The sequence below is a fragment of the Weizmannia acidilactici genome, from assembly GCF_008974185.1.
GTDB lineage: Bacteria > Bacillota > Bacilli > Bacillales > Bacillaceae_C > Weizmannia > Weizmannia acidilactici.
Genome location: NZ_BKZP01000011.1, coordinates 1 through 57,318, shown reverse-complemented (window position 1 = coordinate 57,318; position 57,318 = coordinate 1). Strand labels below are relative to the sequence as shown.

Here is a 57,318-nt window from a genome sequence, read left to right as displayed (position 1 = left end):
GCATGATCGATTCTGCACCGGTATAAACCGCATAATTCATCGCGCAAGTCATCCCGAACACATGAAAAAGCGGAATGACGGTCAGTACGCGTTCTTTCCCGGGCTCAATGACCGGTTTAAAATATTCAGAAGTCTGGATCAAATTGGCAAGGAGGTTCCTGTGGGTCAGCATCGCCCCCTTTGACCGGCCGGTTGTGCCGCCGGTGTACTGTAGCACGGCCACATCATGTTCCGGGTCAAACCTGGGAGGCGTAAAATCCCCGCCCGATTGCAAAAATGCATCAAATAATTCGCCATCTTCCAATGGTACGGGAGCCGGCTTTAAGCTGGCCACAACCACATTTTTCAGCGCTGTCTCCGCCCGGACGGCTTTTACTTTCGGATACACATCATCCAGCACAACCATCGTTTCCGCGCCCGAGTCGTTTAAAATATGCTTGATTTCAGGTTCGACGTACATCGGGTTGACCTGGGTGATTATGGCGCCTGCGGTGAGCGTCCCGTAATAGGCCACTACATATTGCGGGCAGTTCGGCAGCATGATTGCCACCCGGTCGCCTTTTTTAACCCCTTTTTGCTGGAGGGCGGAAGCAAAAGCAAGCGATGCCTTATAAAGGTCGGTGTATGTCATTTTTCTGCCGTAAAAAGAAATGGCATTTTGGTCCGGGAACTTTTGGGCTGTGTATGCAAGTATTTGGTGCAACGGATAATCCGGCACTTCAATTTCTTTCGGGATCTCATCCTGATAAACAGCGTGCCACACTTTGTTTTCCACTCCAAATCCTCCCTGTTTTTGTTTTATTTGAATCCCGCAAAATATGCGGGGATTTAGCATAAACGTGTTTTCTACAGCACATGCATACCGCCGTCGACGAGGAGCACATCCCCCGTGACATAATCCGAAGCGGCGGAAGCAAGGAATACGGCGGCGCCTTTCAAATCGTGGTCATTGCCGAACCGTTTCAGCGGCGTGGCCTCCAAAATCGGGTCTTTCCCGCGCTCGATGATGACCCGGGCCATTTTGGTCGGGAAAAATCCTGGGGCGATCGCGTTGACGTTGATGCCGTACCTTCCCCATTTTGCGGCCAAATCTTTTGTAAACGTAATGATCGCGCCTTTGCTCGTGTTGTAGCCAATCGTATCCATAATGCGCGGATCGACCCCGCCAAGCCCGGCGACAGAGGAAATGTTAATGATTTTGCCGTGCCCCTGTTTGATCATCACTTTCCCAGCCGCCTGGCTCATATGGAAAGTACCGGTCACATTGACATTCATCACTTTTTCCCAGGCTTCTGCCGGCATTTCTTCCGCAGGTGCCCCCCATGTCGCCCCACTGTTATTGACGAGGATGTCGATTTTTCCGAACTTCTTGACCGTCTCCTCCACAATCCGGTCGACCTGGGCGCGGTTCGTGACATCGCACTCAAGCGCGAGCGTTTTGGCGCCAAGTGCTTCAATCCGGCCTGCCGCTTCTTCACATACCGCTTTTTTACGCGAACAGAGCACAACATCCGCCCCCGCTTCCACAAAAGCTGTCGCGATCTGTTCGCCAAGCCCCCTGCCGCCGCCTGTCACGATCGCAGTTTTTCCTTTTAAACTAAACAATTCGAACACGTTCATGGGCCGCACTTCCCCCTTCTTGGTATTTTTTCAGCTCCAGCTTTGCAATCTGCGCAAGGTGCACTTCATCCGGCCCGTCCGCCAGCCGCAATGTACGGGCGTTTGCCCAATGTCTTGCAAGCGGGAAATCGGACGAAACGCCGGCTGCGCCGAACGCCTGGATTGCGCGGTCAATGACAGCCAGTGCCATCCGCGGTGCGACCGCTTTGATCATCGCAATTTCTTTTTTCGCTTCCTTGTTGCCGACCGTATCCATCATATACGCCGCTTTAAGCGTCAACAGCCGCGCCTGTTCAATTTCGATGCGGGACTCAGCCACCCACTGCTGGATGACGCCTTGTTTTGCGAGCGGCTTTCCAAACGGCGCACGATTTTGTATGCGCTTGCATAATTCTTCAAGCGCGCGCTCTGCTGCCCCGATCAGCCGCATGCAGTGGTGGATCCTGCCCGGGCCGAGCCTTCCCTGCGCAATCGCAAATCCTTTTCCTTCGCCCCAAATGATGTTCTCCGCCGGCACGCGCACATTTTCATATGTAATTTCGGCATGGCCGTGCGGTGCATCGTCATATCCAAAAACCGGCAGCATTCTCTCAATCTTCACCCCCGGCGTATCAAGCGGCACGAGAATCATAGACTGCTGCTCATGGCGCGGCGCATCTGGGCCGGTTTTCCCCATCACGATCGCGATTTTGCAGCGTGGATCGCCGGCCCCCGATGACCACCATTTCCGCCCATTAATGATATATTCATCGCCATCGCGCACAATGCTGCACGAAATATTGGTCGCATCCGAAGAAGCCACATCCGGCTCCGTCATCGAAAAACAGGAACGGATCTCCCCGTTTAAAAGCGGCTTCAGCCATTTCTCCTTCTGTTCTTCGCTCCCATAACGGACAAGCACTTCCATATTCCCGGTATCCGGGGCGTTGCAGTTAAATATTTCCGGCCCGATGAAAGACCTCCCCATGATTTCGCACAGCGGCGCATACTCCAGATTCGTAAGCCCCGCCCCGTACTCGCTGTCCGGCAAAAATAAATTCCACAATCCTTCTTTCTTCGCCTTTGCTTTCAGTTCTTCCATCACCGGCGGCACGGTCCATCTTGTTTCCTGCGCATTCAGCTGCTCTTCAAAAACCTTTTCATTCGGGTACACATTCTCTTCCATAAAACGCTCAAGCTTTGAAATCAGTTCTTTCACTTTCGGCGAATAATCAAAATTCACACTGCCCATCCCCCTTTCGCTAACTAACCGGTTAGTATGTTATTTTAAGTATAAACGAAATCGTATGAAAATTTCAAGAAAAAGTGAAGCAGAGGCTGCCCGGCCTTTCCGCTTTTAAGAAGTTTTTCCCTTCAATTGTTCAATCAATGCATCTCCCAGTTCAATGGCCATTTCTGTCATCCAGTTGATTTCTTCCTTGCTTGCGTTGTCAAGATGGGTGCCGGACAGAACGGCGAAATTGCCCCTGAAATGCTTGCGGAGGCGGACGGCCACCTCTTCGGTGATATAAAATTCCTTATGGTTTTGCAGTTGGACTGTCTGCATCGGCTCAAGCCTTGCCCCGGCGGAAATCGTGCCGAGGTGCGGGCGGTCGCCGCCGGAGATCATGACGACAATGTCTTCGCCCATAAAACAGGCGTCCAAAACGAGATGGACGCGCCCCTTCGTTTTCTCGAGATGGATCATCGTTCCACCCTCCTGCTTTTCAACCCGTACCATCTTTTTTCTTCCGGCGCATGGATCCCGAACTGATCCATAACGCGGTACACAATATGGTTCACAATGTCATCAATCGTTTCCGGCTTGTTGTAAAACGCGGGCATCGGCGGAAAAATGACCGCCCCCATCCTGGAGAGGGCAAGCATGTTTTCCAGGTGGATATCGTTGAGCGGCGCTTCCCGCGTTAAAAGCAGCAGTTTTTTCCGTTCTTTTAACATCACATCGGCCGCGCGCGTAACAAGGTTATCGGTATACCCGATCCGGATCGAGGCCAGCGTTTTCATGCTGCATGGCGCCACGATCATGCCATCGACCTGGAATGAGCCGCTGGAAATCGCCGCCCCCAGATCTTTAAAAGAATAGACAACATCAGCCAGCTTTTCAACTTCTTTAATATGGTACGGGGTTTCCGTTTCGATATTGACCCCCGCCCATTTTGACATTACCAGATGCGTTTCCACACCTGCCTCTTTCAGCAATTTAAGCAGGCGGATGCCGAAAATCGCTCCCGTCGCACCCGTCATGCCCACAATGATTTTCATATGCTCCCCCGCCTTTTGCACAAAAAATGGATCGGTTGCCGGCCGGAGCCGGATCCATCGTTTTGAAATGATAGACTGTGTGGATGGCCGCGGATTTACAAAGCCCCCGCGGCCATCAACCCAGCCAAATGATAAAGTATATAACCGCTATACAGTCAATCTTTTTTCACAAATAGGTTCTCCCTGTACGGAGAGCGTTCATCAGGCGGTGTTTTTACTCGAATGACATTAAGCCCCGCAGCCCCAAAAAAACGGGCGCCGATGTTTATCGAAAAGCCCGTTCCGATGCGCGTAATGGATGCTGTGCTGGAGGGTCTGGAAGCAGTCAAACCGGCTGAAATCCAGCCCGGAAGACGAAATGGCCAGGCTCATGGAAGGGGAAATGCCGACCAGGATGGTTTTCGTGCCCATTAAAGCGGAGGCTGTGCCGATCTTCATCTACATCAAGCGCCGTCAAATCAAGCACCACGTATTTCGCTTTATACTGCGGCAAATTGTTCAGCGTTTTTTCAATCAGTTCATCCGCGCGTTCGTCATCATATTGCCCGATTGAAGTCCGCCTACATTGATATTCGGATGTTCGCTCACAGAAAACCCACTCTATTTGGATCAGAATTGGTCATTTCATTATAGCGGCACGCTTTAGACGATTTTATCGAACATGCAAAAACGCGGAGGGCACTTGTGAGGTTCTGAAAAAGCAATTTTTAACCTTTAACAAATTAAAAGCGGCAAGATACCACAACAGATATCTTACCGCTTTTCTTTTGGCGGCCCGGCACGTGCCCGGCCGCCAAATTTTATTCCCCTAAATCCACATTATGGTACACTTGTTGGACGTCTTCCAAATCTTCCAGCGCATCGATCAACTTTTCAAATTTCGCCTGGTCTTCTTCAGAAAGCGTCACATAGTTTTGCGGCAGCATCGTCAGCTCGGCAACCGTAAATTCCGAGATACCGGCATTTTGGAAAGCTTCCTGAACAGCGTGGAACTGGTCCGGTTCGGCGTAAACAATGACGGCGCCATCTTCCTCAAACACATCGCGCACATCAATATCCGCTTCCAATAAAAGTTCGAGCACTTCATCCGCCGTTTTCCCTTCAACGCCGATCACCGCCGTTTTGTCAAACGCATAGGCAACCGAGCCGCTGACGCCCATATTGCCGCCGTTTTTCCCGAACGCGGCGCGCACTTCGGAAGCGGTGCGGTTCACGTTATTCGTCAACGTATCGACAATCACCATCGAACCGTTCGGGCCGAACCCTTCATAGCGCAGTTCGTCATAATTTTCATCCGACCCGCCTTTTGCTTTTTCAATCGCGCGGTCAATGATCGATTTCGGCACGCTGTATGTTTTCGCCCGTTCGAGGACCATTTTCAAAGCGCTGTTCGACACCGGATCCGGTTCCCCCTGCTTTGCCGCAACATAAATTTCGCGCCCGAATTTTGCATAAATACGGCTTGTGTTTGCATCCTTCGCCGCTTTTTTATCCTTTATATTATTCCATTTGCGTCCCATTGGGATCACTCACTTTCAAATAAAATTCAGTTTCATACCGTACTCATCCATTTTTGAATTATACACCAACCGGCCTGTGTTTTTCGAGCCTTTATTGTAGGATGTTAACAAAAAACAAATGTAAACCCTCTCTGCTTTCTGCCGATATGAAAGGTGGATGGGATAATTAGAATCCGCATCAAGGAGGTGGGATTTTTTGTTCAAACAACTAAGATGGAGAAACATAACGATCGGCGGCAAATATTTTGCAGCTATGCTGATGATGGCAGTGGCCTTTCTCACAGCTGTTGTGATCACGTCTATCTCTTTGGCAAATACAAGCCGCTTAATGGAAGGTGCCAAAGAAAGAAACAAAATGGCGATACAGGCGGGCACGCTTGTTAAGCTTTTTAATGAAAAATATACGATGATCCCGGAGTACATCATCCTTTCCCATGATAAGATGTTGACGGAATATTTAACGTACAGCAAGTCCTTTGTCCAAACGGCAAAACAGATCAAGCCGTATTTGTCAGGCCGGGAACTGGATACTTTTAACCAAATGATAGACGCGAACAACCAGCTTGACCAATACTTTTTCAGCAATGTCGTTCCGAACGTCCAGCAGATGAATACAAGCAAATTCCAAACCTTGTACACATCGACAAATCAATTGAAACTGAAAATGGCAAAACTTGGGGAAACATTGAAAACATCTGCAGATGAATCCAGTACAGCCTCATTGCAGAAGTCACAGAACAAGTTGCAACATGTCAAGTTGCTGCTCATCTTGTCTTCAGCAGGCTCCTTGTTCTTTTCCCTCATCTGCCTGATTCTTATCAGCTGGCGGATCAGCCATCATTTGAAAAACATTGTAAACCGCAGCAAAGAAGTCGCAAGTGGGAAACTTGATTCAGCCGAAATCACGTACGACGGCCGGGACGAAATCGGGCAACTCGCCGCTTCTATGAATGAAATGGGGGAAAATCTCCGGAACATGATTGCCGAAATTCGGACGGTCTCCGATGAAATCGACCGGCACAGCACAAATCTGTTTTCCTCGACCGAATCCTTGCATGAAGGGAGCGGCCAGATTGCCGTAACGATTGAAGAAATGGCGTCCGGGGCAGGCACCCAGGCTGAAAACGCTTCTTTCATTTCCCAAAGTGCGCAGACTTTCAATGAAGAATTGGCGGAGGCGCAAAGCCATAATGAAAAACTCGTTGGATTTTCCAATGAAGTGCTCGAAGCGTCCTCATCCGGAAATGCGCTCATGCAGATGTCTTTGCAGCAAATGCATACGATTACGGATACGTTCCGGCAATCGGTTGCCAATGTAAAACATTTGGAGGAACAGGCCCATGCGATTGCGAAAATCGTCGATGTCATTAAAGGCATTGCCGCTCAGACGAATTTGCTTTCGCTTAACGCATCCATCGAAGCCGCCCGTGCCGGTGAAGCAGGGAGCGGTTTTGCCGTTGTGGCGGAAGAAGTTCGAAAACTTGCGGACGGGGTGGCGCAGTCTGTCGGCGAAATTACTTCCATCGTGTTTTCCATTCAAGATGCGGCCGGAAAAATTGCATCGGATTTATCCGAAGGCTTTCAAGAAGTCCAAAAAGGTTCCGTGCAAATTGAAACGACCGGAAAACAGTTTGAAATCATTAAAGCCAAGGTGGAAGACATGGCCGAAAGAATCCAGGGAGTCTCCGCCGCTTTTTCCCATATTTTAGCGTCCAGCCAAAAAATGGGCGAATCGGTTGAACATATTGCCGCCGTGACCGAGGAATCCGCCGCGGGTGCTGAGGAAATTTCAGCTTCCGTATTGGAACAGCGCCATTCCATCGAATCGATCGCAGAAAGCGCCAAGACGCTTGCATCAATGGTGGAACAGATGAACAGCCTCGTCAGGAAATTTACGCTTTAAAGGGGGCCTACCGGGTGAAAAAATATTGGAAATTGATGGTGCTTCTTATCGTGTCGGCCTTGATTATCCCGGCTTGCTCCAATACGGCAGACAACACGAGCAACGGCCGGAAAGTCAAATTGATCAAAAATGAGGATCAAGTCTATGTCGGTTTTTTAATTGATACGTTAAAAGATGCACGCTGGTACAGGGATAAAAAATTATTCGAAAAACAAGTGAAAGATCTCGGAGGGGAAGTGAAAACGCTGGCTGCGAACGGGCTGGATGATGTGCAGATCGACCAGGCCAAATTGCTGATCGAAGAAGGTGTGGATATTTTGGTCGTCGTGCCCCATAATGCGGAGATCGCAGCCAAAATTGTCACGATGGCGCACAAATCCGGCGTAAAAGTTATATCATACGACCGCCTGATTACAAATGCCAATGTCGATTATTATATTTCGTTTGACAATGAAAAAGTCGGGGAACTGCAGGCGAAGGAAATTTTGAAGCACCAGCCTGAAGGGAATTTTGCTTATGTCGGCGGCGCGGAATCCGACCATAATGCCATTCTGTTCCGGCAGGGGGCCATGAACGTGCTCAAGCCCCTGATCGATAAAGGAAAAGTGAAACTGGTGTACGATCAGTATACAAACGAATGGGATCCGGAAACGGCGAAAAAAAATATGCAGGCGCTTTTGAAAAAACGCGGAAACAAGATTGATGCGGTCATTGCCGCAAACGACGGGACGGCCGGCGGGGTGATTGAAGCACTTGATACAGCTGGCTTGGCCAGGAAAGTGCCGGTATCGGGCCAGGATGCGGAACTGCCGGCCATCCACCGCATTTTAAAAGGAACGCAAACAATGACCGTGTACAAACCGATTTCTAAAATTGCAACGGAGGCGGCAAAACTGGCCGTCCATGTGGCAGAAGGGAAAAAGGTAACCACTGACACTACCATAAACAACGGAAAAATCAATGTCCCTACGATTTTACTCGAACCGATTGCGGTCACAAAGCGCAATATTAAAGATACAGTGATCCAAGACAAATTTTATACCAAACAGGAAGTTTACCAATGAAAACGGGACCCCCGCTTTGATTTTCAAAGCCGGGGTTTTTGTTTGGAGGGAGTGGTTGCGGCACCATTTCGCCATGTTTCGGTCCAATTCCAACAAAACTTAGTACTTCATCTTGGTCCGGATACCTGACCACAAGGCAATAGCCAATCCGCCGAGCATATCCGCTATCAGATCGGTCATCGTATCTTTATTTCCGCTCCCCTGCAAGGTAGATCCGAAAAGCCGGTCTGCGGTAAATTCATACATTTCCCATAACACACCGCCCAAAGAAGCAAACCCGAGCACACATAAAAATACAAACCACGCGGAGATTTCTCTGCCCGCATTTCGCAGCACCAATCGTTCATATAAAGCCACTGCGGTAAACCCAAGAATGCATCCACTCACAAAGTGCATCAATGTGTCCCACCAGCCAAGGCCGTACCATCCCTGGATCGAGCCGAGATACTGGGAACCAATTAAAAAAAGAAAATAGGAAATGGTGATGGGCAAATGGAACCGAAACTTTGTAAACAGGTCAAGGACGAGGGGAACTGCGCCGCAAAGAACGCCGCTGATTGCCACCGCCGCCTTCCATGATTCCCCTGAAACATATTGTGTGGCGGCTAATATACCCATCCACACCACATAAGCCAAACTGATTCCGAGCACGATTTTCCGGTTCATGTTTTCCACTTTCCTTCTTAAACGTTTTGCTTCCTGATGCCAGTATAAACCGCAATTGCGATTCCGCCAAAAAGGCCTGCCAAAAGATCATACATAGTATCTGTATTTCCTCCGCGCTGCATCGTATGGGAGGCGATCACATCCCCCAAAAATTCATACACTTCCCAAAGCACGCTGGCAATGACGGCAAGAGACAGCACAAAAAGCACGGGAATCCACCGGGATACATTCCGCCTGGCTGTTTCCGGGATAAACATTTTATAGAGCGTAATGCCGACACAGGCCACAAATACGCCTTTATAAAAATGGACTGACGTATCCCACCACTTAAAACGGTCGTAAAAACCCCCGATCGAACCGAGGCCGATCGAGCAGAAAACAAATATGTACCAGCCAATGACCGTCGGCGTATTGATTCGGTTATTTTTCAAAAATAACAATCCGAGCGGCAGCGCACTTAACGCAATGCCGCCAAGTGCAATCACCCAGCGCAGGGAATCATGCTTGATAATGAAATAAATCATCAGTCCGGCCATTCCAATGATAAATACAACACTGAACAGTATAATGACAATGCGTTTCAATCTCCCACCCCATATCCTAATGATCCATGATTAAGATGCCCCGCTTTTCTAAATCCATTCATGGCTGGTAAAAAAAACAAATATCATCTTTTTATAAAGGTTCCGCTGAATCATTGCTATAATGATGGCAGTGCATATTCAAGTGAGGCGTGGTTGTGGAAAGTACATCATATTTTTTAATTAAATCTTCTCGTCATCTTCGTTTCTCTCCTTTTTGTTCAGTATTGGACAAGCCAGCCTAAACCGAATAAAAACGCGGTTAACATTTTGATTTGTTACTCTTTAACCGTTTCAATCTCCCTTTGCATGCTGATGCCGGTGACCATTCATGGCGGCATCATTTTCGACTTGCGATATATTCCGTTTGTAATCGATTGCTTATATGCGAATAGATTTACAAGATACTGGATGATCGTGCTTATGATCGGGCTGCGGTTATTTAAAGGGTTTGAGCACTCATGGTTTGCGATTTCTAACATCGTTTTGTTCTATATCGTGATCATGTTACTGAAGAAACAGTTTATGCAGCTGTCAATACCAAAGAAAATTTTACTGTCGACATCACTCATGATTGGGATAACAGTCTGGAGTATAATTGGTGTGAACCTATTCTTCCATTTGCCGATTACACTGCCTTTTTCATTCGCATATGTGGCGATCCAGTCAGACGGCATGTTTATCGTCGGCTATATGGTTGAACACATCCGGAAGCAGCACCTTGTCCTTCGCCGGTTGATCCGGATGGAAAAAATGGAAGTGGTCAGCCATTTGGCGGCAAGCATATCGCATGAAATCAGAAACCCGCTGACCGCAACACGCGGCTTTTTACAATTATTGATGGAATCCAAAGATATACCGGAAGACAAGAAAAAATACATATCGATTGCCGTAAGCGAGCTGGATCAGGCAGAAGGGATTATCCGGTATTACTTGACATTTGCAAAACCGGCACCGGAAAAACTTGAAGTGTTGAATTTGGAAGAAGAGATTGAAAAGGCAATACGTATTCTGGAACCGCTCGCGAACATGAATGCTGTTGACATCCGCCCGCACTTACATTCCTGTAAGATGGTCGGCAATACGGGGTTCTTTCAGCAGATCCTCATCAATATTATGAAAAACGGCATTGAAGCGATGCCAAACGGGGGAGTCCTTTCCATTTATACAAAGCAGGACAGTTCCAAAGTCTCGATTATCATCGCAGATGAAGGTGTCGGCATGGATGAAGCGCAAAAAAGCAGGCTGGGGGAACCTTATTTCTCGACGAAAGAATCGAAAGGAACCGGACATGGCATGATGGTCGTTTTCCGCCTTGTGGAAACGATGAACGGAAGCGTTCAGGTGGACAGCGAAAAAGGAAAAGGAACGACCATTACACTTATTTTTCCTGCCCTTTCAGAAACAACGAAAAAAATCTTACTGCAGCCGCGACCGGGGATTCTTTTTAAGCCGGACTTTCACCAGGACTGCCGGGGATATATCCGGATCTGGAAAAATGAAAAGCATCCAAGTTTACAAAATCCTTTTCACTGTTTAGAATAAAGCATTGCACATTTTCATGAAGAAATGAGGTGTTCTTTTGCCTTCCTCTATCAAAACCTACCAGGATGACCCGACTGTCCAAAGCAAACGGTGGGTCATTTTAATCGTTCTAAACTTATTTACTTTTATGTCCACGCTGGACGGCAGCATCGTCAATATTGCCCTGCCTTCCATATCCAAAAATTTGCACCTGGCGATTGCGGAATCGGAATGGGTCGTAACCGGCTATATGCTGACGATCTGCGCACTGATTCTATTTTTCGGGAAACTTGGCGATATGTTCGGCAAAATTAAGCTGTTTAAGCTCGGCTGCGTTATCTTTATTGCCGGCTCGCTGCTTTGCGGCCTCAGCCAATCGCTTTTTTCCCTCGTCGCTTCCCGGGTTGTCCAGGCCGTGGGAGCTTCGATGACGATGTCCACCAACCAGGGCATTATTACGGAAATTTTTCCCGCCACCGAACGCGGACGGGCGCTCGGTCTGATTGGAACATTTGTTTCCCTCGGAAGCATCGCGGGGCCGAGCATCGGCGGGTTTATCGTGTCGGGCTTGGGATGGCCGTATATTTTCTGGGTCAATGTACCGATCGGTTTGATTGCCATTATCCTCGGCTGGCTTTTTCTGCCGCGCGACCTCATCAAAACGCGGGCCAAACTCGATATTCCGGGAAGCCTTTTGTTTGCGGCAAGCATCGTTTTCATTTTTGCCGGCCTGCTGTTAAGCCAGCAGACAGGGTTTAGGGATCCACGCATCATTGCTGCGTTAATCGGCGGTGTGATCTTATTCTCCATTTTCTTATTCGTGGAATCCCGCAAAAAAGATCCGATGATGCAGCTTGAACTTTTCAAAAACCCGTTGTTTTCGCTCAGCATTTTTTGCGGCTTTCTTGTATTTGCCAGCAACTTCTGCTTTAACATCGTCTCGCCGTTTTATACGCAGGATATTTTGCATTTGACGCCGTCCGAGTCCGGGCTTGTGCTCATGCTGTTCCCAATCACGATGGTGGTCGTTGCGCCATTGAGCGGGGCATTGAGCGATAAAATCGGTTCCGAGCTGCTGACGTTTATCGGGCTGCTGTTAATGGTCGCAGCGCAGATCGGCCTTGCCAGCCTCCATCAGGGGAGCGCCGTCGCACTTGTATGTATGCTTACGGCCATGCTCGGCATCAGCAGCGGGCTGTTCCAATCCCCGAATAATTCGCTCGTCATGTCGACGGTCAAACGGACGCAGCTCGGCATTGCCGGCAGCATCAATGCGCTCGTCCGGAATGTCGGGATGGTCGTCGGGATTTCAATCGCCACAAGCACGCTGTTCGGCGTGATGAGCCACGAAGCCGGCCGCCGCGTTACCGCACTCATCCTGAACCGCCCCGATATTTTCATAGACGGCATGCATGTTGTCTTTATCGGGTCAGCGGGCATCTGCCTCCTCGGCGCCGTCCTGACAGGCTGGCGGCTTTTCCAGGCAAGAAAAAGAAAAGGGCAAACCCGGCAGACTGTTTAATGTGAAAGGGGCTGACCTCAAAGCCCCTTTTTAAGCGGAAATTTTTATCAGATGATCTTGAGTAAGCTTCTCAGATCCATTTCTTCGGGAAATTTTTCTCTAACGGTCGTGACATAGCTTCTCTGAACCGTTTCCTCGAGAAAATTTTCCTCTAACAGTCTTGACGAGGCTTCTCTGAACTATTTTTTCGGGAATATTTTCCTCTAACGATCCTGACAAAGCTTCTCTGAACCATTTCTTTCGGGAAAACTTTTCTCTAACGGAGCTGTCCCAAAAGTCGATAGATTGACCAGGGGACACCCCCTTTTTTAAAGTTATCTGAGAATGTTAATGATCGCGAAATTCACTCACTTCCCACACGCCGCGAGCCTCCTCACTCGTCCCTCAAGCACACTGGATCTCTTATTACTCGCTTATCCCGCAGGAGTCTCGTAAACTTCGCGATCATCAACAGGTAATATACAGCGTAAAATTGGGACCCCATATGAAAAAATGTTATATGCCGCGCTTGCCCTGCTGCTTGTCTGGCAAATGTCAAATGAACCGGCAATTCAGGGCCCAAAGCTGAGCGGCTATTTACAATCTTAACATTTTTCGCTACGATAACATCAGTGACAATAAAAGAAGGGCTGATGTATGTTTTTTGGGCTGGATCCATCTTTGTTATTTATTTTAATCGCGTTTGGTTTTTGTGCAGCGTTTATTGATTCGGTTGTCGGAGGGGGCGGCCTCATTTCGCTGCCTGCCCTGATGTTTACCGGGCTTTCGCCTTCCGCGGCAGTTGCGACCAATAAATTGGCGGGCACTATGGGGTCTTTTACGAGCACATTCGTTTTTTACCGTTCCGGAAAACTCGATTTATCCTCGATTTATAAGCTGTTCCCGCTCACCTTTTTCGGCTCGATGCTGGGTGCTTATACGGTCCATCTGATCGACCCGGAAGTGCTGAAACCGCTCATGCTCGTGATGCTAGCGGCAGTCGGCATTTATACCATCATCAAAAAAGACTGGGGAAAGATCCTGACGTATAAAAAATTATCGGTCCGCCGCTATATTCTGTTTACGGTATTGATTTTCTTCATCGGGTTTTACGACGGATTCCTCGGCCCGGGCACCGGTTCGTTTTTAATGTTTGCTTTTCTGTTGATCGGATTTGATTTTTTAAAAGCGGCCGGAAACGCCAAGTTTTTGAACTTTGGAAGCAATATTGCGGCATTGATCATGTTCATATGTTTAGGCCAGATCCATTATGCTTATGGGATACCGATGGGGCTTGCACAAATCGCCGGTTCCGTTGTTGGATCAAAGTTTGCGATCAAACGGGGGAGCAACTACGTCCGGATTCTGTTCATTGCCGTAACGTTCCTGCTGCTGGCGAAAAATACGTATGATTATGTACATTCCTTTATTTTCGGCTAATAGAGGCAAAACTTCCGGCACTTTTGTGAACCGGGCTTCGTCCTGCATCCCGAGCCCGCAAACTTAACTTACTTGTGCCACGGGAAAAGCCCGGGAGATGCTGCTACCGCGCAATCTCCCCGGGCTTTTTTAAGCGGAGGTGATTTGAAATCAATACAGCTTGGCTCACTGTCTTCATCGGTGCGTTTTTTGAAGTATTTTGGGTCATCGGTTTAAAACATGCAGACAATATTTGGGAATGGATCGGCACACTGATTTCGATTGCGGCCAGTTTTTACGCACTGATTGCCGCAGGGAAAAAACTCCCGGTCGGAACGGTTTACGCCGCTTTTGTCGGTCTCGGCACTGCGGGAACGGTTTTTGCCGGCATAGTCTTTTTCGGTGAACCGTTCAGCCCTGTAAAAATCGTGCTGATTTTGATTTTACTGGCAGGCATTATCGGTTTAAGGCTTGTGGAAAACGAGAACAGCGAGGAAGGGGCGGATTCATAGTGGCTTGGTTTTCTTTACTTGTTGCAGGGATATGTGAAATGCTTGGTGTTGCCGCGATGAATATGCTGAACCGCCGCCGCAATTGGCAGTCTGTGTTGCTCATGGTCCTTGCTTTCGGTGGGAGTTTCCTATTTATGTCCCTCACCATGAAAACTTTGCCGATGGGAACGGCCTACGCCGTTTGGACCGGAATCGGCGCCGCGGGCGGAACAATTTTGGGCATGATTTTTTACGGCGAATCCAAAGACTGGAGAAGAATCGTCTTCATTACGATGATTTTAGGCGCGGCGGTCGGTTTGAAGCTGGTTTCGTGACACCGCCGCCCCTTGTTCATGAAGCCTTGCGTTTTTCTTTAAAAGACAAAATAAAAATCGTGCTGATAATCATGAGTGACCCGATACACTCAAAAAACCCTATTGAAACATGCAGCCATACGACAGAAAGAAAAGCGGCGGTCAGAGGCTCGGCTGTCGCAAGCACGCTCGTTTCCGCGGCGCTTAAATATTTCAGGCTCTCCAAATAGCAAAAAAATGCGGTCAGCGTCCCGAAAGCAATGACAAAGGCAATCGCCAAAAAAGCGGCCAGGGAAAATTCCCCCGCTGCCTGCCACGGCGGGTGGATAAAACTTAAGACGATTCCCCCGACCAGCATGCCCCACCCGACGGTTACAACCGACCCCCACTGCATGAGAAGTTTGTGCGGCTGGAGGGTGTAAAAAGTAGCGGCAAATGCGGTCAGCACTCCCCAGAAAAGCGCCCTGCCCGAAATGGAAAGGGTCGTAAAACTGCCGTGCGTCACAAGCAAAGACGTTCCGGCAAAAGCCAGCCCCACTGCCAGCAGCTGTTTCCGGTCCGGCATTTTTCTGAAGCGGGCAGCCAAGTAGCACGTCACGACGACAGGCTCAAGGCTTTGCAGGACCGTTGCCGTAGCCGCGTTGCCATATTTGATGGCCGAAAAATACGTGTATTGGACACCGAGCATACCAAATATAGCAAAACAGACAAGGCTCCTTCTTGCGGATGGATCCGCCCAAACCGCCCAGATGCGGGATTTTTCTTTTCTGTAGCAAACCCCGAGCAAGAGCACCCCGGATACAAGCAACCTCAAGACAGTTAACCATTGCATATGAACATGCAAGTGTTGGAACAAATACTGCGCAATAGTTCCGGAAACGCCCCACAGCACTGCTCCCGTTAAAACAAGCGCAATCCCCCTCGCCCTAAAAGAAGTGTTCTCCGATGCGGTATTCTGTATTACTTTTTCCATTACTCTCCCATCTTTTTCTAATTTTTATCAGAAAGCTATATTAGTATACAATCTTGTGATTGCGGAATCCTCCTGCTTTCCGCAAGACGCGAGCCTCCCCGCCCGGTACCTCAGCACAGGGGCGCTTATCTCGCAGAAGTCTCGAAATTAGCGATCATCAACGATAAAATGAAACGAATCCTATCAAAAATTTCCCCGGCTGACCAGACGGGCGGCAACCCCAAAATCATAAGGATCACCGCCCCGGCAAGCCAGTTCTTCGGCTTTCCGCTATCCATCCGTGCTTCCGACTTTTTTGTGCAGACGCGAATCACTTCTTCCGGAGTCATTTTCAAAACAGCCATATTTCCGCAGGCACCATGATTACATCATCCTGCCAGCCGAGAATCGGAATGAAATCCAGGATCAGTTCAACCGGGCGGCAGGCATCCAGCAAAAGCTATGGCATACCACATGACCCTTTCATCCTTGTATGCGAAGGAAAGAATGAAAATTTGTTTTTTCAAGGCCTGTGCCCAAACATTTCATCCGCTCCGCTGTTCCTGCCTGAAATTTTCGGCAACAGGACAACCGTCACTTCCCCAGTTACAACCAGTTTGTCGTTCGCGACTACTTCTGTGTTGACTTGATATTTTTTCGGATGGATTTCTGTGACGGTGCCAATGGCTTTGAGCGGCACGCCAAACGGAGCCGGCTTTTTATAATCGACTTTTAAAGTGCTTGTGACAAATCTTGGCGGCTCCGTGCCGTCCCCCAATTCATTTCCGTTCTTCCTTTGCAAATACAACGAAGCAGAGCCGGCGCTGTGGCAGTCGATCAGCGATGCCAGCAGCCCGCCGTAAGCAAAATCGGGAATCCCCCCTGTATGTTCAGGCTGCAGTGTGTAAATGGTAATGGTTTTATCCCCAGCCAGCCCGTGCGGAAATGGTGGCCCTTTTCGTTCAACCGCCCGCAACCGTAACACGAGGCAAACGAATCCGGATAAAAATCCTGTACCGCCTTTGTGATTTTTTCCGCCATCCTCTCCCCCTCCGTTTTTTCATTGTTTTGTTTATACATAAAATTATAATATGCTTTCGGGTAATTGTACCATCCTTATATAAGAATATTCGAAGCATTGCAGCCCGTAAAAAAACCCGCCGGAAAAGCTTCTCAGCGGGAACACACCTTAATCTATAAACGTCCTTTTTAGTTGTAGCACTTCTTCCTCACTTAAGCCGGTCACTTCTGCAATAAACGCCACATCCAACTGCTTTTGAATGGTTTTCCTTTGATCAAGCTGAAAACGGCAGTCGCGGTGCCTCAGTCGGATCAACGAATCTCTTGTTTGTGTATAGGCACTCTATCTAAAAATCACCGGAAAATTCTAATTTTATTCTTAATGAATAAAATTAATCATATGTTTTTCTATATGCGACCCTGCAAACCAAAGAGTATTGTAATCATTACCAGTTGATGCGCTGTTTAGAAAAAACGTGACTGCTTTTCTTGGCTTATGATCATTAGGAGCCTTCTAAGAAACAAAACGCCTCTCCTTTTCTTGGCTAATGGTTGGTGGCTATCTACCCCCATAACGGACTGTCTAGCGAATCGCCATGCACGGCGCATTAAAAAAACCATCAAGAATTCTTAATGGGTTTTCAAAAATATGCAGTTATATGGTAACAGGATTTTTTTGGAAACTCTCGGAATACAGGCTGTATGCCACGGTTTTCTTGTTGTCTTGCTTGAATACATCGATATGATCCTTGTGGCGATACACCATAAACCGGGCGTCCTTTTTCCCGATCTTCGCATCAATAATCAACGGCGTCCCGCTTTTTTCCGGAAGGACATAATATTTTTCCAAAAAAATCGCCTTGTTGAACTCGTTGATGACTTTACGTTTTTCGTCGCCTTCCAAATATTTTCCGTCGATGTTGACTGTCACATTTTCTTCATCAAGCTTCGGATGCACCTCAAATTTTCCGACAAACCAGTCTGCAACAAAAGTTGGAGGACAAGACACCAATAGTTTGACAATCGCAATCGCAAATATGCCGAGCACCCATGCCCACGTTGCCATTTTTCCCATCTCCGTTGTATATTTTTACATCCTTATTGTAAAATCAGTTAAAAACTGTTTCAATAGTGGAAACTCTGATATTTGTGACGATCATGTTACATTTTGTTGAATAAAAAAACTGCCTCCCTATTCGATAAGGAGACAGCAAGATGCTTATTCGGAATTCAAAACCAGTTATTTCTCCACGCCGGATATCCTTTCCACAATCTCCGCCAGCGCATCGCGGACCGGTGTAACCGGGCGGCCGAGCAATTTTTCAAAGTCGTTGCTCTCAACTTCGAGCGCGCCTTCACGGATGCCTTTCTGGATGTCAACCAGCATCGGGACAACCGCATTCGGAACGCCCGCTGCTTTCATGGCTTCGGCATATGCGGCGTCATCCACATGCTGCACCTGTACTTCTTTTCCTATAATCCCGCCAAGCACAGCGGCCAGTTCACCGTATGTCAACAGTTTTCCTGACAGCTCGTAAACCGTGTTTTCGTGCCCGCTGCCCGACAAGACCGCTGCCGCTGCTTCCGCATAATCGCGCTGCGGGGCCCAGCCGACTTTGCCTTTTCCGGCTGATGTTACCAATGGCGCGCCTGCCAAGACGCCTTGGACACTGCCGATTTCGTTTTCCAAATACCAGTTGTTGCGCAGGAAAGAATACGGGATGCCCGTTTTTAAAATCGCTTCTTCCGTCACTTTGTGCACCGGGGCAAGAAACATTTTGCTTTTCGCCGCATTCACAAGGCTTGTATATGCAATGAATCCGACCCCTGCCCGTTCAGCTGCTGCCACCGCGTTCGTGTGCTGCCGGATTCTTGTTTCGTTATCCCCGTCCGCAGAAATCATGAGCATCCGGTCGATCCCTTTAAAAGCTGTGTCCAATGTTTCCGGGTAATCGAAATCTCCGTGACGCACATCGACCCCCTTTTCCTTCAGCCCTTTTGCCTTCTCCGGATTGCGGACGCTCACCGCGAGCTGATCTGCCGGCACGGTTTTTAAGAGTATTTCCACCACTTTTGACCCAAGTTTCCCTGTTGCGCCCGTGACGAGTATTTTCATATCTGATCTGACTCCTCCTTTATCATCTTGTAACCATTTTAATTACAACATGTGTGGTTTGTCAAACTATCAATCCGGAGCCTGCCGCTTTGATCCCCTCAAAAAAACAGCTCAAAAATATGAGCGGCCTAACAAAGTATCAGGAGATGCCACTATGTGTCAACAGCTTTGAAATAAAAGTCCTGTCCAATTTCATCAAACAGTATAAATGAAGCATTTCATCACCTAAACTATTTTAACGCTATGATTCAGAGATGCCGGGGATGGAGATCAATCTATGCATACTCCGTTTGTCGGTAATTTTTAAAGTTGGAAAATACTTGCTCTCGCAATCCTAAAGTCAGCTGCCGAAAAAGAAAAATCCAACCCTCACCCACATATAATTGCTGTAAAATAAAATTAACAAGATTTCCTTGATCAGGAAGTGGTGAAAATGCCTGCCATCTTTTCATTCCTCATTCTTTTCGGCTTGCTGTCCGGAATGGTGCTTTTCCGAAAAAATTCCGTTCCGCAAAAAAGCGGCAAGAGATACAGCCATGAAACGATTTCGGTCATCATCCCGGCGAGAAATGAGGAAAAGCATTTGCCAGCATTATTGGAATCCTTATGGAGGCAAACAGTAAAACCGGATGAAATCATTGTCGTGGATGACCATTCCGAAGACCAGACAAAAGAAATAGCCGAGAGATGCGGCGCTGCCGTTTTTTCCGCGCCTGATCTTCCGGAAAGCTGGACGGGGAAAACTTGGGCCGTGTGGAACGGCTATTTGAGGTCAAGTGGAGATTTTTTGGTATTTTTGGATGCGGATATCCGCCTTGCTGAAAACGCCATTGCATCCCTCATCGCGGAACAAAAAAGACAGGGCGGCGTCATCTCCGTCGTTCCGTACCATCACACTGAAAAATTTCACGAAAAATTTGCGATGATCCTGAACTTATTGGGAATATTCGCGTTCACCTCGCCGTTTGAAAGGAAAAACCGGCAAAAAGGTCTTTATGGCGCCTGTATTGTAGCCACAAGAAAAGATTACGAAAAAATCGGCGGACACCAAAGCATCCACGCCGAAATGCTGGATGATCTCAATTTAGGCGCCCGGTTCCAAAATGCCGGGATCCGGGTCACAAATCTTATTGGCAGCGGGCTTGTCTCCTTCCGCATGTACCCGGACGGGATCAAAAGCGAACTGGAAGGTTTCGCAAAAGGCGCGGTATTGAGCACGTCCGCCATCCATTCTTTTACGCTCGCCGCCATTATTTTATGGATTCTTGGCCTGCTTTTATCCGAGCTCTGTTTCTTTTTGATCGGCACGCCCGGCTTTTTCCCTTTATGCGCAGGCTATCTCTTGTATGCAGCCCAAATCTATTTTTTCAACCGGCATGCGGGGAACTTCGGCATTCTCCACCCCGTTTGCCATTTTCTATCCACTATTTTTTTCCTTATTGTTGTCGGATACTCCCTTTACCAGGCTGTTTTTCGCAAAAAAGTGGTCTGGAAAGGCAGGTATATCCATGTCGGAAGGGGGCATAAATGATGACGCTTTTATTAACCGTGATCTGTTTTCTTTCCGGTTCTCTGATGTTTTCTTACTGGATCGGCTTTTTGTTGGAGATCAATATACGGGCAACGGGAGACGGGAATCCCGGTGCCGCGAATCTTTGGAAGGAAGCCGGGGCTGGATATGGGCTGCTCGGGATTGCGCTTGATTTTGGAAAAGGCTATTTGCCGGTATTCCTTATCATCCAATCCGGCGCCGTATCGGGATATGGGCTGGTTCCCGTTGCCCTTGCCCCTGTTTTCGGCCATGCCTTTTCCCCTTTTTTAAAAGGGAACGGCGGAAAAAGCCTTGCCGTCAGCTTCGGCGTTTGGAGCGCCTTGACGAAGTTCCGCGCATCGCTTACCTATGCCCTGATCCTTGCGTCCCTGTACGTTATCACGAAAATCATGAAAAAGGGTAAAAAAACCACAAGCAATGAAGATGGCATCCAAACGACCGTCGGGTTCCTGCTTTTGGCAGTTTATTTGTTTTGGAAACACTACCCCGGCTTTATCCATTGGATTTGGCTTGGCAACTTTTCCCTGCTTTTTTGGAAAAACAAACATGCCCTCGCCGAAAAGCTCAAACGCCCTTGATCCTTAAAAATTCCGGTCCAGCAATTTTCCCACTTGTTCTGCCACTTCCCGGGGCGGATAAGGCATGCCGTTTGACACCCACCATTCCACGATCCCTACAATGGCCGCACCAAAGAAATGGATGACGACATCTTTGCTTAACCCCTGATTTTTTTCTTCTGCCGCATCCACTTCCCCCTTTAACTCTTCGACAATTAATTGAAGAAACCTGGTACGGAAATAAGGGGCGCCTTTACTCTCCAGCATCGTTGAGAAGAATAAATAATTTTTTTCAAAGTAATCAAACCAGACCCATTCCCCATCGGTGAAACTCATATCGGCTGTGTCCTCGCACAGCTTCCGTAGCATGTCAATATGTTCTTCAATGAGCTTGTCGAGCAGATCAAATTTATCCACGTAATGAAGATAAATGGTTCCCCGGTTTACATCCGCTCTGTCGGCAATATCCTGAATGGTAATGTCATCAAAATTTTTTTCAGCCATCAGTTCAATTAAAGCATTTTTAATCGCTGCCTGGGATTTCAGGACTCTTCTATCCACGATTTCGCCACCTAACTTTCCTAGAGTTTATCAACAATTTCGATTTATTTGTGCAATAATCAACAAATTCTATCATTTTAACCATTGAAAGTTTTCCTGTTCCTTTTATAATTATAAACAGATGTTGATTAATCAATCAATATTGATTTTTTGTAAGGAGGAAATTGCAAATGGCATCATTAAAAGATAAAGTTGTCATCATTGCCGGCGCCTCAAGCGGTATCGGTGAAGCCACTGCTCGCCGTCTGGCAACAGAAGGCGCCAAACTTGTAATCGGTGCACGCCGTGTGGAGCGGTTAAAACAATTGGCTGAGTCTTTGCAGGATGCGGAAATCTATTATCAAGCAGCCGACGTAACCAAACCGGAAGATATGGAAGCCCTCGCTAAACTGGCGATGGACAAGTTCGGCCGCATTGATGTCATGTTTAATAATGCGGGGATTATGCCGACTGCCAATTTAAGCGAGCTCCGCCGCAATGAATGGCGGCAAATGCTGGACATCAACATCATGGGTGTGCTGAACGGTATCGCCGCTGTACTGCCGATCATGAAAAAACAGCAATCCGGCCATATTATTGCGACCGATTCCGTAGCCGGGCACCTCGTTTATCCGGGATCCGCTGTTTACTGCGGCACTAAGTTTGCCGTCCGCGCGATCATGGAAGGGCTGCGCCAGGAAGAAAGGGAAAATAACATCCGGTCAACGATTATTTCACCAGGCGCAGTCGATACCGAACTTTATACAACGATTAATGACCCTAAAAATCGTGAACGGGTAAAAAATAACCAACGTACGCCCGGGTTCGGACTTACTTCAGAACAAGTTGCGGATGCCGTCGCCTATGCCATCGGTACACCGGAAAATGTCGCCATCAGTGAAATATTAATCCGCCCGACGAAGCAAGTTCTTTGATCACTAAAAAGGAAAGGATGTTTAAAATGGCATTTCAAAAGCAAACGGCCGGACGCGAATTGCTTGGGGATTTTGCCCCTAAATTTGCAGAGTTGAATGATGATGTGCTGTTCGGCCAAGTCTGGTCGCGTGAAGCCGAACTCTCCGCCCGCGACCGCAGTTTAATCACAGTCGCCTGCCTGATCTCGGGCGGTAACTTTGAACAATTAAAAGTTCACTTAAACAAAGCAAAGGAAAATGGCGTCACCAAAGCAGAAATAGCAGAAGCCATTACCCATTTAGCCTTTTATACCGGCTGGCCGAAAGCCTGGTCCGCCTTCAATCTGGCGAAGGAAATTTACGCGGAAGACTGAGTAAAGCGCCGATACAACTGGTTAACTTCCTGTTCAGCATACCTTGAAAAAGAAGGTATGCTTTTTATGAATAAAAGCGAATGATTTTATACGATGTTTTTCTAAACGAAACAGCTCCCCGATCCTTTCCGGGCAATGAATTACAGCGATAAATGAAGAGACAATATGATGAAAAAACGAATCCCATTTGCCTCTCTGTTTGCCCGTCATTTACTGAATAGTTTTACATTATTGAAAAGCGAGGAATCATCAAATGGAATATGTGAAACTTGGAAATACAGGCCTGGACGTATCCCGGCTTTGCCTCGGCTGTATGAGCTTCGGTGTAGCTGAACGGTGGATTCATAAATGGGTGCTCGATGAAGAACACAGCCGCCCGATTATAAAAAAAGCCCTTGAGCTTGGCATCAATTTTTTTGATACGGCGAATGTGTATTCAATGGGGACAAGCGAGGAAATCCTTGGGAGGGCACTGAAGGATTATGCCAATCGTGATGAAATTGTCATTGCAACAAAGGTACATCAACGAATGCATGAAGGTCCCAATGGCGCAGGGCTCTCCCGTAAGGCGATCATGAGCGAAATCGATAAAAGCCTGAAGCGGCTCGGAACCGATTATGTAGACCTTTATATCATCCACCGCTGGGATTACAATACCCCGATTGAAGAAACGATGGAAGCTTTGCATGATGTGGTGAAGGCGGGAAAGACAAGGTATATTGGCGCTTCTTCCATGGCGGCATGGCAGTTCCAAAAGGCATTGCACGTGGCAGAGAAAAACGGCTGGACCCGGTTTGTGTCCATGCAAAATCATTACAACCTTATTTATCGCGAAGAAGAGCGGGAAATGATGCCGCTTTGCAAAGAAGAAAAAATAGCGGTGACACCGTACAGCCCGCTCGCATCCGGAAGATTGACGCGTGATTGGTCGGAAACAACACTTCGTTCCGAAACAGACGAAGTCCAGAAAATGAAATACGATAAGACCTCTGATGCAGATCGGCTGGTCGTGGAACGGGTTGCCTCACTCGCTGAAAAACGCGGCGTTCCCCGCATTCATATCGCCCTTGCCTGGCTGTTGCAAAAAGAACCGGTAACCGCCCCTATAATTGGTGCGACGAAAATCTCTCATCTCGAGGATGCCGTAGGGGCGCTCTCGGTTAAGTTAACGCCTGAAGAAATGGCATTTCTCGAAGAGCCGTATGTACCGCATCAAATCGTAGGGTTTCGTTAATCTTAGTCCAGAGGCAGCTGATGAGAATGATCGTTTGTAATACAATTTACTGACAATCGGGAGGATTCATAATGGAATACCGCACAGTAGGAAAAACAGGCATTAAAGTTTCAAATTTATGTTTCGGCACGATGTCTTTCGGCGGAAACGCAGATGAAGAAACATCAAAAGCCATGTATCAACGATGCCGGGAAGCCGGCATCAACTTCTTCGATACAGCCGATGTTTACAACGGGGGGCGCGCCGAGGAAATTTTAGGAGAATGCATCGCGCATGAACGCGACCAGATCGTGCTGACGACGAAAGTGTTTTGGCCGACAGGTGCCGATGTGAATGCACAGGGCTTATCCCGGCGCCACATCATACAAGGGGTTGAAGCCAGCCTGAAACGCTTAAAAACGGATTATATTGATTTTTATTTTGTCCATGATTTTGATAAGAACACGCCAATGGAAGAAACACTAAGGGCACTTGATGACCTGCAACGGCAGGGCAAAATTCTCTATCCCGCTGTCAGCAACTGGGCGGCCTGGCAAATCAGCAAGGCATTAGGGATTTCCGCAAAAGAACAGCTGGCGCGCTTTGAACTGATCCAGCCGATGTATAATCTTGTAAAACGCCAGGCTGAAGTGGAAATATTGCCGATGGCCAGGTCTGAACAAATAGGCGTCATTACGTACAGCCCGCTTGGCGCCGGTTTATTAACCGGTAAATACGGGGTCAACAAACGTCCTGAACACGGCCGGATTATAGAAGATGCCCGCTACCGTGACCGTTACGGCGCCGAAGAAGATTTTGTGACGGCTGAAAAGTTCACCCGCTATGCACAGGAACATGATGTGAAACCTGCAACATTAGCGGTTGCCTGGGTCATGGCGAATCCCGCTGTGACAGCCCCGATCATCGGCGCGCGTCATGTAAGCCAATTGGAAGATTCATTAGCAGCTGCCGATTTTAACATGACTCCGGAAATGTATACCGAAATTTCCGGTTTGTCACGCACCCCTGCCCCGGCAACAGACCGGACAGAGGTACTAACCGGGAAATGGAGATAAGCAATACTTATTAAAAGGGAAAAGATGATAAAATCTGATTTAAAGGGATCCAGCTTTAATGGCTGCATCATGGATCATACCAATTTCAACAGCTCAGATTTATCTGGAGTGTGTTTTGGTAATCAAATTTTCAGAGGAACCATTTTTAAACATACCGGATTAAAGGGAACCTCATTTAGAAATGCGACATTCTACAATGTTTCCTTCAAAACTGATGTAAAAAAAGCTGTTTTTGATGGGGCGAAGATGGATAAATTAACATATGCGCTTTTAAAGGGATATAAAGCAAATTTGAAAAATGTTACATTGATTTAAAATCGACAAGCATTAAAAGCACTATGGCTAGAGATATAAAAATGCTTAAATGAATTTAGATGGAAAAACCTGAGCACCGAAATTTCGGTGTTTTTTTATGCCTTTGGTTTTAGAAAAGGTGATTGCTTCTTAAATTTCTGATTTATGATTTGTATCCGCCTGAGAAGTCAAGCTTTCAAATAGTCGGTATATTCTCCATAATGGTAAAAATTAATATCCCGATTCCGCAAAAGTAATCTTCTTTATTGTAAATTGTAAGCGGCCAATATTACCCACCTGCATCTCCCTAAAGAGTCTTGTAATCGCTTTTTTATACGCCTGCAATTTCTCCAACCATGGTTTTTCCATTTGTCTAGGCTCCCAACGTGTATCTGTTACTTCATTGGCTTCATTCTTTTCCAAGCACCTCAAATTCGAATGAATCATCCCCCTCTTGTCCTTTTACAGCCGGAAATTTACAAATCTTCCCATACCCTTTAAGAAATGGGAGCCTAAAATGGTTACAAGCAATAGCGTTATTTTAGCAGACGCCTGATGAGGTAAATATGTGCTATTCCCAAATAAAAAAGGAAAGGGTAAACAATGGCGGAATAAAGGATTTTCCAATGATGGTAATTCAGCATGCCGGCCTTAACAGCCAACCATTCATAAAACGTCCAGAAGGCCGTCATATAAACATAATAAAAAGCTTTTGACATGAAACCTTTGTGAAAGGGGTAGGCATTAATGATCAAAACGCCTGCCCCATACATTCCAAAGATCACGAAAAGTTGTATCCATTGAATAGGCGCATGAAAATAACCATACCAATCTAGTTTTTTTATTAGAAATAATTCCAATAAAAGCTCGATAATCATATAAAATAATCCGGTCGCATGCACTTCAATTTTGCTGATTCTTTTCGGCACAAAGTAAGTTCCAATATTGAACAGCAGGAATGATAAAATCAGAAATGAATAAGTCAGTAAATGATTAGACATATTTCAGCCTCCATGATTGTTTATTTCTAATGATTTCCACTAGGCAGCCGAACCATACTGAGAAAAACGTTTAAAACGGCGAACCGGTTATTTTTTTTGCAGAACCTTTAGCGCTGTCGGGACTTCTTCAAGAAAATATTGACTTTAGAAACCGGGTATTTATTATTCCCGTTGTACTTACGAAGTATAACTAAATCATGGTGGAGGCACTCTAATGAAAAAAATGAATTAGTCCGTTTTTCTGATGCATCATACCTTTACTTCCGGGCCTGGCAGACGGTCCAAAGCTTGGATATGCCATGATGGAAGACATCAGGACATTTAGCGGAACCCCATGGAACCGGGGACATTGTATGGTGCGATCGCGCAGTTAAAAAAAAACAAGGATGTATCAAAGCGCTTCCAACGAGAGAAAGGCGCCGCCCGTTCCGGATAATGGGCGAAGGCGTGGAAGCTCTTCGTGAACAAGTTTTAACCCTGGAAAAGGTGGCTCTTGTCGGGGAAAAGAGATTGGCGGCATTGGAGGGCTATTAATGCGCTGATTATGACGTCTTTATCCCCGTGCATGGCGTGATCGGTACGAGGAAGGATGTTTTATAAGGTTTTAGGATCCCGCGTAAAAAAGCAAGGCGAACTCGCCATTCAATGAGATTGGCGAATTTTTCTGTATAAACCCGATTTAGATATAGCATGAGCTTCAAAATTTATACAAAAGCAGGCGCATCATATTTCTGAAATTCGGAATGAAATACATGAAACGAAAAAGCAGGCGGGATTTCAGAGGAAGCTTGCGGATGTACTTTGTCCCCATGACAGAGACATTCGCCATTCTTTTCATGTCAGGATTGAGTTTATCGGAATCCCCAATATGGTCAACTGCCCATTTATGTTCGGCACCTGTTGTTTCATGTAAGTTTTTCTTTCCGGCATGTACCGCAAATGTATTCATCACATCAAACGCAATTTGCCCATTGGAGAAGTGATCTGTCAGCCGGTTCAGCAAGGTTTTGACTTCCGTTTCTGTAAGATACTCCAGCATCCCTTCCGCAATAATCATCACAGGATTATTGTCCGGAATGTTTTCCAACCAACCCGGATCGGTAACGGAAGACGGAACCATTTCATATCCGGGTTGATTGGAAAAGAATTTTTTGCGGATTTCAATCACTTCCGGATAATCGATGTCAAACCAGCGGACAGTTGATGGCGGGTGAATCCTTGAAATTCTTGTATCCAACCCGCAGCCAAGATTCAATACCGTTGCATTTGGATTGGTTTTAAGGAATTTTTGCAGCCATACATCAAATTGTTTCGCCCTGGCGACCATGATCTCATTGCCAAAATCCTTTAGCTTTTCAAAATCATAGTCAATCATGCCCAATATTTCTTCTGCTTTTTGATCATGTAAAATCGGGTGTTTTAATCGGTTGTCCAAAGCTTTTGCATACAAAGTAATTAGCAACGTTTCTTTTTCTTCATGTAAATGAATTTTGTGATTTTTGTCAGCCATGGGTATTTTTTCCTTCTCTTCAATCCCCTATCTTTTTTAACAATACATTCGTTTTATGGAGTGCAAATTTTAAATCGAGCTTCTCCTCGTCACTTAGCTTCGCCAAATGATTGCTGAAGTTTTCGTATACCTTTAACCATTTCTTATCTTGGATTTCCCTGCCTTTTTGCGTTAATGAAACCAATACGGCACGTTTATCCCCCGGATCAGACTCTTTCACGAGATAACCGTCCATTTCTAAATCCTTTATGATTTTTGTCAGCTGTTGCTTTGCAATCCCCAGCCCGGTGCTGATGTCTTTTAGATTCAAAGGCTTTTTTTGCATGTACATAAATTCAATGACATGGTTCTGCATATGCGATAATTCTGTCGCATCCATGTTTAATTCGCTGAAACTGCGGAATACATTTGGAATTAAAGCAATGTATTCATTTGCAATTTCTTCAATCATGCCCTTCACCTCTTCTATTAGTAATAATATTATTACTAAATATGGTTAAAATCAATATATATTTTAATAAAATGTAAATTTATATTTACCAAATCTATTTAAGAAGTGGATAAGAGCGCGTTAAGATCTTCCGGTTAAGATGGTGTCGTCAACGAAAGAGATGGAAATCGGGATGGTTCCCGGATGGTCTCAAAAAACAAGGAAGGTAAACATGTTTTTGGCATTGAAAGAATTCAAGCATTCAAAACTTCGATACACTTTGATCATCCTCATTATGATTGCCATATTTTTGGTGTTTTTCGTTACCGGTTTGGCGAACGGACTGGCGTTTGGTGACAGTTCTTCAATCCGGAATTTAAAGGCGGATGATCTTGTCCTGAATACAGATGCGGACGGGGTGATCGTAAAATCGGAATTGACAGCGGGACGAGCCGGCTACAAGTCTGGATTCGGAACGGGTAGGCCAGTTCAATCCGAATGGACTGGTGGCAAGGGTAAAAGCCCATATTTCAAGGTATGAGCGATTAACAAATCGAAAAAAAGAACTAGATGAGATCCGGGTGGGTCATAAAAGAAAAAAGGGGTGCCGCAAAAGTCGGTAAATAGACCAGGGATACCCCCTTTTTTGCTGATGATCATTGCTAAAGGGATGTGAAATTTGTGCTATTCATATATTTAAATCCCGTTTCTGGTAAAAGAAATAGGTCGATACAGAAAAAGCAGCAACGAGAAGAAGCGTAAGTACCACCTCAATGATATTTAGGCCGTCCCCGTTCACAATATCTTGATAAGGAAAATATTTAAAGGGAGAAAGAATATTTAACGCGTCAAGGTGATCGGCCAAATTTGTGATTTCATTGATCACGAACGAGCCAAACAAGATTGCAGCAGCAATTGATCCTGAAGCTTTTGGATTTTTCATCACAGCCGAAAGCATCGCTCCAAGCGTTAGAAATACCAGCTGGATGATCAACATACTCAAAAGAAACAGGACGATTTCTCCCGTAATATCTTTTCCCTTATTATAAGCTGAAACCAATAGGATCGAGGAAACTAAGGTAACAAGATTGATGATGATTACATTCACCAGCGCGGCAAAAAGCTTTGCGGTGATAACGGTGTTTCTTGATACCGGCTTTACCATCAGGAACTCCGTCGTTTTATCACGCTCTTCTTTTGCAATAATACCGCTTCCCAGCAGCACAGCATGGACCGCAGCCGCGAGTTCAATATACAGAAAAAGGAATGCGTAGAAACCGCCCATCGATGTCACATCAAAGGACGACATCCCAAATAGCGCCTTCATGGAATGCGGTAGCTTGTTTAAAGCTTCGCTTGCGGCCCCTCCGGAAGAATAAGTCGTATACTTGGTCATTCCACTGAGAATCCCGAGAAACATACAAATACTCCAGATGAGCAATGCTTTCAGGGTTGCCTTCATTTCCATTAAAAAAATATTCATTGTCAGGCTCCTCCTCATGCATGCGTTTCAGTTTACCGCATGGATATCCTTTTTGGTATAAATAACGTAGCTAGCTGCGATTGCAATCAGAAAAATGGCCGCCCCTGTAATGAGATATGAAAACTTATACGCTGTATGATTTATGATATAAGCCGTATTAAAGTAATTGAAAGGCGACAGATAGCGGACGAGTTTCTCGTTTTTCCCGGTCGAAATCAGCACTCCGATAATATAAAACCCGAAAACAACACCAAGTGAAATGGGAAGTGCCGACCGGAGTTTATTGAAGAACACCGATATGAACATCCCGATTGAAAAAAAGATAAGCTGCATAAATAATAGGGTTAAATTGATCAAAAAGAAAGTTTTCTCATCATAACTTCCTGTATTTACAAGCCGGACCAGGATGGATAAAGCTGCATAAAATACGATATCCGTAACCAGAAGCATCGTGATCGAGGCCAAAAGTTTGGCGCTGACAATGGCCGGACGTGAAACGGGTTTGACAAGCAAAAAATCTGCTGTCCGCTCCCGTGATTCTTTCGACAAAATCGAAATTCCGACATGCATACCTTGGATCGCGCCGCACAACAAAATAAAGGAAAAAACCATCGAATAAAACCCCAATATAGATGAAAAATAGTCCAGATTTACGCCGAGCATGGCTCTTATCGCCGGCGGATACCCGGTCAGTAATTTTTTAAAATCCTCCGCATCTTTTGCCACCCCGGGATAAACGGAAAGAAATAGCGCAGCCAGTGCAATGATGGCGCATGCCCATAGAATGGTTGATTTTCTTAGAGACTTGAGTTCATGCCAATACATATTCATATCGCTCAATTCTCCTTTTCATAGTAATGCATGAAAATTTCTTCAAGGTCCGGTTCTCCGATGGAAATATTGGCGAGATCCATTTCTGCAATGATTTTGATCATGGCGTTCATATTACCCCTGTAGATGAAGTTTACGGCATTCCCCTTCACTTTAAAGTCACTCACACCATCCACATGCTGGATCTCTTGCGGAATCTTTGATTTCACTTCAATGCTGATTCTCTTGTAGTTGTTCTCCTGCAGCGTGCTGATTTTCTCCAGTTTAATAATCCGCCCTTCTTTGATAAAGGCAACCCGGTCGCATAATTTCTGGACTTCGGTCAGAATGTGCGAGGAAAAGAACACCGTTGCACCTTTTTTGTTCTCTTCCCTGATGAGTTCAAAAAACTTCTGCTGCATGAGCGGGTCAAGCCCACTTGTCGGTTCATCAAGGATGATGAGTTTCGGTTCGTGCAGCAGACCCTGTACAATCCCGACTTTTTTCTTATTGCCAAATGAAAGATCATTAATTTTCTTTTTCAGATTAAGGTCCATGATTTCCGCAAGTTCATGAATCCGTTTTGTGCAGTCTTTTTTATAAAAACTGGCTGAGTATTTGAGCAGGTCAATCACTCTCATGCTGTCGTAGTAAAATACTTCTGAAGGGAGATAGCCCAATTCTTTTCTGACTTCTGGATGTTCGAAACAACTTTTGCCGAAGATCGTTGCCTGACCGCTTGTGGGATGAATCAGACCAAGCAATGTCCGGATTGTTGTCGATTTTCCCGCGCCATTCGGGCCAATGAAACCGAAAATCTCGCCCTGTTCAACATTTAAATTCACATCAATGATCCCCCTAGACCTGCCATACTGTTTCGTAAGATTCTTGATTTCAATTACATTCATGCGTGGTTCCCCCTGAACTTTTATTTATAAAAAGCATTTTTAAGCAGTTCCATACAGTCCATCAATTCTTCGTATGAAGCTTCGATATTCGGATTTTCCAACGTTTGAAAATGATTGAACCAACCTTCAGACATCCAAACCAGCATTTTCAAGACTTTATTTGGATCCACACCGTCTTTAAATTTAGAAGCATCAATCCCGTCAATCGCAACCTTATTGCGGAAGCTTTCAATTTCTTTATCGCCCAGAAAGGCATTAATATCAGGTCTTACTTCTTCATCCTTTTCAAAAAACATACTTGTTAAAAAAGATAAAATAGCAGGGTACTTTTTGATCACCTGCAATTTTATGTCACCCGCAAGCTTAATCCTGTCAAAGAAATCAGTGACGCCCGGGTCAAATTTTTCATTGATTCCTTTCATTATTGTGTCCCCACACAACCGGATTAAATAAAGGTATAAGTCTTTTTTGGTGCCAAAGTAATGAAAGATCATCGGCTTTGAAATGCCGGCTTCAGCAGCAATGTCGCTCACCGATGTTTTTTTATATCCGTTCTTTCCAAAAGCGGTAAGTGCGGCATCCACAATTTTGTTTTGCTTTTCTTCGGGCAAACTCAAAAATTTCTCCATCAAACCACCTCGAATAAATAAATTGACCGATTCGGTTTATGTTATTATAGATCCATAAACCGAAACGGTCAATAAAATACAGACAAAAATATTGAATCCATTTTGGTTGTTTTGTTTATTGTCTACAACTTTGATGAAAACACACCAATGGAAGAAACACGAAGGGCGCTCGATAACCTGGAAAGGCAGGGCAAAATGCTCTTACCCTGCTGTCAGCAACCGGAGGCAGGGCAAATCAGCATGGCATCAGGAATATCCGCTAAAAAACAGTCGGCCCGCTTAAAGATCATATTTCACGTTCGTAAGCCATTTAACAATCTCAGGATCGCGATGTGAAAAGAAGACGCTTTGCTTCGTATCCAATGCAGCAATCTTTTCCATATCCTCTTTGTCCAATTCAAAGTCAAAGATATTGAAGTTCTCAATGATTCTTTCCTTGTGGACAGACTTTGGAATCGCAACGACGCCTCTTTGTGTTAACCAGCGCAATATCACCTGGGCAACGGATTTGTTATGTTTTTCAGCCAGTGAAACCAGAACTTCATTTTGGAACATGTTATTTCTACCTTCAGCAAAAGGCCCCCATGACTCGATCTGAACATTGTACTCTTTCATCACTTTCTCGCTCTCGATTTGCTGGCAGAAAGGATGGGTCTCGATCTGGTTCACAGCAGGGACAACTTCGTTATGGGAGATCAAATCGACAAGGCGGTCCATCTGGAAGTTGCTGACGCCGATTGCCCGGATTTTCCCTTCCCGGTACAATTCCTCCATCGCACGCCAGGCGCCGTAATAATCATTAAACGGCTGGTGGATCAAATACAAATCCAAATAATCTAATTGCAGTTTTTCCAGAGATTTCGCAAATGCTTTCTTGGCGCTCTCATAACCGGCATCCTGAATCCAAAGTTTTGTCGTAACAAACAATTCCTTCCTCGGCACACCGCTCCGTTTAATGGCTCTGCCGACCGCTTCTTCATTCATATAAGCGGCAGCCGTGTCAATCAGGCGGTAACCCGTCATCAAGGCGTCATAAACGGCTTGTTCACATTGATCTGCATCCTCAATTTGATAAACCCCGAAACCAAGAATCGGCATTTCAACGCCATTGTTTAAAGTGACTTTTTGCATTTGAAATCCTCCTGTCTTTTAATGTGATGACGCATTTTGCAACTTTAACATCCGTGTGCTAGTATTAGCCTAGCACCTTCGAGCAACACGAAGTCAAGTGATTCAGAAAAATTTTTTCAAGGGGAGGGATTGCCATGTATACAGTGAAAGAAGTGGCCCAGCTGCTTGAATTGACTGAACATACTATCCGATATTATACAGATAAGGGCTTGGTCCCAAGCGTACAACGGGACAAAAACAATAACCGCCTTTTCGATGATGAATCCATCAATTGGCTTACAGGCGTAAAATATTTAAAACAATGCGGAATGTCCGTGAAAGACATCAAAACTTATGTAGATTTGTGTTTGGAAGGCGATGCTACGATTGAAGAACGCTATGAAATCATCCTGAAACAAAAAGAAATTGCGCTGCAACGGCTAGAAGAAGCGAAACGAACAGCTGAATATATGGAAGAAAAAGCGAAGCATTACCTTGATATTATCAATCATGTGATACCGGATGACACGAATCCTGGGAAATGGAAAAAAATGGAAAGATGATGATACATTCATAGAAAAGGGCTATCCCCCAAGCCCCGCCGACAAACACAATTTTCCCCGGCGGGGTTTTCTCTGCTTATATAACATTTTTTTAAATCTGCCGGGTTTACAAATTCCGCTCCAGTAAAATCCCGATTTGCTGCGCCATCACTTCCGGCGGATAAGGCATCCCATTCGTAATCCACCATTCCACGATCCCTACATATGACGATACAATGAATTGTAGAATGACATCTTCGTTTAATCCCTGGTTTTTTCCTTCTTTTACATTCACTTCATCCTTGAACTCTTCCATCAAAAACTCATGGAAACGGGTGCGGAAATGGCGCGCCCCTTTGCTCGCCATCATCGTTGAAAAGAATTGATAATGGCTTTCAATGTATTCGAACCATGGCAGATTCGCTTCATCATACTCCATTTCAGCTGTCGTTTCACAGATTCTTTTCATTTCGTGAATATGCTCTTCGATCAACTTATCGAGCAGATCATACTTATCTACGTAATGAAGATAAACGGTGCCCCGGCTGACATCCGCCCTGTCTGCAATATCCTGTATGGTCACGGCATCAAAACCTTTTTCAGCCATCAGTTCAATCAACGCTTTTTTAATCGCTTCCTGTGATTTGATTATTCTCCTGTCGACTTTCGGCATCTAAACATTCACCCTGCTTTATGAACAATTTTTATGGATTTGTTCATTAATAAACAATTTAAGCTCAATTAACAATTGTATACCTCTTATTTCTGTTTATAATTATAAACAAATGTTTAATAATATATCAATGTTCAACTTTCTCCTGAAAGGGTGATCCATTATGCAAAAACGTACATTAGGAAAAAGCGGGCTCGAAGTTTCGACAATCGGCCTTGGCTGCATGGGTATGAGCCATGGATATGGTCCGGCAGCAGATAAGAAAGAAATGATTTCGCTGATCCATGCAGCGATTGACCGCGGGGTGACTTTCTTTGATACCGCCGAAGTATACGGCCCGTATATCAATGAAGAACTGGTGGGCGAAGCACTTGCTCCTTACAAGGGAAAAGTCGTCATTGCCACCAAATTCGGCATCCAAATGAAAGATGGCAAGCAGGTACTTGACAGCAAACCGGAGACCATCAGAAAGTCCGTCGAAGGCTCGCTCAAACGGCTTCAGGTTGAAACGATTGACCTGTACTATCAGCATCGCGTTGACCCGGACGTGCCGATCGAGGAAGTGGCCGGCGTCATTCAAGATCTCATTAAAGAAGGAAAGATCCGGAATTGGGGGCTTTCTGAAGCAGGAGTGGAAACGATCCGCCGCGCACATGCGGTTCAGCCGGTCACTGCCGTCCAAAGCGAATACTCCATGATGTGGAGAAGCCCTGAAGAAGAACTGCTCCCTGCACTTGAGGAACTAGGGATCGGCTTTGTACCGTTCAGCCCGCTCGGAAAAGGCTTCCTTACCGGAACAATTCATAAAAATGCCACATTCGCGGAGTCTGACTTCCGCAGCATCGTCCCCCGCTTCCAACCGGAGAACATTGAAGCCAACCAGGTTTTGGTTGACCTCATCAAAAAGGTTGCAGCAAGCAAAAACGCAACGTCGGCCCAAATTGCGCTCGCATGGGTGCTTGCCCAAAAACCGTGGATTGTCCCGATTCCGGGCACGCGCAAACTGGAACGCCTTGAAGAAAATTTGGGCGCCGCAGACGTTGAGCTGACGCCTGAAGAACTGAAGGATCTGAACGATGTGCTTTCAAAAATCAAAATTTCGGGGGACCGCTATCCGGCAGGTTCGGATTATGCAAACCGGACGGGTAAATAATAAATGGCACAGTTTTTACTCTACTCTAGAACAAGTGAAAAGGGGTCATACCTTTTACGAATGTATTAATTCTTGGCGCAAACGGGTCCATTGCCCGCCATGCGATTGAATTATTCCTCAACGAAACTGATGCACAGCTGACGCTTTATTTGCGCAACGCAAAGAGGCTGCAGCATCTTGAGCCTAACCGCGTCCGCATTATCGAAGGCGATGTGTTGGATATTGAAAAACGAAAAGAAGCCATGATTGGGCAAGATGTGGTTTATGCCAATCTTGCCGGCAGATTGGAACAAATGGCAAAAACTGTTGTCAAAGCAATGGATACGACCGGCCTGAAACGTCTTATTTGGATCAGTTCGATGGGAATTTATGGTGAAGTCCCAGGAGAGCGGTACAGCAGTATCTTGGATCCATACGAACGTCAGCCGAGATCATTGAAGCCTCAGACCTCGACTATACAATTTTAAAGCCGGGATGGTTTACCAGCAAAGATGAAATCGGCTATGAAATTACCCGAAAAGGTGAGCCATTTAAAGGGCATGATGTGTCGCGTAAAAGTGTTGCAGACATGGTTGTGAAATTGGCTTTAAACCCGGAATTGGGGGTCCGCCAAAGCCTGGGGATTAGTAAACCAAATTCATAACTTTGGGTTTAATGCATGCGGCAACTTTGATTATCCAATAAAAATATACAATTTTATATGGATTGTTCATTAATATACAAATTACGGTTATTTAACAATTGTAAGCATACCAATTCTGCTTATAATTATGAACAGATGTTTAATTTTATATAAATGTTCATTTCAAAAAAAACAAACAAAAGAAGGGCTGATATGACGAATGTTTTAATTTTGGGCGCAAACGGCCGGATTTCACGCCTTGCAAGGGATCTTTTCCTGAAAGAAACCGACGTGAAGCTGACGCTTTATTTGCGCAATGCACACAGGCTGAAAATGGTTAATCCGGAACGGGAACGTATCATTGAAGGGGATGTCAATGATCTTGAAAAACTGAAAGAAGCGATGGCCGGGCAGGATGTCGTTTATTCTAACATAGGCTCAGATATTGTAAGAGCAACCAAAAATATTGTGGCAGCGATGGAAAAAACAAGTGTAAAAAGACTCATCGCGATTAATGCTTTAGGCATTTATGACGAAGTGCCGGGCAAGTTCGGAGAATGGAATAAAAGAATGTGCGGCAGCAACCTTTTTGAATTCCGAAAAGCGGCCGATATCATAGAAGCATCCGATCTTGATTACACCATTATCAGGGGAGCCTGGTTCACAAATAAAGACGAAGTGGATTATGAAATTACACAAAAAGGCGAGCCGTTCAAAGGAACAGAAATTTCCCGAAAAAGCATTGCCGCTTTTGTGGTGAAATTAGCCGTAACACCGGGATTGGAAGTCCGCCACAGTGTCGGCATCAATAAACCAAATACGGATGGCGACAAACCGGCTTTTTACTAAAAATCGCCGGAGGATCACGAACATGAAGAAACAGGAAAGCGGCTACCGGTGGGGCGTATTTGGGACCGTCTTACTGGCTTACTTTTTTATCATCAGCCAAAGAACAGCTCCTTGGCTGATCACGATTCTGCTTGTAACGGGCGGCAGAGGTTATTATCAGGAAGAAGGCAAACCGGCCCGCGAACTTCATACCGGGGATGTCGTCAAGATTGCACCAGGTGTAAAACATTGGCACGGCGCTGCACCGGACAGCTAGTTTACGCATATCGCGATCAGTACAAAATGTCCAAAACGGGGACACCGAGTGGCTGGAACCCGTAACGGATGAAGCATATAACCATTAAATTAAAGGGGAGATGTGAAGATGTCGAATATTCAAGATAAAGTAGTTATTATTACAGGTGCTTCAAGCGGAATCGGGGAAGCGACAGCAAAAGAACTGGCAGTGAAAGGCGCGAAGCTGGTGCTGGCAGCCCGCCGCGAGGACCGGTTAAAAAAGCTGCAGGAAGAAATTCAAAGCAATGGCGGACAGGCTGTTTACAAAGTGACAGATGTAACGAAGTATGAACAAGTGGAAGAATTGGCTGCATTTGCATTGAAGAAATTCGGGACAATCGATGTATTAATCAATAACGCCGGGGTTATGCCGCATTCATTTTTATACAAGAAAAAAGTGGAAGATTGGGATAAGATGATCGACGTCAATATTAAAGGCGTTCTTTACGGCATTGCGGCTGTACTCCCAACCATGAGGGAACGTAAATCCGGCCATATTATTAATCTTTCTTCTGTGGCAGGCCATTTTGTCGGGGCAGGCAGCACAGTCTATGCCGGAACGAAATTTGCTGTGCGCGCGATTTCAGAAGGCCTTCGGAAAGAAGAGTATGCCAACAATATCCGCACCACCATTATCTCGCCGGGGGCTGTGGATACGGAATTGCCAAGTGCCATTACAGATATGGATCTCAAACCCGGCATTGATGAGATTTATAAAGGCGCCATCGCGGCGGACAGAATTGCCCGCGCCATTGCGTTTGCTATTGAAATGCCGGGAGATACCGCCATTAATGAAATGATTATCCGCCCTACACGCCAAGAGCGGTAAACCGAGGCATTTTGAAGCATGGAAATCTTCATGAATAATATACAATTGAACTTCAATGAACCATTGTAAGCACTCTGTTGAGATTTATAATGATATACAGATGTCCATTAATGTATGAACATTCATTTTGGAAAGCGAGGCCAATCAAATGGAATATGTGAAATTCGGTAATACCGGCATGGATGTATCAAGGATTTGCCTTGGCTGCATGAGCTTTGGCGAACCGGACCGAGGATATCCGGGGTGGACATTGGATGAGGAAAACAGCCGAAAGATCATTAAAAAAGCGCTTGATCTAGGAATCAACTTTTTTGATACGGCGAATTTTTACTCGGAAGGAACAAGCGAGGAAATCGTCGGGCGGGCGCTCAAAGATTATGCCAACCGCGATGAAATTGTCATTGCCACAAAAGTGTATTTCCGTATGCATGAAGGTCCGAATGGTGCCGGACTTTCCCGGAAGTCCATTATGAGTGAAATCGATAAAAGCTTGAAGCGGCTGGGAACCGATTATGTCGATTTATACCAAATTCATCGCTGGGACTACAATACCCCGATCGAAGAAACGATGGAAGCTCTGCATGATGTCGTCAAGGCCGGGAAGGCAAGATACATCGGCGCTTCTTCCATGTATGCATGGCAGTTCATGAAGGCGCTGCATGTCGCGGAAAAACATGGCTGGACCCGGTTTGTCTCCATGCAGAACCAGGTCAACCTTTTATATCGCGAAGAAGAGCGGGAAATGCTGCCGCTTTGCAAGGAAGAAAAAATCGCTGTCATGCCGTGGATCCCGCTTGCCAAAGGAAGATTGACGCGGGATTGGGATAAAAAAACGCATCGTTCCGAATTGGATGACACTGCGAAAAAATTCTATGACCGGAACGCCGATACAGACCGCGTAATCGTTGAGCGCGTGAAGGAAATTGCAGAAAAACACGGTGTTCCCCGCGCCCAAATTGCGCTGGCCTGGGTGCTGCAAAAAGAACCGGTCACTTCCCCGATCGTTGGCACAACGAAAGTATCCAATCTCGAAGATGCGGTCGCTGCACTTTCGGCCAAGTTAACCCCTAAAGAAGTGGCATATTTGGAAGAGCCGTACGTGCCGCAGCCTGTTCTTGGATTGGACTGATAGCATTTAGCAAGGGACTGTCCCAGAAGCCCCTTTTAAGCAGAAATTTTGCTCTAACGGTCGTGACATAGTTTCTCAGGACCGTTTCCACAGGGGAAATTTTGCTTTAAATGAAAAAACCCGTCGAGAAAAATTAATATCTCAACGGGTTTTCTTGTTTAAAAAGGACTTTGGGACTGCCCCTTTTCTGAAAAAATATCCATTTCTTTTTCTTAGATGAACAATGGATATTTTACAAATTTGATCTAGAAAAATATGGATCACCCTGAATGGCAGAAAGGCTGACCTCCGCGGTTGAGGCAAAGTGGATAGCCGCTTCATAAAGTTCATCTTTGTCCCCGATCCCGACCGATACTTCCCCCGCACCATTAATTGACTTGATACCCGCGATAGAGTCTTCCAAGCCGATCACTTCACAAGGTTGCAGATTCATCAACTCTGCAGCGCGGACAAAAATTTCAGGGTCAGGCTTACCGGATTTTAAAGCAGCCGGATCAACAACCGCATCAAACATATCAGCGATGCCCAATCTCTCTAAAATGATGGGTGCGTTCTTGGAAGCCGAAGCGACGGCAAGCTTGTACCCTTTATGCTTGACCTCCATTAAAAATTCAGCCATTCCCGGCAAAATATCCTCCGGCGTTAATGTATCGATCAGCTTTTTATAATACTCATTTTTTTCATCTGCCAATTGTGCTTTCTGTTCGTGTGTATAAGAATGCTCACAGTTTCCGGCCTTCAGGATCATTTCCAGGGAATCCATCCGGCTGATTCCTTTTAAACCCGCAGCCAGTTCATCTGTCCATTTCGTGCCGACTTCCTCTGCCGTTTTCTTCCATGCCTGTGCATGGAAACGGGCGGTATCCGTCAATACACCATCAAGGTCAAAAGCAAATCCTTTAATATCATGAAAACTTCTCATTTGGAATCTCCCAGACTTTTTCTATTTTTACGTTAGTGTACAATGTTGATGGCCGCGATATCCGCCCGTTTGCCAATTCTTGCCCGATACCTCAGCAAGAGGGGGCCAGCCTGGCCCGCTTATCCCGCAGGAGTCTCCCGCGGCCATCAACAATAACATTTAACCGAGCCTTAGGATGAAAATATTTTGGAAAAATGCCTCCGATATCTTCGCATAAAGGAGAATCATTTAAACAAAAACCGAAGATTGTGCAACCAGTTCAACGTCTTTTCCATACAAACCGACCGTCAAGGGTTCGCCTTCCAGCAATTCAAGTGACACTCCATTTGTATCCACACCTACTTCAATCAGACGGCCTCGGAACAACAGGCGGAATTGGTATTTGTCCCATTTTTTCGGCAGGAACGGGGCAAAGTGCAGCTTGCCATCCCGGACACGCATGCCGGCAAATCCCTGCACAATAGCCAGCCAGCTCCCCGTCATTGAAGTGATATGCAGCCCGTCTTCGGTATCATTGTTATAGTTGTCCAAGTCAAGGCGTGATGTCCGTTCATACATTTCCACCGCCTTGTTTTCATCGTGCAGATCGGAAGCCAGAATCGCATGGATAGAAGCAGACAGGCTCGATTCATGCACGGTTAAAGGTTCGTAAAAATCAAAGTTGCGTTTTTTCTGTTCCGGTGTAAATTCATCAATAAAATTCCAGATTCCTTGCAATACATCCGCTTGTTTGATATACGCCGAACGCAGTATTTTATCCCATGACCAGTGCTGATTGATTGGCAATTCATCAGCCGGAATTTCGCTCACAGGCTTAATATCTTTATCAAGGAAACCGTCATGCTGGACAAAAATGCCGAGTTCTTCATCTTCCGGAAGATACATGCGGTCTACAATATCCTGCCACAACTGTTTTTCTTCCTCTGTCACATTTAAAACAGCTGCCTGTTCCTGAGAAACTTCCTCCAGGACCTGCAAAGTGTATGCCAAAGTCCATCGGGCCATGTAGTTGGTATACCAGTTATTATCCACATTATTCTCATATTCGTCAGGACCGGTGACGCCGTGCAGCATATATTTTTGTTTGCGTTTGGAAAAATGCACGCGGTCAGCCCAGAACCGGGAGATTTCTGTCAACACTTTGCTGCCTTCGTTTAAAACATAGGACTTGTCTCCGGTATAGCGGGTGTAGTTATAAATGGCAAAGGCAATATCCCCGTTCCGGTGAATTTCTTCAAACGTAATTTCCCATTCATTGTGGGACTCAATGCCATCGAAAGTGACCATAGGGAACAAAGCGCCCTTTAATCCTTGCTTTTTAGCATTATGATAAGCGCCATCGAGCTGCTGGTAACGGTACTTCAACAGATTTTTGGAAATTTTTGGTTCTGCCACCCCCAAGTAAAACGGCAGGACAAAAGCTTCAGTATCCCAATACGTGGCACCGCCGTATTTTTCACCTGTAAATCCTTTCGGACCAATGTTAAGGCGGGCGTCTTCACCATAATACGTTGAAAACATCTGGAAGAGGTTAAAACGGATCCCCTGCTGTGCTGCAACATCGCCTTCAATTTTGACGTCCGACTTTTCCCAGCGCTCTGCCCAAATCGCACGATGGGCATCGAATAATTCATCATAGGATAGATTGTCAGTTTTTTCGCTGATCGCGTTCATCGCAGAAACCAAATTATTTTGAGTATGATAATCCCGAGAGGTAACCACGATCACGCGCTTTTCAAAATCGATTTCCGAACCGGCTACCAATTTACCGCTAAATCCATTTACAACTTCTTTATCATGAGCCGGTGCAGCTACTTTCGCTTGCAAAGCTGTCCGATGGTGCATTTCCGCCCCGACCGTAAAGCGCGGGGTTCCGAACGGGTTGGCTTTCGTAATGGCAACCAGTGATCCGGATTGTTCTTTTTGATCAGTTTGCAATACTTCCCAAAAGCGTTCGCCGTAGTTTGCATCTTCATTTTTAACGTCCGCATCGATGGCTGAAATGATCTTAACGTCCACATCATCTGATCCGAGATTTTTTAGGCGAACCCGCTGGACTGACAATTCTTTTTGGGCAACACTCAAGAAACGTTCAAAGGTAACCACAACTTTTACCGTACCCTTTTCCACAGTAAAAGAACGGGTAAGACGTGCGTTTTTCATATCGAGATTCAGTTCGAATCCGGTAATCTCATCTTTAGCCAAATCAATAAATTCTCCGTTTAACGCAATATTGATTTTAATAAAATTGATGGCATTAATCACCTTGCCGAAGTATTCAGGATAACCGATTTTCCACCACCCTACACGGGTCCTGTCCGGAAACCATACACCGCCTAAATAAATGCCCGGCAAAGTATCTCCGCTGTAGTTCTCCTCGAAAAACCCGCGCATGCCCATATAGCCGTTGCCTAAACTGGTCATGGATTCCTGCAGCCTTTTTTCTGCCCGGTTAAAATCATGGCTGACAACATTCCATGGCTGTACTTCAAAAATACGTTTCATATTCATTCCCCTTTTCCATAAAAATTTACTTTGTTTGCGTTTTTTTAATCAGCGAAACAGAAGCCGCCCCAATAACCAGCAGCACGCCTGACAACAAAATCATCGCCGGCATAGAGGACCCGAGCGCCGGGAATATCACAAAACTTAAGCAGGAAGCCACAATTTGTGGCAAACAGATGCTGCCGTTAAACAACCCGAGATAGGTTCCCATATTCTCTCCTGATAATGCATTGGTCAGAATCGTGAACGGGAATGCCATCATCGCAGCCCATGCAATGCCGATCAGGATAAACGAAACAAGTAATGTGCCCGGGTTGTGGATAAAGAAAACTGAACCGAAACCAACCCCGCCAAGCACTAGGCTGAACGCATAAGCCGGTTTCTGTTTATTTTTCGGTACCTTTGTTAACACAAGAGACCAAAATACCGCGGCAAGGGAATACACACCTGATAAAACGCCGAACCAGTTGGCTGCTTCCTGATAGGCCGTGCTTGACGGATCCACTGCATTCCAAGCGTTTTTGGCCACTGCCCCCGCTCCATACGTCCACAAATATTGAAAACCCATCCAGCAGAAAAATTGTACGACAGTAATCGTCCAGAACTCTTTCGGCGCATTGAGGAGCAATTGAAACATGCCCATTTTTTCTTTTTGTGCTTGATTTTGGATGCCATGATAAACGGCATACTCATCCGGGGAATATTCTTTGACTTTAAAAACCGTAAACAGGCTGCACACAATTAAAATAACGGCTCCGCTGTAAAACGAGACCACAACCGATTGCGGCACCACGCCTTTTGGAGCACTGTTTGAAACGCCCAATGCCGTTAAAACAAACGGAAAAATACAGGCCAGTACTGCACCGCTGTTAGAGAGAAAACTTTGGACAGCATAAGCAAAACCTTTTTGTTCTTCATTTACCATGTCGCCGACCATCATCTTAAACGGTTGCATGGCTACATTGGAAGATAAATCCATAAACAAGATAGTCACCGCTCCAAATGTCAACGCTGTCATTGATCCGAACCCAAAGCCAAAACTTCCGGCATTCGGAAGCAAACACATAACTATCACAGCCACAGCGGCCCCTACCAACAAATAAGGGATCCGGCGGCCCAGTTTCGGTATCCATGTCCGGTCAGAGAAATAACCGACCAACGGCTGGACAACAAGTCCAGCAAGCGGCGGCAAGATGAAGAAGAAACCTAATTTTGTCGGATCGGCGCCAATCGTTTGAAAGATGCGCCCCATATTCGAACTTTGCAGCGAAAAGGCCATTTGCACACCTAAAAAACCAAAACTAATCATCCAAATCGTGCTGATTGGCAGCGCCGGCAATTGGTGGCTGCCAATTTTCTTGCCGTCTTTAACAGTTGCAGATGATTTTACCCGTCCAATACTTTTTTCGTCGGTATTCACCGTTGCTCGCATGATCATTCCTCCATTCTATTTAAGAGCCTGCGGTCAGGCCGGATATTTCTGGTTGCGTTCACAACCGGTTGCATTCCCCCGTAAACGCAGAGACACTTTCCATATTTATTACAGACTTTGAAGATCCATATTGGTTCGTTCCAGCAGAAGTTTTATTCCCTTATTTTTGGGTAATCCTCATCGTAATTCCCCCTTTTCAATGCGCAACCGGTTGCATTTTTGCCGCCAATGTACTATCGCTTTCCATATTTATTGGAAGCCCCAACAAATTTTCTTCCAGATTTCTTAGTTCCAGCTAGTAGTTATAGATTTAATCTTATTAAAACCTCATGGCAGGGGATTGCGCAATCGGTTGCATTACAGGCAATAAAAAATGAACATGTTCATCATTTTGGGTCTTCTGCATCGAACATCTTTATTATATATGATTTTACCGGATCAGCGCAACCGGTTTCACACAATATCCATAAACCGGTTGCAAGATTGGAATCTGCTGCATGTAAAACACTGCCGTTAACTGATTTCAAATGGCAGAATGATTTTACGCGGTGGCTCTTCGCCCCCTTTATTTTCCTTATCTGTAAAAAGCAGCTCGACAGCTGCAGAACCGAGATTTTCCGGAAATAAATTGATCGAATGAAACTGATGATTTGCCAATTGTAAAATAAAAGAATGATTAAAGCTTACAGCCGGTATGCTTTTGCCAGGATGGGCGCACTGCCAATGATGGTAAAATTCAAAACCGATCATGTCATCAGTCGCCATGATACTATCAATTTCCGGATGCTGCCGGATAAACTCCACCGTTATGCCGTCATTGTTTTCCTTTTGAAGACGGTAAATCAGTGGGGAAACGCCACGTCTTAAAATGGCTGCCTGGAAGCCTTCCCGCCTGCTGCGCTCATAAGGCCATTCATGGGAAGATTCGACAAAAACCGGGTGTTTCGCCCCTAAATGCCCGAGCAAGTATTCTGTTCCAGCAATACCAGCTTGATAATTATTATTGTCTACATAAAAATCATTTTTATCTTCAACCGGCTCGCCGATAATGACAAAGCGCAATGCCTTTTTTCGCAAGTATTCTGTTACCGGATCGCCTGCATAGGAATACAGTAAGATAAATCGCTTTACTTTCGCCTGTTCAACCATAGATTTCACGTTCTCAAAAACTTGTTCTGTGTGATCACCAATCGCAACTGACAGAACGTAGTGGCGAGGGGCCAGCTGTTTGTTGATGCCCCGTAAAATATCAATATAGAAAGGATTCCCCTGTACATTGTTTTCAGCTGCCGGAAATACAACCCCTACGACGTTTGCCTCACCAAGCGTTAAATTTTTGGCATTATAGTTCGGCATATAACCTTCCGCGGCTGCGATGGCTTGGATGCGCTGTCTTGTCTTTACGCTGATGCGCGGATTATTATTCAAAGCCCGTGAAGCAGTCGAAACGGAGACATTTGCTTTTTTCGCAATATCCCGAATGGTTGTCATCTAAATCACCTTTCTTCAGGAAAAATAACTGAATAATCGGATCGATGCAGAGCTCTTAGATAGATTTATTTTAAGCAATTATTCATAGAAATCATAGACTGAATACATGATTTTTAAATTATTTATTCATAGGGTAAGCAATGTCAGCCGACGCACAATTGACATCCAGGATCAGTTTCCCTTTGTTCTGCTTTTCTGCAGTAGAACCGGATTCACTGTGACTTTCCAAACCGGGGTTAGAAGGATGGTTTCCTTCATCATCATGATTGTCATGATCGCCATCTCCCCCCTCTATAAATACTAGCATCACTTAAACAGGGATATCATTGGTGAAATTTTGCTTATAAAGGATTCAGACGCCCAAGTTGGCACTCCGTCTTGCCGCAGAAGAAGGAATTTTAGTGGGGCATCCGGGGTGGCATCAGCTTATTTTGCTGTTAAAATGGCAAAGCGTCTCCCGAAGCATGCAAGAGATCTTTGTTTAGTACCCGATACTGGAGAACGTTATCTGTCCTCTGATCTGTTTCAGGGATAAGAAAGAAAAAATTTTTCATTTCATTAATTCATACAGCTGCTCCCCCATACGATATTTTACTCAATCTGTTGCTACCATGATTGTTGTTTCCATCCTATAAGCAATTATCGGTGTTTGGGAGGGTCTGACACTTAGTTTTTATACAAATTGGCCTGCAAGCTTCTTTATTACAGTCATAGAGGCTCTATTTTACTTTGGTGGATTATCATTTCAATTTTTTCAGCAACGATATTCTAAAAGGAGTTCTAACATTTAAATGCAAGCAAAAAGATCCTAACTCTAGTTTGAATTAGGACCTTTTGTGCATAAAATCCGAAAATTTTGCTATATTTTTTGCTTAATATAATCTTTTAATACTATTAAAATGAGACTTCCAATATGAATTACTTAGACTTTTAATGGAGACACCATCATTTGATGCAGAAATAAACTGATTATTCCCAAGATAAATTCCCACATCGGAAATGCCAGTTTTATAGGTATCTTCAAAGAAAACAAGATCCCCTGCCCGAGGATTGCTTACATTATAGGAACTGTTGTAATAACCTGCATCACTCCAAAAAATGGGGAAAATGATGAGGAGATCCGGTAATTACAACGACCCTATTGGACAGAATAATCCATAGAGCTGAAATTATTCACGGAAATGGTGACAATTATCGGATGAAGTACAGAACTTCTACTTTGCATAAAAAATGGCATAAAAAATGATTGATTGAAAACTGTAACATTTTACTTGACGCTTACAGAAACAAAGATAGCCGTACTTTTTCCAAAAACCGGTGAAAAATTTGAACACCATTCCTTGACATAGTATAGGTGGGTATGGTATATTGGGGGCGTGAAGGAGGCGGTGAGATGGAGGAATTGAAGATGGATTCCGAGAATGATGCTTCCGTTTGCCCTGCTCATACAAGTGAACGGAAAAGCCATCATTCTGAACAAGTCAAAAAGAACCTCATAAGCCGTTTAAACCGGATTGAAGGGCAGGTAAGAGGCGTAAAAGGCCTCATTGAAAAAGATACGTATTGCGATGATGTCATTACCCAAATTTCTGCCATCCAATCAGCTCTGAACAGTGTATCCAAAATCCTTCTTGAAGGCCACTTAAAAAATTGCGTGGTGGAACGGATCCAAGAAGGAGATATGGATGTTTTAGATGAGTTTTTAGTTACAATTCAAAAAACGATGAAAAAATAAAGGAGAGATCTTGAATGGAAAAAGTAACTTTAGACGTACAAGGAATGTCTTGTGAACACTGTGTGAGAGCCATCAAAGGCAGTGTCGGTGAATTAGCAGGAGTCAGCAAAGTAGATGTCCATTTATCCGAAGGAAAAGTTGACGTGGAATTCAATCCAAACGAAGTAACGCTTGAAAAAGTAAAAGAAACCATTGAAGATCAAGGTTATGAAGTAGCTTAATTTCATAGGAATGGAGCTGTGCTGAAAGGCACGCTCTCTTTTTTCAAAAAAATATACCTGTATAGGGTATAGGATATTGATAGGAGGGAATCATATGGCCGCAGAATTACAAGCAAAGCAGGCAAAAAATGCGGAAAAGAATATCACTTTTGGCATTACTGGCATGACATGTGCGGCATGCGCCAATCGGATTGAAAAAAACCTGTCCAAGGTAGAAGGCGTCAAAAAGGTAAATGTCAATCTGGCTACAGAAAAAGCTGCGATCCAATATGACCCGAAACAAGCCTCGATTGAAAGCATAATTGAAAAAGTGAAAAAAACAGGCTACGGTGTACAGGAAGAAAAAGCAAAGTTTGATATTATTGGCATGACATGCGCAGCCTGTGCCACAAGGGTTGAAAAGGGTTTAAATAAAGTGGATGGTGTCATCAAAGCGTCCGTTAATTTGGCAATGGAAACAGCAAATGTAGAATACATTCCCGGGCAAGTAAGTGTTGATCAGATGATCGCGGCTGTGAAGAAGGCCGGTTATGATGCAAAATTAAAAGGAGAGTGGAATGAAGACTACGAAAAAAATGCGCGTGAAAAAGCCTATAAAATACAGCGGAATAAATTTTTGATTGGAGCCATCATTTCCATTCCTTTCCTAATCCAAATGGTATCTGACCTTGTCATGCATTATGGCGGAGGATTTTCTTTTCACATGAATCCCTGGATTCAACTCATACTGGCAACGATCGTCCAATTTTTTGCAGGCGGCCATTATTACCGTGATGCTTATCATGCAGTGCGGGGCGGAAGCGCAAATATGGCGGTTCTCGTTGTACTCGGCACTTCTACTGCTTATTTATACAGTTTGATTATCACAGTACTTGGAACCGGACATGAATTGTATTTCGAAGCCTCTGTGATTGTCATCACCTTAATCATACTTGGAAAACTGCTGGAAACAAGGGCAAAAGGCCAGACATCGGACGCGATCAAAAAATTGATGGGCCTTCAAGCCAAAACAGCCCATGTCATCCGTAACGGACAGGAAGCAGATATTCCGATTGAAGAGGTTGTAGAAGGAGATATATTATTTGTGCGTGCCGGCGAAAAAATCCCGGTTGATGGCGTGATCCTTGAAGGAAGCTCCTCCGTTGATGAATCGATGCTTACAGGTGAGAGCATGCCGGTCAGCAAAAAACAGGGGGACCAAGTCATAGGTGCAACCTTGAATAAAAACGGTTCCTTTACCTTCAAAGCTACAAAAGTCGGGAAAGATACAGCCCTTGCGCAAATCGTCAAATTGGTGGAAGAAGCCCAAGGATCAAAAGCACCAATCCAGCACTTGGCGGATAAAATTTCCGGGATCTTTGTGCCGATTGTTATTTTGATTGCCCTTGCGACTTTCACAGTAACCTTTTTTGTAGCAGGGTTTACCCCGGCCTTAATCAGCATGGTTGCCGTATTGGTCATCGCTTGCCCATGTGCATTGGGTTTAGCGACACCGACCGCGGTCATGGTTGGTACCGGTAAAGGAGCAGAAAACGGCGTTTTAATCAAAGGTGCTGGACATCTTCAAAATGCCCAGCGTATCACAACCGTTGTCCTGGACAAAACAGGAACGATTACAAAAGGGCAGCCGGAAGTAACAGATATCATTTCGTTTGGCAACCTAAAAGAAGAGGAACTGCTGCAGATCGCAGCAACAGCAGAAAAAGGCTCTGAACATCCATTAGGTGAAGCGATTGTAAAAGGTGCGAAAGAAAAAGGCTTGGCTTTGAAAGAAGCCATTCACTTTCAAGCTGTACCAGGACACGGTATTCAGGTTGAGGTAGACGGCCGGCATGTGATGATCGGGAATAAGAAAATGATGCTGGATCACCAAATTGATATCCAAAATGCAGCAAGCAAAATGGAAAAACTGGAAAGCGAAGGGAAGACCGCGATGTATATCGCAATCGGCCAAACGCTTGAAGGGATTATTGCAGTGGCGGATACTGTAAAAGAAACATCTGCCGAAACCATCCGGCAGTTGAAAAAAATGCATATTGAAGTGGTCATGATTACAGGGGACAACCGTCGTACAGCGGAAGCCATTGCGAAACAAGTCGGCGTTGACAGGGTATTGGCAGAAGTATTGCCGGAAGATAAATCCAAAGAAGTGGAAAAACTGAAGAAAGACGGAAAAACTGTGGCAATGGTTGGGGACGGCATTAATGATGCGCCTGCCCTTGCAGCTGCAGACGTCGGTATTGCGATCGGAACAGGGACTGACGTTGCGATGGAAGCTGCAGATATTACCCTGATGAGTGGAGATCTTATCGGCATTGTCAATACGATTCGCTTATCAAAAGCTACGATGCGGAAAATACACCAAAACTTATTCTGGGCATTCGCTTATAATGTCGTATTAATTCCGGTTGCAGCGATTGGCTTGTTGAACCCGATTTTAGCAGGCGGCGCCATGGCCTTCAGCTCTGTATCTGTTGTCGGTAATACACTGTTCTTAAGAAAATGGAAACCTGTTCAAGCACATTAAGAGCAGTATAGAAACCTGTGGATGATTATAATGGATAATCATCCACAATTTTTTCTTCTTTATGCAAAGAAAACGTGAACTTTTATTTTATAAATACCTGTACTTTCTTAATTTGGGTTAATCTACCAATTGAAAAACAACATTTTGAAGCATTAAATCACCCTTTATACCTTGAAATACTTAAAACTATTTCTATATGTAACTGGCACTTTTTTTGTTTTAATAAAGGCAGTTCTACAATCAAATTAAAGTGAAACTGCCTTCTGTTGATATATCTGGTTGGTTTATTCTGAGTAGTTCACTTTTACAAGTCCTTTACGACTTCCTCATCCAGTATTGCCTTCCTCTTCTCCCAATCCGGCATCAGTGAAAAGAGCATTTGATAAAAATTGTCGCTATGGTCGTTGTATTTAAAATGAATAAGTTCATGCAGAACGACATAGTCAATACAGTATTTTGGTGCTTTAATGAGTTCAGAATTCAAAAGGACCATGTTTTTCTCCGTTAAAGCCGATCCCCAACGTGCTTTCATTAACCGAACATCAATACTTGGCTTCTCAACTCCGTACTTTTGTACCAATGGATACATCCTTTCAAGGGATTCATTAAATGTTAGTTGGGCTTTTTCTCGGTACCACTCATCCAGCAATTTTGCTTTTCGGCTTCGGTTTTCAGTATCCTTTACATACATGTAGATGAAGCCCCGAAAGTATTTCACGGTTTCTTCTTCCGTTGTCTTTTGCACCCGCAAGCGGTATTGCTTCCCCAAATATTTAAAGGTTTCTCCGCTGACATATTCCCTCTCACTCTGTTTTAAAGGCTGGACTTCTTTAAAATGCCCTACATTTTTTAGAATCCACGAGCCTTTTGATTTTACAAAGTCCGTAATAAATTCCAGCGGTACTCTGTCATTCGCCGTCACTTCAATCGTCATGTCCGGTTTGACGTGGAGATTTACGTTTTTCACCTTTTTCCGCTTTATGACGAAATCAATGGCTCTATTGGCGTATTCAATCTGATGTTTTTCCATGCTGCACCTGCCCTAGTAACGCCTTAAAGCGACGGTTTTAATTTGCTCAATGATTTTATCAATCGTATCAAAGTCGATATCCAAGCCGTACTTTTCCTTAAAATCAAAAAGGAGATCATCTAATTCCTGAGCAATTCTGTTGTGGATTTCCAGATTATCATGCCAATCCACTTTTTGGTGTTCCCTTATTATTTCATCCATTTGATAAGCCAGTTCACCGATCGAATTTGCATCGTAGCTTGCTGCTTCATCGGTTACTTCATTCAGGATGTCCTTTGTTACTCCATAAAAGGCCTGGGCATTGCGGTTTTCTCGGATGACTTTCGGATAACTTTCTGTCGATTGCCCGCTTTGATAGGCCTTCATAATATCTTTCATTCGATTCAAATACTCTGCCTCGGAAATTCGCTTGTCACGATACTCCTGAATGGCTTCTTCGATCCGCTCGGAAAACTTTTTATAATAAGCCGGGTTTTCGTCCCATTTTGTATGAATGCTCTTCGTCAACCGGGTGCGGATGGCATCAGCCTTTGCCCGCTTGGAGCCGAGCCGTTCGATTTCTTCTTCAAACGCCTTGGCATTCAGAATATCAACCGGATTGGTAATGCGAATGACTTCTTCGGCGGCAATGTAGTTGTCCATGAGTTTTTGCATCTTGGCTTCGTATTCTTTGTGATCAATCGTATCTGAATAACGCAGCTTCACGCTTTTTCGCAAGTCTTGGAAAAATTTGAAGTCCTTTTTGTACGTTTGTAATTCCTCCGGCGGCAGGGCGTTGTAAATTTTCTCAGACTCGAGGGCAATGGCTAAATTTCTGCCAAATTGACTTAAAACATGATAAAAGGTTTCTCTGCGTTCCTCATCTTCCAGCCACACTTCATACGCTTCCCGGTCATTTTTATTCTTAATTGGGGCAAAGATTTGCCGTAAATCGGAATGATGCTGCCGTAATGACCCGATGATACTGATCACATCGTAAATGGCTCCTTGTAAATCTTCCGGATCAAAGTTTTCCAGTCCCGCCCCGGAATACATCTGCATCGCCTGATCCAGCTTCTCCAAAAGGCCACGATAATCAATAATTAGTCCATAGTCTTTTCCTTCATAAAGGCGGTTAACCCGGGCGATCGCCTGCAAAAGCGTATGTTCTTTCAACGGCTTGTCGACGTAAAGCACGGTGGCCCGGGGAGCATCAAAGCCCGTCAACAATTTATCAACGACAATCAACAGATCCAACTCATCCCCGTTCACAAATTCATCTTTGATGGCATCTTCATATTTTTCCGCTGTACCGTAGCGATTCATCATTCGTTTCCAGAAACGCTGAAATTAAAGGTCCATTTTTGCTTCAAAGCTTTGGACACCTCGTATCATACCAAGGAGGCTCTTTTTTGTGCAAACCTCAAATTTCCTTCATTACAGGAATGCTTCTTTTTTCCTTCATATACCAACTTAATATCAGCCGGAACCAACTCTTTTACTATGAAGAAGAAGAAAGAAACAGCTACACCACAGTAGATACTGACTTTTTAGCAGAGGGAAAGACTTAAAAACAGATAAACGCCAACTTTTTTACATGGATGTTTCTGCTTACCTTAAATATCCAAAAGTTGACGGTATAAGTTGTCCATGCTTTGCTGGGTAAATTGTCCACTAATGTGATTTAATAAACGAGCTGTTCATTATGGTGAAAATACATAGTTTTGCAGAACGGTTTTTCCGTAGCAACTTTATATGGAGTGGCGGGCATGATAACCAATTTTGGTGAAGCCAATCCTAGAAGGTTCTGGCTTCCTGGCTAGAGAAGCATGCCCGCAGATGCTCCATGTCAAGTTGCTTATATACACTTTAGCAATGCAAAACTATGTATTTTCCCGTACTATTTTAAGAACGGTCCACATAGTGCAAAGTCGAAAATCGTTGTCCAATTCGAACTCTAAAATACTCCCATTTGGACAACCTTAGCATCAATGCTAATTTTAGGGTGAAAATTATTAAAAGCTGGACATTTTATCAAATCAAAAAATCATTTGAAATCGCAGGATGCCAGTGATTGGACACCTTCACCGTCAAAACACGGCATTTTGCACCGTCAACTTTTGGACAATATAGCTTAGTAGTAACAGTTACCTATTATTGAAGATGATGTTTACGGTGATTTATGGTTTGATGAAAAACCGCCTCCTTGAAAGCTAATGATGACCAAGGTCTGGTTCTCTATATTGGTAGCATGTCTAAAACTCTTGGGCCCGGTCTCCGAATTGGCTGGATTGTCGGACCGGAACCTGTCATTGATCGACTGGCAGATATTAAAATGCAGACTGACTACGGTTCCAGTTCCTTATCACAGTACGTAGTCGCAGAGTGCCTGTCCAGTGGGTTTTATGACGTGTACATAAGAGAAATCAGGATGGAATTAAAATTGCGTAGGGATTGTACGCTTGAACTCCTAAATAAACATTTTAAAGAAATCGCCACTTGGAATTTACCTGCAGGCGGCTTTTATATATGGCTTACGCTTAAAAAGCAAGTATCTATGCAAAAATTGTTTCAATCTGCCCTCCGTGAAGGAATTTTATTGAACCTCGGGAACATTTATGACAGCATTGACCATTCCCATATTCGTCTGTCAGATTCATATTCTACATTTTATCAATTGGAAAAAGGACTGAAAAATTGTCAGAGATCATAGGGAGTATGGATCAAGTTTAGATTAAACTAATGAACCGATAACCAATTCCTACTACTTGCTGGATAAGCGATTGAAGAAAAGTGAGCAAAAGAAAAACTGACCCCATTTTGAATCCATTCTGAGTTTATATTGAAATTAACCGGAACTAAATGTGATCCGGATGACTCAATTCTTCTACAGAATTAGCTCAATTCCCTGCCGAGCTATTACCGGCTATTTAGAAGGGGGACTGAAATCGTTAGGTAGATAACTGAATGTATCTCACATAGAAAAAGACTTTGGGCTAATCCAAGTCTTTTTCCTTATATTTTCTTTTTATCGAAGTTAATGTTGATAAAAACAAGAGTTATCATTTCACTTCAGTAGAAAGCAAACTGTAAGAATACGAATCATAAAAGTTGCCATTTACATAAGTCCAATGGCGTAAAATACCCTCTCTTATGAAGTTGAACTTCTCCAACAATTTCCATGAAGGAATGTTTTCCAAGAATACATATGCCGAAACTCTTTCTAAGTTCCACTCTCTAAAGACTTCTTCCAAAAATAGTTCTAACATTTCAGATGCTAAGCCTTTTCTCTGATATTCAGGTGACACAATATAATCAATTTCTGCCCGTCTATTCCTTGCATTATATCTTTTCAAAGTGATGATCCCAACAAAGTCTTCTTTATCTTTTAAATAAGCTGCATATCTAACTCCGGTTCCTTCTTCTTTCATATGTATATTTTGTTTTATAACTTCTAATACTTCCTGTTTACTTTTTGCAGGCGTTCTTCCAAAGAATTTCATCACTTCCTGGTCTGAATATAACCTGAATAAGCCATCCAGGTCTTTTCCTGAAATATTTTTTAAAATTATTCGATTGCTTGATATTAAGGACAATATTTTTCCCTCCAACTTAAATTAAATCTTTTTTGAATTTTACCATATTTTTCTCCTTAAAACTTTTATTTAGACTTAAAAAGCCGGATACATGTTGGATGCAGCTTGATTGTGTGTATCTTGCTATTGAGTTGGGCTGACAGTAATCCAGATATAGGCATGTTCTTCTGCTGAAGCAGAGCAAAGAACTATATCCAATCTTCTATACACCAAATCGTTTTCATTTTAGTATCTATCCGGACTTTTTTGCCGATTGCAATAGGGTGCATGGGATGTGTATGACACATATCAACTTCAGCCAATATTGGAATGTTTTTTCCATCCAGTTGTTCCAGTAAAAGGTCAATTGGTCTTCTCCCTGTCCCTAAATCATCAAAACGCTCATATTTTCCAAGTATAATCGCCGCAATTTTTTCAAAAATACCATGCAGTTTCAACATCGCAAAATTCTTTTCCACGATCGAGGCATTTTTCATACTATCCTCGATTAATAAAATATCGCCTTTATGAATTGTTGGAAAGTATTCAGTCCCAATGAAGCCATACATTGCGTTATTATTGCCGCCCACTAACCGTCCTTCTGCAATTCCGTCATTAAACCCAAGCCATTCATTTGAATAAAAGGTTTTTTCTCGTGTTTTTTCTAACCAGTTAACAGGTTCATCCGACCAAAACTCAGCCATTGGGATTTTATATGGTAATTCCTGTTCTTCACAAAAATAAGATTCAAAAAATTGGTATGTCATATTGACTAAAGGTTCAAATTCCCCAAAGGAAGGTACTAACGCTGGTCCATAATATGTAGGTATACCTGTCTTCGCATACAAAGCCAGTAAGATTGCTGTAGCATCAGAATAACCAACAACGAGTTTGGGATTTGTGCGGAACGCTTCGTAGTCAATATAAGGAAGTAGACTATTTGAATTGGTTCCGCCAATCATTGACATAATCATTTTGATTGAGGGATCTCGTAACAATTCATTTAATTCTTCAGCTCTTGCTTTAGGTGTTCCTGAACGATAACCTTCAATCTGATTTGTTAAACTCCCCTCCACTATTTGAAAGCCTTTTGACTCAAGAAATGCTTTTCCACGCTCATATCTAACTTTTGCTGTAACGGAAGCTGGAGAAGATGGTGTAAAAATACCAATCTTATCGCCTTTTTGCAGTTTCCTCATAACGTTTTTTCCTTTCAATATCTCTAATGCCACATCTAATTCATTTAGTATAAATATAATTATACAAGACTTTCCATTCAAAATGTTCTTTATTCATCTTCATTTTTCGCTACGAAGTCTCCTGTAAATGGTTTAATCAAACGTTTGGTTGAAAAAGCGACCAGTATGCTTTCCAACTTGCATTGCTGCTGTTGTTGAAAGTTTCTCTACCCCTCCCCATTTTCAATTTCTTAGAATTACGGTCTCAGCTACAAGAAATCAACTAAGTCACAGTTTTAGATCTTCCTCTTCTTTTTTCTTCTTTCTCTCTTTTTCTTTCCTCTACTATATTCAACTGCTAAAAAGTCGGTTCCCGCCCAAATCCCCCCCTCACCCCCACTCCCCCAAGGCTCCAATCCCATTTCTATGCCTCAAGGCAATGTTAAAAAGTTGGTTCCTAAAACACCTGATTTTTTACCAGAAATTAGGAGGCTATGTTGTACGGAATAGTCTGGAAATGTTAAAAAGTTCTTCCTTGAACGGAACAGAAAAAAGACGGGAAACAATGTCGGAGAAAAAGAAAAAAGATTGGGAAAATCCTTTGGATTTTTAAACAGGGGACATAGATGAAGAAAGATTGAAGAACGCTTGAACCCTTGCCGGAAAAGGGCTTGAGGCAGATTGGGCAAAAGAAAAACTGGACCCGAATTGGATCCAGCTTGAGTTTGATTGCCCGTGAATTGGGACTAAAAGTGACCCGGAAATAGCCATTTTCTCCCGCTGAATTGGCCGGATTCCCTACCGGTTGGGTACCGACTTTTTAGCATGGAAACCATTTATTTTGGCAGGAAAATATCTCATTAGATCCCCATTTCCCATTGATTAATCCGTTGTTTTATTCAATAAGTTCATGCGATAATCAAGATAAAACCAACTTGAAAGGCGATGATGATGTGCAAAGTGATGGCAGAAATGAACCAAAGGTCAATTATAATACTGAGTTTATTGATTTACAGACAGTTGCCGACTATTATGATATAGATGGTGAAACCGTAAAAAACTGGATAAGGGAAAATCAGATTTCCGGAAAACAACTGAAATCAGGCGAATACTTAGTATCAAAAGAAGAATTTGAATACCTTAAAAAGAAAAGGGATCAAGATGATACACAAAAAGACATTCATGAACTATTAGGTGATGATTATTCTGATGATTGGGAAGTGGAATTCGAAGAATAAAATATCGCTGAAAATGCAATGTTTTTATATTCCCACCTACACACTTTCCGCTTTCAAT

General features: G+C 44.5%; 59 protein-coding genes and 6 pseudogenes (1 of these 65 only partly in view). 29 read left to right on the top strand and 36 right to left on the bottom strand.

What is annotated here, in order from left to right; translation table 11 throughout:
- From BpJC4_RS06735 to BpJC4_RS06705, 7 genes and pseudogenes are all read right to left on the bottom strand, one after another.
- Positions 1-775, bottom strand: partial view of a long-chain-fatty-acid--CoA ligase gene (locus tag BpJC4_RS06735; RefSeq protein ID WP_253724299.1) — the start only. Its footprint begins 839 nt before the window's first position; the window shows 775 of its 1,614 coding nt (coding positions 1-775); the start codon lies at positions 773-775; its stop codon lies off the left edge, out of view.
- A 71-nt stretch (positions 776-846) separates the two neighbouring features.
- On the bottom strand, positions 847-1,620 hold the full coding sequence (locus BpJC4_RS06730; protein WP_151697697.1) for an SDR family oxidoreductase: 774 nt from the start codon (positions 1,618-1,620) through the stop codon (positions 847-849).
- Positions 1,598-2,842, bottom strand: coding sequence for an acyl-CoA dehydrogenase (locus tag BpJC4_RS06725; RefSeq protein WP_151697696.1), 1,245 nt, complete (start codon positions 2,840-2,842; stop codon positions 1,598-1,600). Before BpJC4_RS06725 ends, BpJC4_RS06730 begins: the two co-directional genes overlap by 23 nt.
- Positions 2,843-2,956: 114 nt before the next feature.
- On the bottom strand, positions 2,957-3,307 hold the full coding sequence (gene lpdD / locus BpJC4_RS06720; protein ID WP_151681080.1) for a prenylated flavin chaperone LpdD: 351 nt from the start codon (positions 3,305-3,307) through the stop codon (positions 2,957-2,959).
- Positions 3,308-3,882, bottom strand: a pseudogene (locus BpJC4_RS06715) (non-oxidative hydroxyarylic acid decarboxylases subunit B); the annotation flags it as partial. It lies immediately after the preceding gene.
- A 228-nt stretch (positions 3,883-4,110) separates the two neighbouring features.
- The gene (locus BpJC4_RS16535) at positions 4,111-4,320 is read right to left on the bottom strand and encodes an STAS domain-containing protein (protein WP_253693776.1); all 210 of its coding nucleotides are present in this window, start codon (positions 4,318-4,320) and stop codon (positions 4,111-4,113) included.
- Between the two features lie 362 nt (positions 4,321-4,682).
- Complete coding sequence (locus BpJC4_RS06705) at positions 4,683-5,402, bottom strand: YebC/PmpR family DNA-binding transcriptional regulator (RefSeq protein ID WP_151697694.1); 720 nt, start codon at positions 5,400-5,402, stop codon at positions 4,683-4,685.
- Positions 5,403-5,598: 196 nt separating this feature from the next.
- On the opposite strand from BpJC4_RS06705, the gene BpJC4_RS06700 reads away from it, so the two are divergent.
- Both BpJC4_RS06700 and BpJC4_RS06695 read left to right on the top strand, forming a co-directional pair.
- On the top strand, positions 5,599-7,305 hold the full coding sequence (locus BpJC4_RS06700) for a methyl-accepting chemotaxis protein (RefSeq protein WP_151697693.1): 1,707 nt from the start codon (positions 5,599-5,601) through the stop codon (positions 7,303-7,305).
- A 35-nt stretch (positions 7,306-7,340) separates the two neighbouring features.
- Positions 7,341-8,369, top strand: coding sequence for a sugar ABC transporter substrate-binding protein (locus BpJC4_RS06695; RefSeq protein WP_151697705.1), 1,029 nt, complete (start codon positions 7,341-7,343; stop codon positions 8,367-8,369).
- Positions 8,370-8,468: 99 nt separating this feature from the next.
- On the opposite strand, the gene BpJC4_RS06690 is transcribed toward BpJC4_RS06695, so the two are convergent.
- The gene (locus BpJC4_RS06690) at positions 8,469-9,035 is read right to left on the bottom strand and encodes a DUF2238 domain-containing protein (RefSeq protein WP_151681084.1); all 567 of its coding nucleotides are present in this window, start codon (positions 9,033-9,035) and stop codon (positions 8,469-8,471) included.
- 17 nt (positions 9,036-9,052) lie between these two features.
- Entirely contained in the window at positions 9,053-9,619 is a 567-nt protein-coding gene (locus BpJC4_RS06685; protein WP_172967483.1) for a DUF2238 domain-containing protein, read from the bottom strand.
- 267 nt (positions 9,620-9,886) lie between these two features.
- On the opposite strand from BpJC4_RS06685, the gene BpJC4_RS06680 reads away from it, so the two are divergent.
- From BpJC4_RS06680 to BpJC4_RS06660, 5 genes are all read left to right on the top strand, one after another.
- Positions 9,887-11,161: an ATP-binding protein gene (locus BpJC4_RS06680; protein WP_151697691.1), complete on the top strand. Its 1,275-nt coding sequence runs from the start codon at positions 9,887-9,889 to the stop codon at positions 11,159-11,161.
- 37 nt (positions 11,162-11,198) lie between these two features.
- Entirely contained in the window at positions 11,199-12,662 is a 1,464-nt protein-coding gene (locus BpJC4_RS06675) for an MFS transporter (RefSeq protein WP_151697690.1), read from the top strand.
- 636 nt (positions 12,663-13,298) lie between these two features.
- Complete coding sequence (locus BpJC4_RS06670) at positions 13,299-14,081, top strand: TSUP family transporter (protein ID WP_151681088.1); 783 nt, start codon at positions 13,299-13,301, stop codon at positions 14,079-14,081.
- Positions 14,082-14,230: 149 nt separating this feature from the next.
- Complete coding sequence (locus BpJC4_RS06665; protein WP_151681116.1) at positions 14,231-14,572, top strand: DMT family transporter; 342 nt, start codon at positions 14,231-14,233, stop codon at positions 14,570-14,572.
- Positions 14,572-14,886, top strand: a complete 315-nt coding sequence (locus BpJC4_RS06660; RefSeq protein WP_151681089.1) for a DMT family transporter — start codon at positions 14,572-14,574, stop codon at positions 14,884-14,886. Before BpJC4_RS06665 ends, BpJC4_RS06660 begins: the two co-directional genes overlap by 1 nt.
- Positions 14,887-14,902: 16 nt before the next feature.
- Here BpJC4_RS06660 and BpJC4_RS06655 read toward each other — a convergent pair whose 3' ends face one another.
- The 7 genes and pseudogenes from BpJC4_RS06655 to BpJC4_RS06635 form a co-directional block, all read right to left on the bottom strand.
- Positions 14,903-15,838: a DMT family transporter gene (locus tag BpJC4_RS06655; protein ID WP_151697689.1), complete on the bottom strand. Its 936-nt coding sequence runs from the start codon at positions 15,836-15,838 to the stop codon at positions 14,903-14,905.
- A gap of 125 nt (positions 15,839-15,963) precedes the next feature.
- Complete coding sequence (locus BpJC4_RS16940; RefSeq protein ID WP_308689682.1) at positions 15,964-16,182, bottom strand: hypothetical protein; 219 nt, start codon at positions 16,180-16,182, stop codon at positions 15,964-15,966.
- Positions 16,170-16,274 carry a DUF1232 domain-containing protein gene (locus BpJC4_RS16935; protein ID WP_308689680.1) on the bottom strand — a complete coding sequence of 35 codons (105 nt, stop codon included), beginning with the start codon at positions 16,272-16,274 and terminating at the stop codon, positions 16,170-16,172. Before BpJC4_RS16935 ends, BpJC4_RS16940 begins: the two co-directional genes overlap by 13 nt.
- Before the next feature lie 66 nt (positions 16,275-16,340).
- Positions 16,341-16,858, bottom strand: a pseudogene (locus BpJC4_RS06645) (PaaI family thioesterase).
- Positions 16,859-17,006: 148 nt separating this feature from the next.
- Entirely contained in the window at positions 17,007-17,153 is a 147-nt protein-coding gene (locus BpJC4_RS16105; protein ID WP_172967481.1) for a hypothetical protein, read from the bottom strand.
- A 339-nt stretch (positions 17,154-17,492) separates the two neighbouring features.
- Complete coding sequence (locus BpJC4_RS06640) at positions 17,493-17,903, bottom strand: YfmQ family protein (protein ID WP_151681091.1); 411 nt, start codon at positions 17,901-17,903, stop codon at positions 17,493-17,495.
- A gap of 174 nt (positions 17,904-18,077) precedes the next feature.
- Entirely contained in the window at positions 18,078-18,953 is an 876-nt protein-coding gene (locus tag BpJC4_RS06635) for an SDR family oxidoreductase (protein WP_151681092.1), read from the bottom strand.
- Between the two features lie 433 nt (positions 18,954-19,386).
- On the opposite strand from BpJC4_RS06635, the gene BpJC4_RS06630 reads away from it, so the two are divergent.
- Positions 19,387-20,484, top strand: a complete 1,098-nt coding sequence (locus BpJC4_RS06630; protein ID WP_151697688.1) for a glycosyltransferase family 2 protein — start codon at positions 19,387-19,389, stop codon at positions 20,482-20,484.
- Positions 20,484-21,083: a glycerol-3-phosphate acyltransferase gene (locus tag BpJC4_RS06625; RefSeq protein ID WP_151681117.1), complete on the top strand. Its 600-nt coding sequence runs from the start codon at positions 20,484-20,486 to the stop codon at positions 21,081-21,083. Before BpJC4_RS06630 ends, BpJC4_RS06625 begins: the two co-directional genes overlap by 1 nt.
- A 3-nt stretch (positions 21,084-21,086) precedes the next feature.
- Here BpJC4_RS06625 and BpJC4_RS06620 read toward each other — a convergent pair whose 3' ends face one another.
- Complete coding sequence (locus BpJC4_RS06620) at positions 21,087-21,623, bottom strand: TetR/AcrR family transcriptional regulator (RefSeq protein WP_259370050.1); 537 nt, start codon at positions 21,621-21,623, stop codon at positions 21,087-21,089.
- Between the two features lie 170 nt (positions 21,624-21,793).
- On the opposite strand from BpJC4_RS06620, the gene BpJC4_RS06615 reads away from it, so the two are divergent.
- The 5 genes from BpJC4_RS06615 to BpJC4_RS06595 all read left to right on the top strand — a co-directional run bounded on the left by BpJC4_RS06615 (position 21,794) and on the right by BpJC4_RS06595 (position 25,494).
- Positions 21,794-22,537: an SDR family oxidoreductase gene (locus BpJC4_RS06615; protein WP_151697687.1), complete on the top strand. Its 744-nt coding sequence runs from the start codon at positions 21,794-21,796 to the stop codon at positions 22,535-22,537.
- 26 nt (positions 22,538-22,563) lie between these two features.
- A complete protein-coding gene (locus BpJC4_RS06610) occupies positions 22,564-22,890 on the top strand; it encodes a carboxymuconolactone decarboxylase family protein (RefSeq protein ID WP_151681095.1) in 327 nt (108 codons plus the stop codon).
- 253 nt (positions 22,891-23,143) lie between these two features.
- On the top strand, positions 23,144-24,124 hold the full coding sequence (locus BpJC4_RS06605; protein WP_151697686.1) for an aldo/keto reductase: 981 nt from the start codon (positions 23,144-23,146) through the stop codon (positions 24,122-24,124).
- A 71-nt stretch (positions 24,125-24,195) separates the two neighbouring features.
- A complete protein-coding gene (locus BpJC4_RS06600) occupies positions 24,196-25,179 on the top strand; it encodes an aldo/keto reductase (protein ID WP_151697685.1) in 984 nt (327 codons plus the stop codon).
- Between the two features lie 24 nt (positions 25,180-25,203).
- Positions 25,204-25,494 (top strand): pentapeptide repeat-containing protein, encoded by a 291-nt coding sequence (locus BpJC4_RS06595; RefSeq protein ID WP_151681098.1) that lies wholly within the window; start codon positions 25,204-25,206, stop codon positions 25,492-25,494.
- 210 nt (positions 25,495-25,704) lie between these two features.
- On the opposite strand, the gene BpJC4_RS16100 is transcribed toward BpJC4_RS06595, so the two are convergent.
- The 4 genes from BpJC4_RS16100 to BpJC4_RS06575 all read right to left on the bottom strand — a co-directional run bounded on the left by BpJC4_RS16100 (position 25,705) and on the right by BpJC4_RS06575 (position 28,435).
- Positions 25,705-25,842 carry a hypothetical protein gene (locus BpJC4_RS16100; protein WP_172967480.1) on the bottom strand — a complete coding sequence of 46 codons (138 nt, stop codon included), beginning with the start codon at positions 25,840-25,842 and terminating at the stop codon, positions 25,705-25,707.
- A 167-nt stretch (positions 25,843-26,009) separates the two neighbouring features.
- Complete coding sequence (locus tag BpJC4_RS06590) at positions 26,010-26,402, bottom strand: CBO0543 family protein (protein WP_151697684.1); 393 nt, start codon at positions 26,400-26,402, stop codon at positions 26,010-26,012.
- 769 nt (positions 26,403-27,171) lie between these two features.
- A complete protein-coding gene (locus BpJC4_RS06580; protein ID WP_151681100.1) occupies positions 27,172-27,984 on the bottom strand; it encodes a class I SAM-dependent methyltransferase in 813 nt (270 codons plus the stop codon).
- 19 nt (positions 27,985-28,003) lie between these two features.
- The gene (locus tag BpJC4_RS06575) at positions 28,004-28,435 is read right to left on the bottom strand and encodes a MarR family winged helix-turn-helix transcriptional regulator (RefSeq protein ID WP_151681101.1); all 432 of its coding nucleotides are present in this window, start codon (positions 28,433-28,435) and stop codon (positions 28,004-28,006) included.
- A gap of 211 nt (positions 28,436-28,646) precedes the next feature.
- On the opposite strand from BpJC4_RS06575, the gene BpJC4_RS16095 reads away from it, so the two are divergent.
- Positions 28,647-28,955, top strand: coding sequence for a hypothetical protein (locus tag BpJC4_RS16095; protein ID WP_172968348.1), 309 nt, complete (start codon positions 28,647-28,649; stop codon positions 28,953-28,955).
- Positions 28,956-29,102: 147 nt separating this feature from the next.
- Here BpJC4_RS16095 and BpJC4_RS06565 read toward each other — a convergent pair whose 3' ends face one another.
- The 5 genes from BpJC4_RS06565 to BpJC4_RS06545 form a co-directional block, all read right to left on the bottom strand.
- Positions 29,103-29,897 carry an ABC transporter permease subunit gene (locus tag BpJC4_RS06565; RefSeq protein WP_151697683.1) on the bottom strand — a complete coding sequence of 265 codons (795 nt, stop codon included), beginning with the start codon at positions 29,895-29,897 and terminating at the stop codon, positions 29,103-29,105.
- A 27-nt stretch (positions 29,898-29,924) separates the two neighbouring features.
- On the bottom strand, positions 29,925-30,728 hold the full coding sequence (locus BpJC4_RS06560) for an ABC transporter permease subunit (RefSeq protein ID WP_151697682.1): 804 nt from the start codon (positions 30,726-30,728) through the stop codon (positions 29,925-29,927).
- Positions 30,729-30,733: 5 nt separating this feature from the next.
- The gene (locus BpJC4_RS06555) at positions 30,734-31,615 is read right to left on the bottom strand and encodes an ABC transporter ATP-binding protein (protein WP_151681104.1); all 882 of its coding nucleotides are present in this window, start codon (positions 31,613-31,615) and stop codon (positions 30,734-30,736) included.
- Between the two features lie 20 nt (positions 31,616-31,635).
- Positions 31,636-32,244 carry a TetR/AcrR family transcriptional regulator gene (locus BpJC4_RS06550; protein ID WP_151697681.1) on the bottom strand — a complete coding sequence of 203 codons (609 nt, stop codon included), beginning with the start codon at positions 32,242-32,244 and terminating at the stop codon, positions 31,636-31,638.
- Between the two features lie 279 nt (positions 32,245-32,523).
- Entirely contained in the window at positions 32,524-33,375 is an 852-nt protein-coding gene (locus BpJC4_RS06545; RefSeq protein ID WP_151681106.1) for an aldo/keto reductase, read from the bottom strand.
- Between the two features lie 134 nt (positions 33,376-33,509).
- Here BpJC4_RS06545 and BpJC4_RS06540 point away from each other — a divergent pair, with 134 nt between their 5' ends.
- Positions 33,510-33,917: a MerR family transcriptional regulator gene (locus BpJC4_RS06540; protein ID WP_151697680.1), complete on the top strand. Its 408-nt coding sequence runs from the start codon at positions 33,510-33,512 to the stop codon at positions 33,915-33,917.
- Positions 33,918-34,023: 106 nt separating this feature from the next.
- On the opposite strand, the gene BpJC4_RS06535 is transcribed toward BpJC4_RS06540, so the two are convergent.
- Positions 34,024-34,569: a TetR/AcrR family transcriptional regulator gene (locus BpJC4_RS06535; RefSeq protein ID WP_151681108.1), complete on the bottom strand. Its 546-nt coding sequence runs from the start codon at positions 34,567-34,569 to the stop codon at positions 34,024-34,026.
- 163 nt (positions 34,570-34,732) lie between these two features.
- Here BpJC4_RS06535 and BpJC4_RS06530 point away from each other — a divergent pair, with 163 nt between their 5' ends.
- The 6 genes and pseudogenes from BpJC4_RS06530 to BpJC4_RS06505 all read left to right on the top strand — a co-directional run bounded on the left by BpJC4_RS06530 (position 34,733) and on the right by BpJC4_RS06505 (position 39,427).
- Entirely contained in the window at positions 34,733-35,722 is a 990-nt protein-coding gene (locus BpJC4_RS06530) for an aldo/keto reductase (RefSeq protein WP_151697679.1), read from the top strand.
- A gap of 47 nt (positions 35,723-35,769) precedes the next feature.
- Positions 35,770-36,365: pseudogene (locus tag BpJC4_RS06525) on the top strand (SDR family oxidoreductase).
- 192 nt (positions 36,366-36,557) lie between these two features.
- Positions 36,558-37,193 (top strand): SDR family oxidoreductase, encoded by a 636-nt coding sequence (locus BpJC4_RS06520; RefSeq protein ID WP_151681110.1) that lies wholly within the window; start codon positions 36,558-36,560, stop codon positions 37,191-37,193.
- A 22-nt stretch (positions 37,194-37,215) separates the two neighbouring features.
- Positions 37,216-37,449 carry a cupin domain-containing protein gene (locus BpJC4_RS17090; protein WP_371862169.1) on the top strand — a complete coding sequence of 78 codons (234 nt, stop codon included), beginning with the start codon at positions 37,216-37,218 and terminating at the stop codon, positions 37,447-37,449.
- A 108-nt stretch (positions 37,450-37,557) separates the two neighbouring features.
- Positions 37,558-38,298, top strand: a complete 741-nt coding sequence (locus BpJC4_RS06510; protein WP_151681111.1) for an SDR family oxidoreductase — start codon at positions 37,558-37,560, stop codon at positions 38,296-38,298.
- A gap of 148 nt (positions 38,299-38,446) precedes the next feature.
- On the top strand, positions 38,447-39,427 hold the full coding sequence (locus BpJC4_RS06505; protein WP_151697678.1) for an aldo/keto reductase: 981 nt from the start codon (positions 38,447-38,449) through the stop codon (positions 39,425-39,427).
- 232 nt (positions 39,428-39,659) lie between these two features.
- Here BpJC4_RS06505 and pgmB read toward each other — a convergent pair whose 3' ends face one another.
- The 4 genes from pgmB to BpJC4_RS06485 all read right to left on the bottom strand — a co-directional run bounded on the left by pgmB (position 39,660) and on the right by BpJC4_RS06485 (position 45,777).
- Positions 39,660-40,349, bottom strand: a complete 690-nt coding sequence (pgmB, locus tag BpJC4_RS06500; RefSeq protein ID WP_013858479.1) for a beta-phosphoglucomutase — start codon at positions 40,347-40,349, stop codon at positions 39,660-39,662.
- 228 nt (positions 40,350-40,577) lie between these two features.
- Complete coding sequence (locus BpJC4_RS06495; RefSeq protein ID WP_269467541.1) at positions 40,578-42,860, bottom strand: glycoside hydrolase family 65 protein; 2,283 nt, start codon at positions 42,858-42,860, stop codon at positions 40,578-40,580.
- A gap of 19 nt (positions 42,861-42,879) precedes the next feature.
- Complete coding sequence (locus BpJC4_RS06490; RefSeq protein ID WP_151681114.1) at positions 42,880-44,286, bottom strand: SLC45 family MFS transporter; 1,407 nt, start codon at positions 44,284-44,286, stop codon at positions 42,880-42,882.
- Between the two features lie 513 nt (positions 44,287-44,799).
- Positions 44,800-45,777 carry a LacI family DNA-binding transcriptional regulator gene (locus BpJC4_RS06485; RefSeq protein ID WP_151681639.1) on the bottom strand — a complete coding sequence of 326 codons (978 nt, stop codon included), beginning with the start codon at positions 45,775-45,777 and terminating at the stop codon, positions 44,800-44,802.
- Between the two features lie 310 nt (positions 45,778-46,087).
- Here BpJC4_RS06485 and BpJC4_RS17085 point away from each other — a divergent pair.
- Positions 46,088-46,312 (top strand): annotated as a pseudogene (locus BpJC4_RS17085) (cysteine synthase A); the annotation flags it as partial.
- 337 nt (positions 46,313-46,649) lie between these two features.
- On the opposite strand, the pseudogene BpJC4_RS06475 reads toward BpJC4_RS17085, so the two are convergent.
- Positions 46,650-46,862: pseudogene (locus BpJC4_RS06475) on the bottom strand (C40 family peptidase); the annotation flags it as partial.
- A gap of 41 nt (positions 46,863-46,903) precedes the next feature.
- Between BpJC4_RS06475 and BpJC4_RS16525 the strand changes: the two are divergent.
- The 4 genes from BpJC4_RS16525 to BpJC4_RS06460 all read left to right on the top strand — a co-directional run bounded on the left by BpJC4_RS16525 (position 46,904) and on the right by BpJC4_RS06460 (position 50,260).
- Positions 46,904-47,023 (top strand): ATP-binding protein, encoded by a 120-nt coding sequence (locus tag BpJC4_RS16525; RefSeq protein WP_259370063.1) that lies wholly within the window; start codon positions 46,904-46,906, stop codon positions 47,021-47,023.
- A 147-nt stretch (positions 47,024-47,170) separates the two neighbouring features.
- On the top strand, positions 47,171-47,512 hold the full coding sequence (locus BpJC4_RS06470) for a metal-sensitive transcriptional regulator (protein ID WP_151681640.1): 342 nt from the start codon (positions 47,171-47,173) through the stop codon (positions 47,510-47,512).
- 14 nt (positions 47,513-47,526) lie between these two features.
- Positions 47,527-47,733 carry a copper chaperone CopZ gene (gene copZ, locus BpJC4_RS06465; protein WP_151681641.1) on the top strand — a complete coding sequence of 69 codons (207 nt, stop codon included), beginning with the start codon at positions 47,527-47,529 and terminating at the stop codon, positions 47,731-47,733.
- 94 nt (positions 47,734-47,827) lie between these two features.
- Positions 47,828-50,260 (top strand): heavy metal translocating P-type ATPase, encoded by a 2,433-nt coding sequence (locus tag BpJC4_RS06460; protein ID WP_151697677.1) that lies wholly within the window; start codon positions 47,828-47,830, stop codon positions 50,258-50,260.
- 304 nt (positions 50,261-50,564) lie between these two features.
- Here the strand turns inward: BpJC4_RS06460 and BpJC4_RS06455 are convergent, their stop codons facing one another.
- Positions 50,565-51,290: a M48 family metallopeptidase gene (locus BpJC4_RS06455; RefSeq protein WP_151697676.1), complete on the bottom strand. Its 726-nt coding sequence runs from the start codon at positions 51,288-51,290 to the stop codon at positions 50,565-50,567.
- A 12-nt stretch (positions 51,291-51,302) separates the two neighbouring features.
- On the bottom strand, positions 51,303-52,595 hold the full coding sequence (locus BpJC4_RS06450; RefSeq protein WP_253724296.1) for a type I restriction enzyme subunit R domain-containing protein: 1,293 nt from the start codon (positions 52,593-52,595) through the stop codon (positions 51,303-51,305).
- An 818-nt stretch (positions 52,596-53,413) separates the two neighbouring features.
- Between BpJC4_RS06450 and BpJC4_RS06445 the strand changes: the two are divergent.
- A pseudogene (locus BpJC4_RS06445) lies at positions 53,414-54,002 on the top strand (aminotransferase-like domain-containing protein); the annotation flags it as partial.
- 329 nt (positions 54,003-54,331) lie between these two features.
- Here BpJC4_RS06445 and BpJC4_RS06440 read toward each other — a convergent pair.
- A complete protein-coding gene (locus BpJC4_RS06440; RefSeq protein WP_151681644.1) occupies positions 54,332-54,865 on the bottom strand; it encodes a GNAT family N-acetyltransferase in 534 nt (177 codons plus the stop codon).
- Between the two features lie 188 nt (positions 54,866-55,053).
- On the bottom strand, positions 55,054-56,043 hold the full coding sequence (locus BpJC4_RS06435) for a S66 family peptidase (RefSeq protein WP_151681645.1): 990 nt from the start codon (positions 56,041-56,043) through the stop codon (positions 55,054-55,056).
- 914 nt (positions 56,044-56,957) lie between these two features.
- On the opposite strand from BpJC4_RS06435, the gene BpJC4_RS06430 reads away from it, so the two are divergent.
- A complete protein-coding gene (locus BpJC4_RS06430; RefSeq protein ID WP_253693940.1) occupies positions 56,958-57,260 on the top strand; it encodes a helix-turn-helix domain-containing protein in 303 nt (100 codons plus the stop codon).
- Positions 57,261-57,318 lie beyond the last annotated feature (58 nt).

Bases quoted from the DNA above. Each gene is read 5' to 3' on its own strand.
- BpJC4_RS06435 (WP_151681645.1), bottom strand. From the start codon at position 56,043: ATGAGGAAACTGCAAAAAGGCGATAAGATTGGTATTTTTACACCATCT.
- BpJC4_RS06705 (WP_151697694.1), bottom strand. From the start codon at position 5,402: ATGGGACGCAAATGGAATAATATAAAGGATAAAAAAGCGGCGAAGGAT.
- BpJC4_RS06575 (WP_151681101.1), bottom strand. From the start codon at position 28,435: ATGATTGAAGAAATTGCAAATGAATACATTGCTTTAATTCCAAATGTA.
- BpJC4_RS06455 (WP_151697676.1), bottom strand. From the start codon at position 51,290: ATGGAAAAACATCAGATTGAATACGCCAATAGAGCCATTGATTTCGTC.
- BpJC4_RS06615 (WP_151697687.1), top strand. From the start codon at position 21,794: ATGGCATCATTAAAAGATAAAGTTGTCATCATTGCCGGCGCCTCAAGC.
- BpJC4_RS16100 (WP_172967480.1), bottom strand. From the start codon at position 25,842: ATGGAAAAACCATGGTTGGAGAAATTGCAGGCGTATAAAAAAGCGATT.
- BpJC4_RS16535 (WP_253693776.1), bottom strand. From the start codon at position 4,320: ATGAAGATCGGCACAGCCTCCGCTTTAATGGGCACGAAAACCATCCTG.
- BpJC4_RS06580 (WP_151681100.1), bottom strand. From the start codon at position 27,984: ATGGCTGACAAAAATCACAAAATTCATTTACATGAAGAAAAAGAAACG.
- BpJC4_RS06530 (WP_151697679.1), top strand. From the start codon at position 34,733: ATGCAAAAACGTACATTAGGAAAAAGCGGGCTCGAAGTTTCGACAATC.
- BpJC4_RS06490 (WP_151681114.1), bottom strand. From the start codon at position 44,286: ATGCGAGCAACGGTGAATACCGACGAAAAAAGTATTGGACGGGTAAAA.
- BpJC4_RS06670 (WP_151681088.1), top strand. From the start codon at position 13,299: ATGTTTTTTGGGCTGGATCCATCTTTGTTATTTATTTTAATCGCGTTT.
- BpJC4_RS06695 (WP_151697705.1), top strand. From the start codon at position 7,341: ATGGTGCTTCTTATCGTGTCGGCCTTGATTATCCCGGCTTGCTCCAAT.
- BpJC4_RS06625 (WP_151681117.1), top strand. From the start codon at position 20,484: ATGACGCTTTTATTAACCGTGATCTGTTTTCTTTCCGGTTCTCTGATG.
- BpJC4_RS06520 (WP_151681110.1), top strand. From the start codon at position 36,558: ATGACGAATGTTTTAATTTTGGGCGCAAACGGCCGGATTTCACGCCTT.
- BpJC4_RS16940 (WP_308689682.1), bottom strand. From the start codon at position 16,182: ATGGCTGTTTTGAAAATGACTCCGGAAGAAGTGATTCGCGTCTGCACA.
- BpJC4_RS06495 (WP_269467541.1), bottom strand. From the start codon at position 42,860: ATGAATATGAAACGTATTTTTGAAGTACAGCCATGGAATGTTGTCAGC.
- BpJC4_RS06730 (WP_151697697.1), bottom strand. From the start codon at position 1,620: ATGAACGTGTTCGAATTGTTTAGTTTAAAAGGAAAAACTGCGATCGTG.
- BpJC4_RS06470 (WP_151681640.1), top strand. From the start codon at position 47,171: ATGGAGGAATTGAAGATGGATTCCGAGAATGATGCTTCCGTTTGCCCT.
- BpJC4_RS06485 (WP_151681639.1), bottom strand. From the start codon at position 45,777: ATGACAACCATTCGGGATATTGCGAAAAAAGCAAATGTCTCCGTTTCG.
- BpJC4_RS06560 (WP_151697682.1), bottom strand. From the start codon at position 30,728: ATGAATATGTATTGGCATGAACTCAAGTCTCTAAGAAAATCAACCATT.
- BpJC4_RS06690 (WP_151681084.1), bottom strand. From the start codon at position 9,035: ATGAACCGGAAAATCGTGCTCGGAATCAGTTTGGCTTATGTGGTGTGG.
- BpJC4_RS06630 (WP_151697688.1), top strand. From the start codon at position 19,387: ATGCCTGCCATCTTTTCATTCCTCATTCTTTTCGGCTTGCTGTCCGGA.
- BpJC4_RS16095 (WP_172968348.1), top strand. From the start codon at position 28,647: ATGTTTTTGGCATTGAAAGAATTCAAGCATTCAAAACTTCGATACACT.
- BpJC4_RS06595 (WP_151681098.1), top strand. From the start codon at position 25,204: ATGATAAAATCTGATTTAAAGGGATCCAGCTTTAATGGCTGCATCATG.
- BpJC4_RS06505 (WP_151697678.1), top strand. From the start codon at position 38,447: ATGGAATATGTGAAATTCGGTAATACCGGCATGGATGTATCAAGGATT.
- lpdD (WP_151681080.1), bottom strand. From the start codon at position 3,307: ATGATCCATCTCGAGAAAACGAAGGGGCGCGTCCATCTCGTTTTGGAC.
- BpJC4_RS06635 (WP_151681092.1), bottom strand. From the start codon at position 18,953: ATGAAAATACTCGTCACGGGCGCAACAGGGAAACTTGGGTCAAAAGTG.
- BpJC4_RS06540 (WP_151697680.1), top strand. From the start codon at position 33,510: ATGTATACAGTGAAAGAAGTGGCCCAGCTGCTTGAATTGACTGAACAT.
- BpJC4_RS06600 (WP_151697685.1), top strand. From the start codon at position 24,196: ATGGAATACCGCACAGTAGGAAAAACAGGCATTAAAGTTTCAAATTTA.
- BpJC4_RS06605 (WP_151697686.1), top strand. From the start codon at position 23,144: ATGGAATATGTGAAACTTGGAAATACAGGCCTGGACGTATCCCGGCTT.
- BpJC4_RS06510 (WP_151681111.1), top strand. From the start codon at position 37,558: ATGTCGAATATTCAAGATAAAGTAGTTATTATTACAGGTGCTTCAAGC.
- BpJC4_RS06655 (WP_151697689.1), bottom strand. From the start codon at position 15,838: ATGGAAAAAGTAATACAGAATACCGCATCGGAGAACACTTCTTTTAGG.
- BpJC4_RS06640 (WP_151681091.1), bottom strand. From the start codon at position 17,903: ATGGCAACGTGGGCATGGGTGCTCGGCATATTTGCGATTGCGATTGTC.
- BpJC4_RS06555 (WP_151681104.1), bottom strand. From the start codon at position 31,615: ATGAATGTAATTGAAATCAAGAATCTTACGAAACAGTATGGCAGGTCT.
- BpJC4_RS06450 (WP_253724296.1), bottom strand. From the start codon at position 52,595: ATGAATCGCTACGGTACAGCGGAAAAATATGAAGATGCCATCAAAGAT.
- BpJC4_RS06545 (WP_151681106.1), bottom strand. From the start codon at position 33,375: ATGCAAAAAGTCACTTTAAACAATGGCGTTGAAATGCCGATTCTTGGT.
- BpJC4_RS06565 (WP_151697683.1), bottom strand. From the start codon at position 29,897: ATGAATATTTTTTTAATGGAAATGAAGGCAACCCTGAAAGCATTGCTC.
- copZ (WP_151681641.1), top strand. From the start codon at position 47,527: ATGGAAAAAGTAACTTTAGACGTACAAGGAATGTCTTGTGAACACTGT.
- BpJC4_RS06610 (WP_151681095.1), top strand. From the start codon at position 22,564: ATGGCATTTCAAAAGCAAACGGCCGGACGCGAATTGCTTGGGGATTTT.
- BpJC4_RS06535 (WP_151681108.1), bottom strand. From the start codon at position 34,569: ATGCCGAAAGTCGACAGGAGAATAATCAAATCACAGGAAGCGATTAAA.
- BpJC4_RS06550 (WP_151697681.1), bottom strand. From the start codon at position 32,244: ATGGAGAAATTTTTGAGTTTGCCCGAAGAAAAGCAAAACAAAATTGTG.
- BpJC4_RS06460 (WP_151697677.1), top strand. From the start codon at position 47,828: ATGGCCGCAGAATTACAAGCAAAGCAGGCAAAAAATGCGGAAAAGAAT.
- BpJC4_RS17090 (WP_371862169.1), top strand. From the start codon at position 37,216: ATGAAGAAACAGGAAAGCGGCTACCGGTGGGGCGTATTTGGGACCGTC.
- pgmB (WP_013858479.1), bottom strand. From the start codon at position 40,349: ATGAGAAGTTTTCATGATATTAAAGGATTTGCTTTTGACCTTGATGGT.